At 64.5% G+C, this 56398-nt stretch carries 52 protein-coding genes, 1 tRNA gene and 2 pseudogenes (1 of these 55 only partly in view); 35 read left to right on the top strand and 20 right to left on the bottom strand.

The window, feature by feature from the left end; translation table 11 throughout:
• The 5 genes from rpmI to F3H96_RS25495 all read left to right on the top strand — a co-directional run.
• On the top strand, positions 1–69 hold the 3' end of the coding sequence (rpmI, locus tag F3H96_RS25515) for a 50S ribosomal protein L35 (protein ID WP_027166935.1). It extends 135 nt beyond the left edge of the window; only the last 69 of its 204 coding nucleotides appear in the window; its start codon lies beyond the left edge, outside the window; it ends in the stop codon at positions 67–69.
• Positions 70–106: 37 nt separating this feature from the next.
• Complete coding sequence (gene rplT / locus F3H96_RS25510) at positions 107–508, top strand: 50S ribosomal protein L20 (protein WP_027053776.1); 402 nt, start codon at positions 107–109, stop codon at positions 506–508.
• Between the two features lie 140 nt (positions 509–648).
• Complete coding sequence (gene pheS, locus F3H96_RS25505; protein WP_149804442.1) at positions 649–1746, top strand: phenylalanine--tRNA ligase subunit alpha; 1098 nt, start codon at positions 649–651, stop codon at positions 1744–1746.
• A gap of 99 nt (positions 1747–1845) precedes the next feature.
• A complete protein-coding gene (gene pheT, locus F3H96_RS25500; protein ID WP_149804441.1) occupies positions 1846–4254 on the top strand; it encodes a phenylalanine--tRNA ligase subunit beta in 2409 nt (802 codons plus the stop codon).
• A gap of 147 nt (positions 4255–4401) precedes the next feature.
• Complete coding sequence (locus F3H96_RS25495; RefSeq protein ID WP_149804440.1) at positions 4402–5004, top strand: nucleotidyltransferase family protein; 603 nt, start codon at positions 4402–4404, stop codon at positions 5002–5004.
• A gap of 272 nt (positions 5005–5276) precedes the next feature.
• Here the strand turns inward: F3H96_RS25495 and F3H96_RS25485 are convergent, their stop codons facing one another.
• A complete protein-coding gene (locus tag F3H96_RS25485) occupies positions 5277–6272 on the bottom strand; it encodes an aldo/keto reductase (RefSeq protein ID WP_149804439.1) in 996 nt (331 codons plus the stop codon).
• 96 nt (positions 6273–6368) lie between these two features.
• On the opposite strand from F3H96_RS25485, the gene F3H96_RS25480 reads away from it, so the two are divergent.
• From F3H96_RS25480 to nuoB, 17 genes are all read left to right on the top strand, one after another.
• Positions 6369–7259: a LysR family transcriptional regulator gene (locus F3H96_RS25480; protein WP_149804438.1), complete on the top strand. Its 891-nt coding sequence runs from the start codon at positions 6369–6371 to the stop codon at positions 7257–7259.
• A 186-nt stretch (positions 7260–7445) separates the two neighbouring features.
• The gene (locus F3H96_RS25475; RefSeq protein ID WP_149804437.1) at positions 7446–8018 is read left to right on the top strand and encodes a cytochrome b; all 573 of its coding nucleotides are present in this window, start codon (positions 7446–7448) and stop codon (positions 8016–8018) included.
• 65 nt (positions 8019–8083) lie between these two features.
• Entirely contained in the window at positions 8084–8659 is a 576-nt protein-coding gene (locus F3H96_RS25470; protein WP_149804436.1) for a YceI family protein, read from the top strand.
• A 267-nt stretch (positions 8660–8926) separates the two neighbouring features.
• Positions 8927–9913, top strand: a complete 987-nt coding sequence (locus F3H96_RS25465) for a Gfo/Idh/MocA family oxidoreductase (RefSeq protein WP_149804435.1) — start codon at positions 8927–8929, stop codon at positions 9911–9913.
• A 34-nt stretch (positions 9914–9947) separates the two neighbouring features.
• Positions 9948–11606 (top strand): FAD-binding dehydrogenase, encoded by a 1659-nt coding sequence (locus F3H96_RS25460; protein WP_149804434.1) that lies wholly within the window; start codon positions 9948–9950, stop codon positions 11604–11606.
• Positions 11607–11749: 143 nt separating this feature from the next.
• Positions 11750–12070 (top strand): hypothetical protein, encoded by a 321-nt coding sequence (locus F3H96_RS25455; RefSeq protein ID WP_244620145.1) that lies wholly within the window; start codon positions 11750–11752, stop codon positions 12068–12070.
• Between the two features lie 48 nt (positions 12071–12118).
• Entirely contained in the window at positions 12119–13015 is an 897-nt protein-coding gene (locus F3H96_RS25450) for a sigma-70 family RNA polymerase sigma factor (RefSeq protein WP_149804433.1), read from the top strand.
• A 457-nt stretch (positions 13016–13472) separates the two neighbouring features.
• Entirely contained in the window at positions 13473–17543 is a 4071-nt protein-coding gene (locus F3H96_RS25445) for a Pls/PosA family non-ribosomal peptide synthetase (RefSeq protein WP_149804432.1), read from the top strand.
• Positions 17540–18010, top strand: coding sequence for a GNAT family N-acetyltransferase (locus tag F3H96_RS25440; RefSeq protein WP_348530087.1), 471 nt, complete (start codon positions 17540–17542; stop codon positions 18008–18010). Before F3H96_RS25445 ends, F3H96_RS25440 begins: the two co-directional genes overlap by 4 nt.
• A 4-nt stretch (positions 18011–18014) precedes the next feature.
• The gene (locus tag F3H96_RS25435) at positions 18015–18665 is read left to right on the top strand and encodes a 4'-phosphopantetheinyl transferase superfamily protein (RefSeq protein ID WP_149804431.1); all 651 of its coding nucleotides are present in this window, start codon (positions 18015–18017) and stop codon (positions 18663–18665) included.
• A gap of 245 nt (positions 18666–18910) precedes the next feature.
• Entirely contained in the window at positions 18911–19222 is a 312-nt protein-coding gene (locus F3H96_RS25430; protein WP_149804430.1) for a helix-turn-helix transcriptional regulator, read from the top strand.
• On the top strand, positions 19219–21237 hold the full coding sequence (gene hyfB, locus F3H96_RS25425) for a hydrogenase 4 subunit B (RefSeq protein ID WP_149804429.1): 2019 nt from the start codon (positions 19219–19221) through the stop codon (positions 21235–21237). The genes F3H96_RS25430 and hyfB overlap by 4 nt, the downstream gene beginning before the upstream one ends.
• Complete coding sequence (locus F3H96_RS25420; protein ID WP_149804428.1) at positions 21228–22184, top strand: NADH-quinone oxidoreductase subunit H; 957 nt, start codon at positions 21228–21230, stop codon at positions 22182–22184. The genes hyfB and F3H96_RS25420 overlap by 10 nt, the downstream gene beginning before the upstream one ends.
• Entirely contained in the window at positions 22184–22846 is a 663-nt protein-coding gene (locus F3H96_RS25415; protein WP_149804427.1) for a hydrogenase-4 component E, read from the top strand. The genes F3H96_RS25420 and F3H96_RS25415 overlap by 1 nt, the downstream gene beginning before the upstream one ends.
• A complete protein-coding gene (locus F3H96_RS25410) occupies positions 22843–24294 on the top strand; it encodes a hydrogenase 4 subunit F (RefSeq protein WP_149804426.1) in 1452 nt (483 codons plus the stop codon). Before F3H96_RS25415 ends, F3H96_RS25410 begins: the two co-directional genes overlap by 4 nt.
• A gap of 4 nt (positions 24295–24298) precedes the next feature.
• A complete protein-coding gene (locus tag F3H96_RS25405; RefSeq protein ID WP_149804425.1) occupies positions 24299–25837 on the top strand; it encodes an NADH-quinone oxidoreductase subunit C in 1539 nt (512 codons plus the stop codon).
• 12 nt (positions 25838–25849) lie between these two features.
• The gene (gene nuoB, locus F3H96_RS25400) at positions 25850–26383 is read left to right on the top strand and encodes an NADH-quinone oxidoreductase subunit NuoB (RefSeq protein ID WP_149804424.1); all 534 of its coding nucleotides are present in this window, start codon (positions 25850–25852) and stop codon (positions 26381–26383) included.
• A 138-nt stretch (positions 26384–26521) separates the two neighbouring features.
• Here the strand turns inward: nuoB and F3H96_RS25395 are convergent, their stop codons facing one another.
• Together F3H96_RS25395 and F3H96_RS25390 are read right to left on the bottom strand one after the other, a co-directional pair.
• Positions 26522–26953, bottom strand: coding sequence for a hypothetical protein (locus tag F3H96_RS25395; protein WP_149804423.1), 432 nt, complete (start codon positions 26951–26953; stop codon positions 26522–26524).
• A gap of 865 nt (positions 26954–27818) precedes the next feature.
• The gene (locus F3H96_RS25390; protein ID WP_244620144.1) at positions 27819–28136 is read right to left on the bottom strand and encodes a LysR substrate-binding domain-containing protein; all 318 of its coding nucleotides are present in this window, start codon (positions 28134–28136) and stop codon (positions 27819–27821) included.
• A gap of 44 nt (positions 28137–28180) precedes the next feature.
• On the opposite strand from F3H96_RS25390, the pseudogene F3H96_RS31295 reads away from it, so the two are divergent.
• Positions 28181–28276 (top strand): annotated as a pseudogene (locus F3H96_RS31295) (LysR family transcriptional regulator); the annotation flags it as partial.
• 96 nt (positions 28277–28372) lie between these two features.
• On the opposite strand, the gene F3H96_RS25385 reads toward F3H96_RS31295, so the two are convergent.
• Entirely contained in the window at positions 28373–29353 is a 981-nt protein-coding gene (locus tag F3H96_RS25385; RefSeq protein ID WP_149804422.1) for a helix-turn-helix transcriptional regulator, read from the bottom strand.
• A gap of 291 nt (positions 29354–29644) precedes the next feature.
• On the opposite strand from F3H96_RS25385, the gene F3H96_RS25380 reads away from it, so the two are divergent.
• Positions 29645–30250: a DUF6647 family protein gene (locus tag F3H96_RS25380; RefSeq protein WP_149804421.1), complete on the top strand. Its 606-nt coding sequence runs from the start codon at positions 29645–29647 to the stop codon at positions 30248–30250.
• 146 nt (positions 30251–30396) lie between these two features.
• Here the strand turns inward: F3H96_RS25380 and F3H96_RS25375 are convergent.
• Both F3H96_RS25375 and F3H96_RS25370 read right to left on the bottom strand, forming a co-directional pair.
• Positions 30397–30473: transfer RNA gene (locus tag F3H96_RS25375), tRNA-Arg, on the bottom strand.
• Between the two features lie 186 nt (positions 30474–30659).
• Positions 30660–32153: a HAMP domain-containing sensor histidine kinase gene (locus tag F3H96_RS25370; RefSeq protein WP_149804420.1), complete on the bottom strand. Its 1494-nt coding sequence runs from the start codon at positions 32151–32153 to the stop codon at positions 30660–30662.
• A gap of 255 nt (positions 32154–32408) precedes the next feature.
• Between F3H96_RS25370 and rpmH the strand changes: the two genes are divergently transcribed.
• Genes rpmH through yidC form a run of 3 tightly spaced genes read left to right on the top strand, consistent with a single transcriptional unit; the run spans position 32409 to position 34750 of the window.
• Entirely contained in the window at positions 32409–32543 is a 135-nt protein-coding gene (rpmH, locus tag F3H96_RS25365; protein ID WP_008833937.1) for a 50S ribosomal protein L34, read from the top strand.
• Positions 32544–32559: 16 nt separating this feature from the next.
• Positions 32560–32913: a ribonuclease P protein component gene (gene rnpA / locus F3H96_RS25360; RefSeq protein WP_149804419.1), complete on the top strand. Its 354-nt coding sequence runs from the start codon at positions 32560–32562 to the stop codon at positions 32911–32913.
• A gap of 7 nt (positions 32914–32920) precedes the next feature.
• Positions 32921–34750: a membrane protein insertase YidC gene (gene yidC / locus F3H96_RS25355; RefSeq protein ID WP_149804418.1), complete on the top strand. Its 1830-nt coding sequence runs from the start codon at positions 32921–32923 to the stop codon at positions 34748–34750.
• Positions 34751–35408: 658 nt separating this feature from the next.
• On the opposite strand, the pseudogene F3H96_RS25350 reads toward yidC, so the two are convergent.
• Positions 35409–35582, bottom strand: a pseudogene (locus F3H96_RS25350) (EmrB/QacA family drug resistance transporter); the annotation flags it as partial.
• Positions 35583–35677: 95 nt separating this feature from the next.
• On the opposite strand from F3H96_RS25350, the gene F3H96_RS25345 reads away from it, so the two are divergent.
• Positions 35678–36316, top strand: coding sequence for a CatB-related O-acetyltransferase (locus F3H96_RS25345; protein ID WP_149804417.1), 639 nt, complete (start codon positions 35678–35680; stop codon positions 36314–36316).
• Between the two features lie 17 nt (positions 36317–36333).
• Complete coding sequence (gene yihA, locus F3H96_RS25340) at positions 36334–36984, top strand: ribosome biogenesis GTP-binding protein YihA/YsxC (protein WP_149804416.1); 651 nt, start codon at positions 36334–36336, stop codon at positions 36982–36984.
• A 31-nt stretch (positions 36985–37015) separates the two neighbouring features.
• Here yihA and F3H96_RS25335 read toward each other — a convergent pair whose 3' ends face one another.
• Both F3H96_RS25335 and F3H96_RS25330 read right to left on the bottom strand, forming a co-directional pair.
• Entirely contained in the window at positions 37016–39511 is a 2496-nt protein-coding gene (locus F3H96_RS25335; RefSeq protein WP_188131524.1) for a DNA translocase FtsK, read from the bottom strand.
• A 304-nt stretch (positions 39512–39815) separates the two neighbouring features.
• Positions 39816–40514: a TetR/AcrR family transcriptional regulator gene (locus F3H96_RS25330; protein ID WP_149804414.1), complete on the bottom strand. Its 699-nt coding sequence runs from the start codon at positions 40512–40514 to the stop codon at positions 39816–39818.
• Positions 40515–40647: 133 nt separating this feature from the next.
• Here F3H96_RS25330 and F3H96_RS25325 point away from each other — a divergent pair, with 133 nt between their 5' ends.
• Entirely contained in the window at positions 40648–41841 is a 1194-nt protein-coding gene (locus F3H96_RS25325) for an HlyD family secretion protein (RefSeq protein WP_149804413.1), read from the top strand.
• 121 nt (positions 41842–41962) lie between these two features.
• Entirely contained in the window at positions 41963–43579 is a 1617-nt protein-coding gene (locus F3H96_RS25320; RefSeq protein ID WP_149804412.1) for a DHA2 family efflux MFS transporter permease subunit, read from the top strand.
• A gap of 97 nt (positions 43580–43676) precedes the next feature.
• On the opposite strand, the gene msrB is transcribed toward F3H96_RS25320, so the two are convergent.
• The 4 genes from msrB to F3H96_RS25300 all read right to left on the bottom strand — a co-directional run bounded on the left by msrB (position 43677) and on the right by F3H96_RS25300 (position 46390).
• A complete protein-coding gene (msrB, locus tag F3H96_RS25315; protein WP_149804411.1) occupies positions 43677–44177 on the bottom strand; it encodes a peptide-methionine (R)-S-oxide reductase MsrB in 501 nt (166 codons plus the stop codon).
• A gap of 186 nt (positions 44178–44363) precedes the next feature.
• Positions 44364–44921, bottom strand: a complete 558-nt coding sequence (locus tag F3H96_RS25310; protein ID WP_149804410.1) for a fasciclin domain-containing protein — start codon at positions 44919–44921, stop codon at positions 44364–44366.
• A gap of 210 nt (positions 44922–45131) precedes the next feature.
• On the bottom strand, positions 45132–45854 hold the full coding sequence (locus F3H96_RS25305; protein ID WP_149804450.1) for an anti-sigma factor: 723 nt from the start codon (positions 45852–45854) through the stop codon (positions 45132–45134).
• Positions 45851–46390, bottom strand: coding sequence for a sigma-70 family RNA polymerase sigma factor (locus tag F3H96_RS25300; RefSeq protein ID WP_149804409.1), 540 nt, complete (start codon positions 46388–46390; stop codon positions 45851–45853). Before F3H96_RS25300 ends, F3H96_RS25305 begins: the two co-directional genes overlap by 4 nt.
• 150 nt (positions 46391–46540) lie before the next feature.
• Between F3H96_RS25300 and F3H96_RS25295 the strand changes: the two genes are divergently transcribed.
• Together F3H96_RS25295 and argB are read left to right on the top strand one after the other, a co-directional pair.
• Positions 46541–48037: an amidase gene (locus tag F3H96_RS25295; RefSeq protein ID WP_149804408.1), complete on the top strand. Its 1497-nt coding sequence runs from the start codon at positions 46541–46543 to the stop codon at positions 48035–48037.
• A gap of 108 nt (positions 48038–48145) precedes the next feature.
• On the top strand, positions 48146–49039 hold the full coding sequence (argB, locus tag F3H96_RS25290) for an acetylglutamate kinase (protein ID WP_149804407.1): 894 nt from the start codon (positions 48146–48148) through the stop codon (positions 49037–49039).
• Positions 49040–49067: 28 nt separating this feature from the next.
• Here the strand turns inward: argB and F3H96_RS25285 are convergent, their stop codons facing one another.
• From F3H96_RS25285 to F3H96_RS25275, 3 genes are all read right to left on the bottom strand, one after another.
• The gene (locus F3H96_RS25285; protein ID WP_149804406.1) at positions 49068–49466 is read right to left on the bottom strand and encodes a RidA family protein; all 399 of its coding nucleotides are present in this window, start codon (positions 49464–49466) and stop codon (positions 49068–49070) included.
• A gap of 219 nt (positions 49467–49685) precedes the next feature.
• Positions 49686–51224 carry a magnesium-protoporphyrin IX monomethyl ester anaerobic oxidative cyclase gene (gene bchE, locus F3H96_RS25280; RefSeq protein WP_149804405.1) on the bottom strand — a complete coding sequence of 513 codons (1539 nt, stop codon included), beginning with the start codon at positions 51222–51224 and terminating at the stop codon, positions 49686–49688.
• 202 nt (positions 51225–51426) lie between these two features.
• Positions 51427–51903, bottom strand: coding sequence for an Lrp/AsnC family transcriptional regulator (locus tag F3H96_RS25275; protein WP_149804404.1), 477 nt, complete (start codon positions 51901–51903; stop codon positions 51427–51429).
• Positions 51904–52033: 130 nt separating this feature from the next.
• Between F3H96_RS25275 and phhA the strand changes: the two genes are divergently transcribed.
• Positions 52034–52870 (top strand): phenylalanine 4-monooxygenase, encoded by an 837-nt coding sequence (gene phhA, locus F3H96_RS25270; RefSeq protein WP_149804403.1) that lies wholly within the window; start codon positions 52034–52036, stop codon positions 52868–52870.
• A gap of 81 nt (positions 52871–52951) precedes the next feature.
• Here the strand turns inward: phhA and F3H96_RS25265 are convergent, their stop codons facing one another.
• Positions 52952–53440, bottom strand: a complete 489-nt coding sequence (locus tag F3H96_RS25265) for a MarR family transcriptional regulator (RefSeq protein ID WP_149804402.1) — start codon at positions 53438–53440, stop codon at positions 52952–52954.
• A gap of 101 nt (positions 53441–53541) precedes the next feature.
• Here F3H96_RS25265 and F3H96_RS30685 point away from each other — a divergent pair, with 101 nt between their 5' ends.
• Positions 53542–53709, top strand: coding sequence for a hypothetical protein (locus F3H96_RS30685; RefSeq protein WP_188131523.1), 168 nt, complete (start codon positions 53542–53544; stop codon positions 53707–53709).
• 131 nt (positions 53710–53840) lie between these two features.
• Here the strand turns inward: F3H96_RS30685 and F3H96_RS25260 are convergent, their stop codons facing one another.
• The 3 genes from F3H96_RS25260 to F3H96_RS25255 all read right to left on the bottom strand — a co-directional run bounded on the left by F3H96_RS25260 (position 53841) and on the right by F3H96_RS25255 (position 56363).
• Positions 53841–55280, bottom strand: a complete 1440-nt coding sequence (locus F3H96_RS25260) for a GMC family oxidoreductase (RefSeq protein ID WP_149804401.1) — start codon at positions 55278–55280, stop codon at positions 53841–53843.
• Positions 55277–55435: a hypothetical protein gene (locus F3H96_RS30680; protein ID WP_188131522.1), complete on the bottom strand. Its 159-nt coding sequence runs from the start codon at positions 55433–55435 to the stop codon at positions 55277–55279. The genes F3H96_RS25260 and F3H96_RS30680 overlap by 4 nt, the downstream gene beginning before the upstream one ends.
• A 166-nt stretch (positions 55436–55601) precedes the next feature.
• Positions 55602–56363, bottom strand: a complete 762-nt coding sequence (locus tag F3H96_RS25255) for a GGDEF domain-containing protein (protein WP_149804400.1) — start codon at positions 56361–56363, stop codon at positions 55602–55604.
• Positions 56364–56398: the final 35 nt, after the last annotated feature.

Below are 56398 nucleotides of genomic sequence, written 5' to 3'. Positions count from 1 at the left end.
GGCACGATGGTTCTGGCTGAACCGGACGGCAAGAAGGTCATCAAGAATTTTCTGCCGAACGGCCTCTAAAGCATTCGGTCTGGACAGTGTTTAAGGAGATCATGACATGGCACGCGTAAAGAGAGGCGTCACCGCCCACGCCAAGCACAAGAAGGTCCTGAAAGCCGCCAAGGGTTTCTACGGCCGCCGCAAGAACACCATCCGCATCGCCAAGCAGGCGGTGGAGAAGTCGCTGCAGTACGCCTACCGCGACCGCAAGAACCGCAAGCGCTCGTTCCGCGCGCTGTGGATCCAGCGCATCAATGCGGCGACCCACGAGCACGGCCTGACCTATGGCCGCTTCATCGACGGCCTCAACAAGGCCGGCATCGAGATCGACCGCAAGATCCTTTCGGACATGGCCATCCACGAGCCGCAGGCATTCGCCGCGCTCGTGGCCAAGGCCAAGGTCGCGCTTGAATATCTGAAGAACACCACGCCGAATGCTTTTGAGAGCGCTGTCGCCTAAGCCAGCGCTTCCCAAGCATTTTTAGTACTGATTTGGGGAACCCGCGCTGGCACGGCTGGCGCGGGTTTTTCTTATGCCTGACGTAACCGAAATGGTGACGCACCGCGCGGTGCGTTCGCCCGAAGGAAGAGAGTTTCGCCGTGAACGCCACTGCTGGAAACCTGGAAACCCTTGAAACTTCGCTGCTTGCGGAGATCGCCGCGGCCGCCGACGAGCAGACGATCGAGGCGGTGCGCGTCTCGGCGCTGGGCAAGAAAGGCTCGGTCTCCGAAATGCTGAAGACGCTCGGCGCCATGAGCGCCGAGGAGCGGCAGGTGAAGGGCCCGGCGATCAACGGCCTGAAGAACCGCGTCACCGAAGCGCTGACCGCGCGCAAGGCGGAGCTGAAGGACGTGGCGATCGCCGCCCGGCTTGCCGCCGAGAAGGTCGACGTCACGCTGCCGGTGCGCCAGTCGCCGGCCGAGCGCGGCCGCATCCACCCGATCAGCCAGGTGATCGACGAGATCGCGGCGATCTTCGGCGATCTCGGCTTCTCGATAGCCGAGGGTCCGGATATCGAGACCGACTATTACAATTTCACCGCGCTCAACTTCCCCGAGGGCCATCCGGCGCGCGAGATGCACGACACCTTCTTCTTCCAGCCGGACGAGAAGGGCGAGCGCAAGCTTTTGCGCACGCATACCTCGCCGGTGCAGATCCGCACCATGGAGCGGCAGAAGCCGCCGATCCGCATCGTCATCCCCGGCAAGACCTACCGGCAGGATTCAGACGCCACCCACTCGCCGATGTTCCATCAGGTCGAGGGGCTGGTGGTCGACAAGTCGGCCAATGTCGCCAACATGAAGTGGGTGCTGGAGGAGTTCTGCAAGGCCTTCTTCGAGGTGCCGAGCGTCAAGATGCGCTTCCGCCCGTCCTTCTTCCCGTTCACCGAACCCAGCCTCGAGGTCGACATCCAGTGCGACCGCTCGCGTCCGGGCGAAGTGCGCTTCGGCGAAGGCGCGGATTGGATGGAGATCCTCGGCTGCGGCATGGTGCATCCCAACGTGCTGCGCGCCGGCGGTCTCGACCCCGACGAATACCAGGGCTTTGCCTGGGGCATGGGCATCGACCGCATCGCCATGCTGAAATACGGCATGCCGGACCTACGCGCCTTCTTCGACGCCGACGTGCGCTGGCTCGCGCATTACGGCTTCCGTCCGCTCGACCTGCCGACGCTGTTCGGGGGCTTGAGCCCGTGAGCGGAATTGCCGATTCCTATGCGGATGACCTGACATGAAACTGGTTTGCGAACGCTTCCGACTGGTCGACGTATTCGCTGAACGCGAAAGTGTGAGACGATGAAATTCACCCTCTCCTGGCTCAAGGACCATCTCGAGACCGACGCCTCGCTTGCCGAGATCGTCGAGCGGCTGACCGCGATCGGCCTCGAAGTCGAACATGTCGACGATAAGGCCGGCCTGAAGCCCTTCGTCATCGCCAAGGTGCTGACGGCGGTGCAGCATCCAGACGCCGACCGGCTGCGGGTGCTCACCGTCGATACCGGCGACGGCAAGCCGCCGGTGCAGGTTGTGTGCGGCGCGCCCAACGCCCGCGCCGGCCTGATCGGCGCCTTCGCGGCACCCGGCACCTATGTCCCCGGCATCGACGTGACGCTCTCGGTCGGCAAGATCCGCGGCGTCGAGAGCCACGGCATGATGTGCTCTGAGCGCGAGCTGGAGATCTCCGACGAGCACAACGGCATCATCGACCTGCCCGAGGACGCGCCGATCGGCACCAGCTTCGCGGCTTACGCACATCTCGACGACCCGGTCATCGAGATCAACCTGACGCCGAACCGCCCCGACGCGACCAGCGTCTACGGCATCGCGCGCGACCTCGCGGCAAGCGGGCTCGGCCGCCTCACCGGCGGCGCGATCATGCCGCATGCCGGCAATGGCATGTGTCCGATCAAGGTCAAGATCGAGGCGCCGGACCTCTGCCCCGGCTTTGCGCTGACGCTGGTGAAAGGCGCCAACAACGGTCCGTCGCCGAAATGGCTGCAGCAGCGGCTGATCGCCATAGGGCTGAGGCCCATCAGCGCGCTGGTCGACATCACCAACTTCGTCACCTTCGACCGCGGCCGGCCGCTGCATGTCTTCGACGCCAAGAAGGTCAACGGCAACCTCACGGTGCGCCGCGCGAGGGACGGCGAAAAGGTGCTGGCGCTCGACGGCCGCGAATACACGCTGACGCCCGAAATGTGCGTCATTGCCGACGAGGACAGCGTCGAATCGATCGCCGGCATCATGGGCGGCGAGCACTCAGGCTGCGACGAGAACACCACCGACGTGCTGATCGAATCGGCGCTCTGGGATCCGATCACCACGGCGCGCACCGGCCGCGCTCTCGGCATCATCAGCGACGCGCGCTACCGCTTCGAGCGCGGCGTCGACCCTGAGTTCATGGTGCCGGGCGTCGAGCTGGCAACCAAGCTGGTGCTCGATTTCTGCGGCGGCACGCCGTCGGAGATCGAGGTTGCCGGCTATGCCGGCCACAAGCCGAAGATCGTCTCCTTCCCGCTGTCGGAAGTGAAGCGGCTGACCGGCATCGAGGTGCCGAGAGTGGAAGCTCTCGGCATCCTGACCCGTCTTGGCTTCGAGCCGCAGGGGTCGGGCGACGTCGTCAAGGTCAAGGTGCCGTCCTGGCGGCCGGACGTCGACGGCAAGGCCGACCTGGTCGAGGAGGTGATGCGCATTCACGGCGTCGACAATATCGCGCCGCAGCCGCTGACTTCGCATGACGCCGTCAACGGCAGGATCCTGACCACACTGCAGGTGCGCACGCGCGCGGCCAAGCGCGCGCTTGCCGTGCGCGGCATGATGGAGGCCGTCACCTGGTCGTTCATCCCGGCCAGGCACGCCGAGCTGTTCGGCGGCGGCCAGACGGCGCTCAAGCTCGCCAACCCGATCGCCGCCGACATGTCGGACATGCGGCCCTCGCTGCTGCCGGGGCTGATCGCCGCCGCGCAGCGCAATGCCGACCGCGGCATCGGCGACGTAGCGCTGTTCGAAGTCTCCGGCACCTATGAAGGCGACGCGGCCGAGCAGCAGCGGCGCGTGGCCGCCGGCGTGCGGCGCGGCACGGCCAAGCTCGACGGCTCGGGCCGCAGCTGGGCCGGCAATTCAGGACCGGTCGGCGTGTTTGACGCTAAGGCGGACGCGATCGCGGCGCTCGAAGCCTGCGGGGCACCGGTAGACCGGCTGCAGATCGAACCGGGCGGCCCGGCCTGGTATCACCCCGGACGCTGCGGCACGATCAAGCTCGGCCCGAAGACGGTGCTCGGCACTTTTGGCGAATTCCATCCGAAGACGCTCGAAACGCTCGACGTCTCCGGTCCGATCTGCGGCTTCGAGGTTTTTGTCGACACCGTGCCGGAGCCGAAGGCCAAGCCGACGCGCACCAAGCCGAAGCTGGAGCTATCGCCCTACCAGGCGGTGAAGCGCGACTTCGCCTTCGTCGTCGACAAAGCGGTGGAGGCCGGCACGCTGGTGCGGGCGGCTTTAGCCGCCGACAAGAAGCTGGTCACCGGCGTTTCGGTGTTCGACGTGTTCGAAGGCGCCGCGCTGGGTACAGCCAAGAAATCGATCGCCATCGAAGTCTCGATTCAGCCGGTCCAGAAGACTTTGACCGACGAGGATTTCGAGGCGCTGGCCAAACGCATCGTCGAGAACGTCAACAAGCAGACCGGCGGCGTGCTGAGGGCTTAGAGCGGCTCAACGCCGCTCTAAGCATCTGTTTTTACGCAATTCCGGACGGAAAGCTACGGCGAAGTCGCCGAGCCTAACCGCTACGCACTTTTCCTGGAATTGCTTGTGAGGATTGCCGGCAGGCGGCGAATCGCCGTTCAAAGGGCGATGCACCATCTCCGCTATTCCGGGCTTGGCTTCGAAGTGCAGCGCACGGCCTTCCTCGCCATTGTCGTGGCCGACCCGCTGCTGGGCGAGACCCTGGCGCGGGTGCGCGCGCTTGCCTTGCCTGATTGGCTGGTGGTTTCCGGCGCGCTCTACAACAGCGTCTGGAATCACCTGACCGGCAAGCCGCCGGGCTACGGCATCAAGGATGTCGACCTGTTCTATTTCGACGACGCCGACCTCTCCTACGAGGCCGAGGATGCCGTCATTTGCCGGGCCGCGAGGCATTTCGAAGGGTTGCCGTTGCCGGTCGAGGTGCGCAACCAGGCGCGGGTGCATCTGTGGTATCCGGTCAAATTCGGGCAGGAATGCCCGCGCTATGCGAGCGCCAGCGAGTCCATCAGCTATTTCGCGTCGAAGACCCACGCGGTCGGTGTTCGCTACGACGCGGGTGGACATCTCGAATTGGTGGCGCCGTTCGGGCTCGATGACCTCTTCTCGTTCCGCATCACGCCGAACCGGGTGATGGACAACCGGCGGACGCATGAGGTGAAAGGCGAGCGGGCGCGGGAGTGCTGGCCGGAGATTAGCGTGGTGCCTTGGTGAAGGAGTTGGAGACGCCGGCGCGCGGCACCCCCCCCTGTCCTGCCGGACATCTCCCCCTCAAGGGGGGAGATTGGCTGTTCCGTCGACGGCATCTTCCTTTCAACGTTGGTGATTGGCGAAAAGCTGTGTGACATCTGATCTCCCCCCTTGAGGGGGAGATGCCCGGCAGGGCAGAGGGGGGTGCCTCGCGCCGATGTCTCACAGCACTTTGCATCGCCGCCACATGTAAAGGGGCGCCGAAGCGCCCCTTTACATGTCGGCACGTTTTGTGCTCACCCATTCACCAGCGCCATCGCTTCCTCCGTATAACGCTTGCCGACGACCTTGTCGGGCGACAGCGCCTCGCCGATCGCGGCAACCTCGGCAGCATTCAGCTTGATGTCAGCCGCCGCCGTGTTCTGCTCGAGGTGGCGGATCTTTCGCGCGCCGGGGATCGGCACGATGAAATCGCCCTGGTGCAGCACCCAGGCGAGCGCCAGTTGCGCCGGCGTCACGCCCTTCTCCCCGGCCAGCTTTTCCAGCACCGCGATGACGGCGTTGTTGGCTGCCATGGCCTCGGCTTGGAAGCGCGGCAGGCCGAGGCGCCAGTCGCCGGCGCCGAGCGCGTCGGGCTTGCTGATCGCGCCGGTGAGCAGGCCACGGCCGAGCGGGCTATAGGGCACGAAGCCGATGCCGAGCTCGCGGCAGACGGCAAACACCTCGTCCTCGGGATCGCGGCTCCACAGCGAGTATTCGCTCTGCACGGCGGCGATCGGGTGCACGGCATGCGCCCGGCGCAACGTCGCGCCGCTCACTTCCGACAGGCCGAGCGCACGCACCTTGCCCTCGCGCACCAGTTCGGCCATGGCGCCGACCGTGTCCTCGATCGGCACGTTCGGGTCGACGCGATGCTGGTAGTAGAGGTCGATGACGTCGGTGTTAAGCCGCTTCAGCGAGGCTTCGGCCACCGCCTTGACGTGCTCGGGGCGACTGTCGACGCCGATCATGCGGTCGATGCCCGAGCCATGTTCGGAAATCTTGAAGCCGAACTTGGTGGCGATCGTCACCTTGTCGCGCACTGGCTTCAGCGCCTTGCCAAGCAGGATCTCGTTCTCGAACGGGCCATAGACTTCGGCCGTGTCGAAGAAGGTCACGCCGATCTCGACGGCGCGGCGCAGCGTGGCGACCGCTTCGGCCTCCGGCTGGCCGCCATAGGCGAAGCTCATGCCCATGCAGCCCAAGCCGACGGGGAAGACTTCGAGTTCAGTTCCAAGTTTGCGGGTTTGCATGGCGCATCTCCTTGTTGCGATGGGAGGGAGATAACGCCTTGCGCTTCGTTCGATAATCGGTTCCCTTTTGCACGGCTTGATCTATAAAATAGTACAATGAACCGCGCCAACCTCTCGCAGCTCGCTGTGCTTGCCACCGTGGCCCAATGCGCCAGCTTCCGCGGCGCCGCCCGCGAGCTCGGCATCGCGCCGTCGGCGGTCAGCCATGCGGTGTCGAGCCTGGAAGCACGGCTCGGCGTGCGGCTTCTGGCCCGCAGCACGCGCAGCGTCGCGCCCACCGAGGAAGGCGCGCAGCTTTTGGAACGGCTGCGACCGGCATTGTCCGAAATCGACCTCGCGCTGGAGACGGCGGTCGAGGCGCGCGACCGGCCGGCCGGCATTCTGCGGCTCAGCGTGCCGCGCACCGCCGCGCATCTGGTGCTGACGCCGCGCCTCGGCGCCTTCACCGCTGCCTATCCGGACATCGTGCTGGAGATCGTCATCGAGGACCGTTTCACCGATGTGGTCGAGGGCGGCTTCGACGCCGGCGTGCGGCTCGGCGAAAGCCTGCAGCGAGACATGATCGCGGTGCGCATCGGCCCGAATATCCGCGGCGCGGTCGTCGGGGCGCCCTCCTATTTCGCGACCATGCCGAAACCGCGCCATCCGCGCGAGCTGGCCGACCATCGCTGCATCCGATTCCGTTTTTCGAGCGGCATCCTTTATCGCTGGGAGTTCGAGAAGGGCGGCGAAGAGATCGAGATCGCCGCGCAAGGGCCGCTGATCCTCGACGAGGACCATTTGATCGCCCAGGCGGCGATCGACGGGGCAGGGCTTGCCTTCGTCTTCGAGGATTATGTGAAGGCGCCACTCACCGACGGCAGGCTGGTGTGCGTATTGGAGGACTGGTGTCCGCCCTTCGACGGTTTCTTCGTCTATTATCCGAGCCGCAGACAAATGCGGCCGGCGCTCAGGGCTTTCGTGGATTTCTTCAAGATGAGCGCTTAGCCTAACCTCCCCCTTGCGGGGAGGGTAGGTCCGTGCAGCGGAGCGAAGCGGAGACTGCGAGACAGGGCTGGGGTAGCGCCCCTACGAAAGCCCCCACCCCGATCCGCTTTGCGGATCAACCTCCCCACAAGGGGGAGGGTAAGGCACACTGTGGAAGAAAGCCGTCGCCGCAGGCGTTTTCTCACCATGCAACCATCCATCGCCAACACCTCCACCCGTTACGGCTGGGCCATGATCATCCTCCACTGGCTGATCGGCATCATCTTCATCGGCCAGTTCGCGCTCGGCTTCGTCATGGTGCGGATCGAGAGCCAGCGAACGTCCTTCGAACTGATCCAGCTGCACAAATCCTTCGGCTTCCTGCTGCTCGGACTGATCATCCTGCGCATCGCCTGGCGGCTCGGCAACGCGGCGCCGGCACTGCCGGCTTCGGTCGGAACGCTGGAGCGCCGGACGGCGCCGCTGGCGCATTTCGCGCTCTATGCCTTCCAGGTCGCGCTGCCGCTCTCCGGCTGGGCGCTGGTTTCGGTCTCGACGCTGGAAATCCCTACGATGCCGTTCAACCAGTTCGTGATGCCCAATTTGCCGCTGGCCGAATCCGATGCCGCCGAAAGCTTCTGGTCGGCGGCGCATTGGTATCTCGCCTATGCCGGCATCGCGCTGGTGGCGCTGCATATAGGGGCGGCGCTGCGCCATCATTTCCTGCTGCGCGACAATGTGCTGACGCGCATGATCACGCCTTCGTCAGGCGGGGAATAGAACCGCTCCATCATTCGTTGGTGGGCAAGAACGCAGACAAAGCGTATCTGCGGAAGGAAGAAACCATGAAAGCGCGTATCCTCGGATTGGCGGCTTTTGCCGCTTGCCTCGTCATGCCTGTCTACGCGGCGGTGGCGCTGAGCGAAGCCGCCGGCAGCTACACGATCAGCCCGGCCGGCTCCTCGATCCGCTTCAGCATCGGCAAGGCCGGCGGCGGTGGCTTCGATGGCGCCTTCAGCCGCTTCAAGGGCACGATCCGCATCGACAATCGCGACGTGGGCCGCTCCAGGGTCGACCTCATCATCTATCCCGAAAGCGTCGGCACCGGCCAGGGCCGCATCGACGCCTTCCTGCGCTCCGACGCGGTGTTCGACGCCGCCAACAGTCCAGAGATCCAGTTCCGCTCGACCAGCGTGACCCGCACCGGCGACACGACGGCACTGGTGACCGGCCAGCTGACGGCGCGCGGCAAGACGTTTCCGGAAAAATTCACGGCGGAGCTCGGCGGATTGAAGGGCGGGACCATCAAGTTCCACGTCACCGGCAAGGTGCTGAGGTCCCGCTACGGCATGGATGTCGGCACGCCGCTCTATTCCAACGTCGTCGACTTCGACATGACGTTGACGGGCAGGAGGGGCTAGCTCTAGTCGCGCATCCTCGGGTTCGTCATCCTAGGGCGGAGCAAGCAGCGAAGCGACGCGCGCAGACCCTAGGATCATGCCGTGACGCTAAGGCGTTGCAACAATTACAGAATTCTACACCGCCCCCATGATACAGCCTAGGCCACGGCATGGATCCTGAGGTCTGCCCGAGGATGACGAAGGTGCTTTGTGACCCGCGTCCCGCATTGGCTTTTCCGCCGATTTCGGGCAAACCTCGTCGCCTGTAAACCGACATGGAGAAGCGTGATGTTCCGATGGGGTGTTCTGTCGACGGCAAAGATCGGCCGCGAGCAGCTTTTGCCGGCAATCGTGGATTCGGAGACCGGCGTTCTGTCGGCGATCGCCAGCCGCGACTTGTCGAAAGCCAAGGCCCTGGGCGAGCGTTTCGGCGCCCGTCATGCCTTCGGCTCCTATGAGGAGCTGCTTGCCTCGAAGGAGGTCGACGGCGTCTACATCCCGCTGCCGACCTCGCAGCATGTCGAATGGACGGCCAAAGCCATCGAGGCGGGCAAGCATGTGCTGGTCGAGAAGCCGCTGGCGCTCGACGCCAAGGACATCCCGCCGCTGATCAAGCTGCGCGACCAGAAGAAAGTGCTGGTCTGCGAGGCCTTCATGGTCGTCTACCATCCGCAATGGATCAAGGTGCGCGACCTCATCGCCAGCGGCGCCATCGGCCGGCTGCGCCATGTGCAGGGCGCCTTCTCCTATTACAATGTCGACCCCAAGAACATGCGCAACCAGCTCGATCTCGGCGGCGGCGCGCTGCCCGACATCGGTGTCTACCCGACGGTGTCGACGCGGTTTTCGACCGGCAAGGAGCCGACCCGCGTGCAGGCGACGATCGAGCGCGACAAGACCTTCGGCACCGACATCTATTCCTCGATCCGCGCCGATTTCGGCGACTTCGAACTGTCGTTCTACCTGTCGACGCAGATGGCGTCGCGGCAGGTGATGGTGTTCCACGGCGAGAAGGGTTTCATCGAGGTCCTTGCCCCGTTCAATGCCGGTCTTTACGACCACCACCGCGTCGAACTGCACAACCAGAACCACAGCGAGGCGCAGGTGTTCCGCTTCCCCGGCACCCAGCAATACCGGCTTGAGGTCGAGACCTTCGCCAGGGCGGCGCAGGGCGGCAAGGAGCGCGTCTTCACGCTCGAGGAATCGGTGCTCAACCAGAAGGTCATCGACGCCATCTTCCGCGCCGGCAACAGGGACGGGTGGGAGCCCGTCTGACCGTCGCCAACAGCCACTTCAGGGGAGGGCAATCATGGCTGACGACGCGGACGTGATCATTGTCGGCGCGGGGCTGGCGGGCCTCGTTGCCACGGCCGAGCTGACCGAGGCCGGCAAGAAGGTCGTTATCGTCGACCAGGAACCGGAGCAGTCGCTGGGCGGCCAGGCCTTCTGGTCGTTCGGCGGGTTGTTTCTGGTCGATTCGCCCGAACAACGGCGCATGCGCATCCGCGATTCGCACGGCCTGGCGCTCGAGGACTGGCTGGGCACCGCCGCCTTCGACCGCCCGGAGGATTTCTGGCCGCGCAAATGGGCGGAGGCCTATGTCGGCTTCGCCGCCGGCGAGAAGCGTGCCTGGCTGATCGAGCGCGGGATGAAATTCTTTCCCGTCGTCGGCTGGGCCGAACGCGGCGGCGGCAATGCTTGCGGCCACGGCAATTCGGTGCCGCGCTTCCACATCACCTGGGGCACCGGCCCCGGCGTGCTCGAACCTTTCGTGCTGCGCGTGCGCGAGGCGCAAAAGCGCGGGCTGGTTGAGTTCAAGTTCCGCCACCGGGTCAACGAGATCATCCGCACCGGCAATACCGTCACCGGCGTGCGCGGCGACGTGCTGGAACCGAGCAACGTCGGGCGCGGCCGCAAGAGCTCTCGTCACGTGACAGGAGACTTCGAGCTCCATGCGCAAGCGGTGATCGTGGCTTCCGGCGGCATCGGCGGCAATCACGAGCTGGTGCGCAGGAACTGGCCTGAGCGTCTGGGGGCGCCGCCGAAGCGCATGATCACCGGCGTGCCGGACCACGTCGACGGCCGCATGCTGGCGATCACGGAAGCGGCCGGCGGCAAGGTCATCAACCGCGACCGCATGTGGCATTATGTCGAAGGCATCAGGAACTGGGCGCCTATCTGGACCGAGCATGCGATCCGTATCCTGCCCGGGCCGTCGTCGCTCTGGCTGGACGCACGCGGCAAACGGCTGCCGGTGCCGCTCTATCCGGGTTTCGACACGCTGGCCACGCTCAGCCATATCATGGGCACCGGCTTCGACTATTCCTGGTTCATCCTGACCAAGAAGATCATCCAGAAGGAGTTCGCGCTGTCGGGCTCCGAGCAGAACCCGGATTTGACAGGCAAGAGCTGGCGGCAGGTGCTGGGCCGCGCGACGTCAGGCATTCCCGGCCCGGTGAAGGCCTTCATGGAGAAGGGCGAGGACTTTATCGTCGAGACCGACCTTTCGAAGCTGGTGGCGCGCATGAACGCGCTGGCCGGCGGCGAGCCGCTGCTCGAGGTGGCGCAGGTCGAGCGCGAGATCCGCGCCCGCGACATGCAGCTCGACAATCTGTTCTCCAAGGATGCGCAGATCACCGCGCTGCGCGGCGCGCGGGCCTATCTCGGCGACCGGCTGATCCGCACCGCCAGGCCGCACAAGATGCTCGACCCGGCGAACGGCCCGCTGATCGCCGTTAGGCTCAACATCCTGACCCGCAAGACGCTGGGCGGCCTGCAGACCGACCTCGACAGCCGCGTGCTCGACGCCGGGGGCCAACCGGTGCAGGGGCTCTACGCGGTCGGCGAGGTCGCCGGCTTCGGCGGCGGCGGCGTGCACGGCTATGCGGCGCTCGAAGGCACGTTTCTTGGCGGCTGCATCTTTTCGGGGCGCAGCGCGGGACGGGCGGCGGCGAAGGCCGTCGGCTGAGAAGAGTCGACGCCATAACTGAGATGCTGGCGGAACAGCGACGTCGCAGCTTTCGCTCCTAGCCGGAAGTTTTTTGCGCTTGCGAGAATCCTTTTGACCATACCGAACGTCTTTCCTGTGCAACCCCAAAACAGGAAACGATCATGACCTACAACCTCATCCGTTACGGCGTGAAGGACGCCAGCATCGCCGAGAACCGGGCGCTGGTGGCAAACGTGTTCGAGGCGCTGGATGAAACGCAGCCTCAATCCGTGCGCTATCTGGTGCTCGAACTGGACAATGGTGAATTCGTCCACCTTGTCGGCTACGACAAGGACAGCTCGGCGCTCACCGAACTCGACGCTTTCAAGACCTTCGGCGCCGATCATGCCGAACGGCGTTCGACGCCGCTTGCCAGGTCGCCGGCGAAGATCGTCGGTAATTATCGTATGCTGGCGAAGGCCGACGAAGCCGTGCCGGCCTGATCCGGGCGGGGTATGGCTGACGAGCCGGCGGTCAAGAGAACGAGGACGATGAGCCCAGCAAGATTCGGCCGCGCGGAACTTGAAGCCATGGTCGTCGGCCTGCGCCCGAAACTGCACCGCTACGCGGCGCGCATGGCCGGCTCGGCGATAGAGGGCGAGGACATCGTGCAGGAGGCGGTGGTGAAGGCGCTCGCCGCGCATGATGGCGGTGCTCTCGTCGAACGGCCCGAGCAGTGGCTGTTCCGTATCGCCCACAACGCGGCGCAGGACCATCTGCGCCGTCGCCAGCGCGAGCGTTCCCGCATCACCGAGGCCGACATGACAACGGTTGAGGACCTTTCCGCCAGCGCGGAGGCGAGACTGGCGGCGGCAACGAGCCTGCGCAGCTTCATGCGGTTGACGCCGGCGCAGCGCAGCGCGGTCATCCTGGTCGACGTGCTCGGCCTCAGCCTGCAGGAAACCTGCGAGGTGACGGGCGCCACGCTTGCCGCGGTCAAGGCGTCGCTGCATCGCGGCCGCGCGGAGTTGAAGGCATTGGCGATGGCGCCCGATGAAGCGACCATCCCGAAGCTCGATCCTGGAGACGAACGCCGGCTGCGCCGCTATATCGATCTCTTCAATGCCCGCGATTTCGACGGGGTCAGGGCGCTGATCGCCGAGGACGTCCAGGTCGACGTCGTCAACCGCACCCGCCTGCGCGGCAAGAAGGAAGCCTCGACCTATTTCGGCAATTACGACCGTATGAACGACTGGGCGCTGGCGCTCGGTTTCGTGGAGGGCCGGCCGGCGATCCTGATCCGCAACCCGCAGGCGGACAATGCCGTGCGCGGCTTCATGCTGGTCGACTGGCGCAGCGAAGAGGTGGTTCGCATACGCGATTTCCGCCACGTGTCTTATTGCGTCGCGGAGGCCGACATCCTGTTCGTCCCTGGCGAGCCGGCATGACGGGGTCCGGGCCGAGTTTGCTCGCGCCGCGAACGCGTCTATCTCTTTGTTCTTGCGCAGTTCCGAGGCCGCCAATACCGCATCCGGCATAGCGATTCGGCCGGGCAAGGCTGTATGTGGGCCGACGGCATCGGCGGCAGGATTGCACATGCGTCCTTCATCAGGCCTCGAAAGGCTGAACGCGCTTTCGGACGGCGGTTTCGCCGTGCTCATGATCGCGGCCTTGGGGCATGGCCTTATCAAATCATCGTGAAGTCGCGCGATCGTCACGGATCGGCCATCGGAGCAACAGCATAGGCCTGCTCGACGTCAGCCCGTTCCAGCCTGATACGCCCGGTACGATCCTTGACCGGCCGCGAAGAGGGCACCCTGGCAAGGCGTCGTTAGTTCAAGACGTCGTTAGTTTATGTCTTTTCACCAATCATGTCGTGCGGGCGGATAGCCCGCGAGGTCCCCAATGTCTCTCAATGAAGCCACCAAGCCCGCCAAGCGGAATTCTCGCCAGCCTAAGGCAGCGGCCGGAGCGCCGGCCCGCGATCCGGTCCTCATCGGCCCCGATTTCATCCAGAAGGGCGAGCCTCATGAGAGGCTCGACCAGTTCTTCGGCGACTTGGCGAGCCGCTTCGACGCCGCGCCGGCGGTCATTTCCGGCGGCCGGCCCTGGTCGTATCGCGAGCTGAACAACCGCGCCAACCAGTTCGCGCATCTTTTGATCGAGCGCGGCGTGAAGGCCGGCGACCGGATAGGCCTTTTGCTGGACCGCTCCGCCGAAACCTATATCGCCATACTTGCGGTGATGAAGGCCGGCGCGGCATTCGTTCCGCTGGCAACGGCATTTCCCGAAGATCGCATGGTGATGATCATCGAGGATGCCGGCGTCACGATGGTGATCAGCGTCTCCGGCTACGCGGCGCGCGTGGCGCGCCTGCCCGTTCCGCATATCTCAATCGATTCCGCGGAGTCCGAAATCGCGCTGCAGCCGGAAACGGCGCCCTTGCCGGGCGGCACCTGGGATCCAACCTGCTACATCCTTTACACTTCGGGCACGACGGGCAAGCCCAAGGGCGTGGTGATCACACACCAAAGCTTCTGCAACTTCATCCGCGTCGCCGCGGCGTCCTACGGCTACCAGCCGGGCGATCGCGTGTACCAAGGCATGACCATCGCCTTCGATTTCTCCTCGGAGGAGATCTGGGTGCCGTTTGCCGCCGGCGCCACCGTCGTGCCGGCGCCCGGCCAACAGCCGCTGGTGGGCGAGGAACTGGCCAGCTTCCTGCGTGAGCATAACATCACCTGCATGGCCTGCAGCCCGACGCTGTTGTCGTCTATCGAGAGCGACGCGCCAAGCCTGCGCGCGATCCTGGTCGGCGGCGAGGCCTGCTCGCAGAAGCTCGTCATGCGCTGGGCCAAGCCCGGTCGCCGGATCCTCAACACCTATGGGCCGACCGAAGCGACGGTCACCGCGACGATGGCCCTGCTGACCCCGGACGAGCCGGTAACCATCGGCAAGCCGCTGCCCACCTATTCGATCGCTATTCTCGACCCTGAAAAGCCGCGGGTGCTGAGCGGCGACCAGCTAGGCGAGATCTGCATCGGCGGCATGGGCGTGGCGGTCGGCTATCTCAATCGGCCGGAGCTCACCGAACAGCGATTCATCAACGATTTCATCGGCCTGCCCAACAACCCCAGCGGCCGCATCTATCGTACGGGCGACCTTGGCCGCATCAACGACAAGGGCGATATCGAATATCACGGCCGCATCGACACACAGGTGAAAATCCGCGGTTACCGCATCGAACTAGGCGAGATCGAGGCCGTGCTCCTGGATCAGCCGGGCATCGCGCAGGCCGCGGTCACGACGTGGGAGATCGAGCCCGAGCGCACGGAGCTGGTCGCCTATTATGCTCCCAAGAGCGGCGGCGACGGCGTGGACCGCACGGCACTGGTGCAGGAGCTCAAACGACGGCTGCCCGATTACATGGTGCCAGCCTATCTGGAGCAGCTGCCGGCGATCCCGATGACCGTTTCCAACAAGGTCGATTTGAGGAAACTGCCTAAGCCGACCAGCGCCCGCGTCGCCGCCGGCCATGCGATGATCGACCCGCGCAACGAGGACGAGAAGTTCCTCGTCGACACGCTGGCCGACGTGCTGAAGTTCGAGGACATCTCGATCGAGGATCACTTCTTCGACGATCTCGGCGCGAACTCCTTGTTGATGGCCCGGTTCTGCGCGCGCATCCGCTCGCGCAAGGCCTGGTCGACGACGTCCATGCGAGACATTTACCTGCACCCTACGGTAGCGAAGCTCGCCGAGCATCTGCGGGCGCCGCAGATGGCCGCAGTCGCCGCAAGCGAACCCATGCTGACGCACCGCGCCTCCAATTTTGCCATCTGGGCAACGGGATTCGGCCAATTGCTGTTCTACGCCGCCTACAGCTATCTCGCGCTGTGGGCGATCAATGACGGGCTCAACTGGGTCTATGACGCTCTGGACGACCCGGCGGCTCTCTATCTGCGCTGCGTGCTTCTGTCCGCCGGCGTGTTCTTCGGGTTGAGCGGCTTCGCCATCGTCGCCAAATGGCTGCTGGTCGGCCGCTGGAAGGCCGAAACCTTCCCGATCTGGGGCTGGCGCTACTATCGCTTCTGGGTCGTCAAGACGCTGGTCCGCAGCGCGCCGGTCGTGCTGTTCCGCGGCAGTCCGCTCTACAGCCTCTATTTGCGCCTGCTCGGCGCGCGGCTCGGCCACCGCACGGTCATCGAGTGCAGAGCCGTTCCGGTCTGCACCGACCTGATCAGCATCGGCGACAATTCCATCCTGCGCAAGGATTCAACGATCCTCGGTTTCCGCGCCCAGGCGGGCTACATCCATACCGGGCCTGTAAGCATCGGCAACAATGCCTTCGTCGGCGTTGGCTCGGCCCTGGACATCGGCACCCGCATGGGTGACGGCGCCCAGCTCGGCCATGCCTCCTCGCTGCATCGCGGACAGGCCATCCCGGCCGGCGAGCGTTGGCACGGATCGCCGGCGATCCCGACCGAGGCCGATTACTGCACCGTTCCCAATGTCCCGCTGTCGAGGGCTCGCCGCTTCATCTACGAGGCGATCCAGCTCTTCATCCTTTTCGCGATCGTCACGCCATTCCCGCTGCTGTTCCACGCCTATTGGGAAAATGTCGGCGACGACTATGAGGAAACCATCGGCGTCGTGGCGATCGGCACCACGGTCACGGTGGCGGGCTTCATCGTCGGCGGGGTGCTGCTGGCGGCCATCGTGCCGCGGCTGTTCAACCTGCTGCTGAAGCCAGGCCGGAACTATTCGCTCTACGGGTTCCACTACTGGCTGCAAACGATGCTGGAGCTGATCAGCAACGTGCGGCTGCTGAACGTGCTGTTCGGCGACAGCTCCGCCATCATCTACTACCTGCGCGCCATCGGGTGGCGGCTGAACAAGGTGGATCAGACCGGCTCGAATTTCGGCACCAACCAGCGGCACGAAAACCCGCAGTTGAGCGAGATCGGCTCGCATACGATGGTGTCCGACGGTCTGTTCATGGTCAACATGCAGAAGTCGGCCAACTCCTTCCGCCTCGAGCATACGCGCGTCGGCGAACGCAACTTCTTCGGCAACAACATCATCTATTCACCGGATTCGCGCGCCGGCGACAATTGCCTGCTCGGGACCAAGGTCCACGTTCCGGTCGACGGCCCGATGCGCGAGAATGTCGGGCTGTTGGGCTCGCCACCCTTCGAAATTCCGCGCATGGTCAATCGCGACAAGGAACTTCTCGGATTGATCTCCGACAAGGAGCGGAACCGCCGCCTGCCGCTGAAGAACCTGCACAATCTGGTCACCGCTATGATGTTCGTGGCGGCGCAGTGGCTGATCCTGTTCCTGACGCTCGCCATCTGGGACCGCGCGCTCAACTACTACAGCGAATGGGCGCAGACGGCGCTGTTCGTGGCGGTGACGCTGACCACGGCGATCGGCATCCCGTTTTACATCTTCCTCGAACGCGCCAGCCTCGGCTTCCGCCGGCTGAAGCCGAGAATGGCGACGATCTACGACCCCGTTTTCTGGCGGCATGAACGTCACTGGAAGCTGTCCGATTCACCGATCATGGGCCTGTTCACCGGCACGCCGTTCCGGCCGCTCATCCTGCGCATGCTGGGTGTGAAGGTCGGGTTGCGCCTCTATGACGGCGGCAGCATCATAACCGAGCGGTCGCTGGTGGAGATCGGCGACGACGTGACCCTCAACGAGGGCTGCGTCATCCAGGCTCACTCGCTTGAGGAAGGCGCGTTCAAGTCCGATTACATCCGCATCGGCAACGGCTGCACGCTGGCGCCGTCCGCCTTCGTTCACTACGCTGTGGTGATGGGCGAGGGATCCGTGGCGGACGTCGACTGCTTCGTCATGAAGGGCGAGGTCCTCGAGCCGAACACGGTCTGGCGCGGCAACCCGGCGAAGCTTTACGGCGTCGTGACACCGATCGATGCCCGGGCCATGGAAATCGGACACGCCTCGTGACCAGCCGCGCCGGCATGCGCGAATACCCGGTTGCCCTGGAGCCCGTCGGCAAGGGCAACCGGGCGGCGATACTGGCGCTCGAACTGTTGCCGCAGCAGCAAGGCTTCGTCGCCTCCAACGCCGAATCGCTTGCGGAGGCCCGGCAGGACGACGAGGCGATCGCCCGGGCCGTGGTCGCCGCCGGTCGTGTCGTCGGATTTCTGATGTACAGCGCGCCCGAGGACGACGACGAAGCGATCATCTATCGCTTGATGATCGACCGTCGCGAGCAGGGCAAAGGTCTTGGCAGCGCCGCAGTCGCCAAGCTGCTGGAAGAGATTGCGCGGCTCGGCCGTATCCGCCGTGTTTCGATCTGCTATGAGCCGGAAAACGAGGCGGCGCGCCGGCTATATGCCGGCTTCGGTTTCGTCGAGCGAGGACTGGACGAAGACGGCGAGATGATCGCCGACCTGGAACTGGGCGGATAAAGCATTGGACATCCGGCCCAAGGGCTCGTCCGCAAGCATCGAACGCGCCATTGAGCAGGCGTTGACCCGCCTCGCGCCGCCCGGCCTCGGCATCGGTTGCCGTCAAATCCAAGCCGGAGACGAACAGCACATCCTGCCCGGGGAACGCGCTTCCATCGCGACACGCGACCGCAGGACGCGCGCCGCTACCGGGGCGGGCCGCCGGGTCGCGCACGAGTTGCTGCGGCGCCTGGGGTGCAAGGATCTCGCGGTATTGCGCGGCGAACTGGGAGAGCCTGTGTGGCCGGCTGGCATTGTCGGTTCGATTGCGCATGACGACGAGATCGCCGTGGCGGTCGCCGCGCGATCGGAGGCGGTCCGAAGCGTCGGCGTCGATATCGAGCCTGCCTCGCCATTGCCTGACGAGCTTCGAGCCATGGTAGCGGCGCCGCAAGACCGCCTGGGCGATCTCGATGCAAAGCTGGGCGGCCGCATTCTGTTCGCGGTCAAGGAGGCGGCCTACAAAGCGTCGTTTCCGCTCGACGGCCGGGTGCTCGGTTTTGAGGACATCGCCATCGATTTCGAATCCGGCGAAGCCGTCACTTGCTCAGGCCGGCGACTGACGGTGCGCTTCACCACTTCCCCACGAATCCTGGCGCTGGCTTACACCGCCTAAGCGTGAGTGCGCTGCCGTTCCTGGCCTGATTGGTGATCCGTTGCTGCCGTCCGGGCGTGTATCTGCGGCCGCAGCACCCGGGCGCGGAATCCGGGCTGATGGCAATCACGAGGTCTTGCGCCCCGGGCCGCGGCGACATGCCATCAGTATCGATGTTTAAAACATCAATCATTGACTGTAGGACATTTTAATGTAGGCTACAGCACCGAGACCTCATATTTCAGAAGTGAACCAGAGAGTCGCCGGTGATAACCGCACCGCAATTGCGCGCCGCCAGATCGCTGCTCGGCATCGATCAACGGCGGCTCGCCGAATTGTCCGGCCTGTCGGTGCCGACGATCCAGCGCATGGAAGCCAGCGGCTCGATCATCCGGGGCAACGTCGATTCGCTGATGAAGCTGATCGCGGCGCTCGATGTGGCCGGCATCGAGCTGATCGGCGAAGGCGCGGTCAGCCAGGGCGGCGGCCGCGGCGTGCGGCTGAAGGCCGGGTTCGATCCGGCCAAGTCGTCCGAAGCCGGCGGCAACGAAGCTGAACCGGGCGGGAGCCTGGCGTGAATTCGACCGTGGCCCTTCTGCTGTGCGGTCCCGCCGCGCTTCTAGGAACAGCCATCCTGGCCGTGGCCGCCAGCCGGCTCGTCTATGCGACGCGTCTGATCTATGGCGCGGCGCTTGTCATCTCTGCCGCGCTGCTCGTCACCATAGCGGGCCATCTCGCCGGCAGCCCCGGCGAGGTGTCCGCCATCACCTTGCCGCTCGGCCTGCCCTGGACCGGCGCCCGGTTTCGTCTCGACGGCCTGTCGGCGTTCTTTCTCGTCGTCGTCAATCTGGGCGGCGCCGTCACCAGCCTCTACGCACTTGGCTACGGCCGGCACGAATCCGCGCCGCACCGTGTGCTGCCGTTCTATCCGGCATTCCTCGCCGGCATGAACCTGGTCGTGCTGGCCGACGACGCCTTCAGCTTCCTGTTGTCGTGGGAGTTCATGTCGCTCGCCTCCTGGGCGCTGGTCATGGCGCATCACAGCGACGCGGCCAACAGACGGGCCGGCACCATCTACCTGGTGATGGCCAGCTTCGGCACGCTGGCGCTGCTGCTTGCCTTCGGCCTGCTGGCTGGGCCGACCGGAAGCTATGCATTCGACACAATGCGGGTGGCGCATCCCGGGCGGTTCGCCGCCGGCGCGGTGCTCGGCCTCATGCTGCTCGGCGCCGGCTCCAAGGCCGGCCTCGTGCCGCTGCATGCCTGGCTGCCGCTTGCCCATCCGGCAGCACCCAGCCACGTCTCGGCGCTGATGAGCGGCATCATGACGAAGGTCGCCGTCTATGGTTTCATCCGCGTGGTCTTCGACCTGCTTGGCGAGCCGGCATGGTGGTCGGGCATAGCCGTGCTTCTCATCGGCGGCGTGACGGCGGTCCTCGGCATCCTGCACGCGCTGATGGAAAAAGACCTCAAGCGGCTGCTGGCCTATTCGACCATCGAGAACATCGGCGTCATCTTCGCCAGCCTCGGCCTGGCGCTGGCGTTCAAGGCGAACGCCATGCCGTCGGTGGCGGCGCTGGCCTTCACCGCGGCGCTCTTCCACGTGCTGAACCATTCCTTCTTCAAGAGCCTGCTGTTTTTCGGCGCAGGCGCCGTGCTGACGGCGACCGGCGAGCGCGATATGGAGAAGCTGGGCGGCCTCATCCATCGCCTGCCGGTGACCAGCTTCGTCTTCCTCCTCGGCTGCGTCTCGATCTCGGCGCTGCCGCCGTTCAACGGCTTCGCCTCCGAATGGCTTGCCTTCCAGGCGATATTGCAGAGCCCCGAGCTGCCGCACTGGGGGTTGAAGGTCATCGTGCCCGCGGTCGGCGGCATGCTGGCGCTGGCCGCGGCGCTGGCCGTGGCCTGCTTCGTCAAGGCGTTCGGCATCACCTTCCTGGGCCGGGTGCGATCGCCGGTGGTGGAACGGGCGCATGAGGTCGACCGCTGGTCGCTGGCGGCGATGGCCGTGCTTGCCGCCTTCTGTCTGCTCGCCGGCATTCTGCCCGGCTTCGTCATCGACGGCTTGTCGCCGGTGACGCTTTCGCTGATCGGCGACCGCATGCCGGTGCAGACGGCGCAGCCCTGGCTGTCGATCGTGCCGATCGCCGAGAGCCGCAGCTCCTACAACGGCCTGCTGGTGTTCGTCTTCATCACCATCTCGGCCTCGCTCGCGGCCTTCGTCATCCACCGCTTCGCCTCGCACGCGCTGCGCCGCGGTCCGGCATGGGGGTGCGGCTTCGCCGACGCGGTGCCCGCCGCGCAATATACGGCCGTCAGCTTCGCGCAGCCGATTCGCCGCGTCTTCGGCGGCTTCGCGTTCCGCGCCCGCGAGACGGTGGAAATGCCGGCGCCGGGCTCCCTCGAACCGGCGCGCCTCAAGGTGGATATGCACGATGTCGCCTGGGAGATTTTCTACCAGCCGATCACCGGCGCGATCGATTTCGCCACCGAGCGGCTGAATCACCTGCAGTTCCTGACCATCCGACGCTATCTGACGCTGGTCTTCCTCTACCTCGTCATCCTGCTTCTGGTGCTGGCGCTATGGCCGTGATTTTCGAGCTGGCCGTGCAGGGCGCGCAGATGCTTTCGGTGCTTCTGCTGGCGCCGCTTCTGATCGGCTTCGTGCGCAAGGTGAAGGCGAGGCTGGTCAGGCGGCAAGGACCTGCGCTGATCCAGCCCTATCGCGACCTGATCAGGCTGATGCGCAAGGAGGTGGTGCTGGCGGACAATGCGTCCTGGCTGTTCCGCGTGACGCCCTACCTGATCTTTGCCGCCACATGGGTCGCGGCGGCGCTCGTTCCGACGTTCGCCACCGGCCTCGAGTTCAGCTGGGCCGCCGATCTCATCGTCATCGTGGCGCTGCTCGGCAGCGCGCGCTTCTTCCAGGCGCTGGCCGGCATGGATGTCGGCACCAGTTTCGGCGGCATCGGCGCCAGCCGCGAGGTCATGATCGCCTCGCTGGCCGAACCCGCGATGCTGCTCATCGTGTTCAGCCTGGCGCTGGTGGCCGGCGCCACGCAGCTTTCGACGGTCGCCGCCTTCATGGGATCGCCGCAGGTCGGACTGCGGGTGTCGCTCGGCATGTCGCTGATCGCCCTGGTGATGGTGGCGATCGCCGAGAATGCCCGCGTACCGGTCGACAATCCGGCGACGCATCTGGAACTCACCATGGTGCATGAGGCGATGATCCTGGAGTATTCCGGCCGCCATCTGGCGATGATCGAACTCGCCAGCTTCCTCAAGCTGGTGCTGTACGTGTCGCTGATCTCCTGCGTCTTCCTGCCCTGGGGGCTGGCGGGCGCCGGGGCGGGGCCGAAAGCGCTGGCCATCGGCGCCGCCGCCTATCTGATCAAGCTTGCCGTGCTTGCCATCCTGCTTGCCGTGTTCGAGACGGCGGTCGCCAAGATGCGCGTCTTCCGCGTGCCGGACTTCCTTGGCGCGGCGCTCATGCTGGCGCTGCTCGGCACGCTGTTGCTGTTCGTCTCGCGGAGCCTGTGATGAACGGTCTCACCTTCGATATCGCCCATCTGCTCGCCGGCAGCCTGGTGCTGATCTCCTTCATGATGCTCTACCAGGACCGCCTGTTCGCGCTGATCAACGTCTTTGCGCTGCATGCGGTCGTGCTGGCGCTCTCGGTGGCCTGGCAGGCCTATATCCAGGACGCGCACCATCTCTACATCACCGCCGCCATCGCGCTGGTCTTCAAGGCGATCATCATCCCCGTCGGGCTGCATCGCATCATCCAGCGGCTCGGCATCCACCGCGACATCGAGACCGCCGTCGGCATCGGCCCGACCATGCTTGCCGGCATCGGGCTGGTGACGCTGTCCATGGTGCTGATGCTCAGGGTGACGCCCGAGGCCGACCCGCTGGCCCGCGAGGACCTCGCCTTCGCGCTGTCGATCATCTTGCTGGGACTCCTGGTGATGGTCACAAGGCGCAACGCCGTCAGCCAGGTCGTCGGCTTCATGTCGCTGGAGAACGGCCTGGTGCTGGCCGCCACCGGCGCCAAGGGCATGCCGCTGGTCGTCGAGATCAGTGTCGCCTTCTCGATCCTGATCGCCTTCATCGTCATCGGCGTGTTCCTGTTCCGCATCCGCGAGCGGTTCGATTCGGTCGATGTCGGCGCGCTCGACGATTACCGGGGAGAGCGTAGGTGAGCGCGGTTTCCTTCGACGCCGTGGCCGCGATCCTCTTTATTCCGGCGGGCGCCGCGGCCATTCTGGTGGCATTGCCGAACTATCGGATGACGGCGGTCGTCAACGTCATAGCGAGCCTGCTCACCTTGCTCGCGGCGCTGTCGTTGTTCGTCACGGCGCGGCCTGCGCCCGGCCAATATCTCCTCGTCGACGACCTCAACATCGTCTTCATCGTGCTCAACACATTCGTCGGCTTCACCACCAGCGTGTTCAGCGCCTCTTACATCGCCCACGAGCTGGAGACCGGCCGGCTGACCGCGCCGAACCTGCGGTTCTACCACGCGATGTACCAGATCATGATGTTCGGCATGAACCTGGCCTTCGTGTCGAACAATATCGGACTGATGTGGGTCGCGGTGGAGCTGGCAACGCTGACCACCGTGCTCATGGTCGGCATCTACCGCACCCATGAGGCGCTGGAGGCGGCCTGGAAGTATTTCATCCTCGGCAGTGTCGGCATCGCGCTGGCGCTGTTCGGCACCATCCTCGTCTACATGGCCGCGCAGCCGGTCGTCGGCGCGGGCAACAACGCCATGATCTGGTCGGTGCTGATCGACAAGGCGGCGCGTTTCGACCCGGCCCTGCTCAGCGTCGCGTTCATCTTCCTGTTGCTCGGCTACGGCACCAAGGTCGGTCTCGCCCCCTTGCATGCCTGGCTGCCGGATGCGCATGCCGAGGGCCCGACGCCGATCTCGGCGGTGCTGTCGGGCCTGCTGCTCAACGTCGCGCTCTACGCCGTGCTGCGCTTCAAGCTCTTGCTCGCAGCGAATCCGCAGGCGATTGGGCCGGGACCGCTGATGGTGACCATGGGACTGACCTCACTGCTCTTCGCGGCCTTCATGCTCTACCGCCGCCGCGACATCAAACGCCTGTTCGCCTATTCCTCGATCGAGCACATGGGCATCATCGTCTTCGCCTTCGGCATGGGCGGCCCGCTCGCCAATTTCGCCGGCCTGCAGCACATGGTGATGCACAGCCTGACCAAGTCGGCGATCTTCTTCGCCGTCGGCCATATCGCGCAGGTCAAGGGCACGCAGAAGATCTCCGAGATCAGGGGGCTGACCGAAAGCCATCCGGGACTTGGCTGGGCGCTCGTCATCGGCGTCGTGGCCATAGCCGGGCTGCCGCCGCTTGGCATCTTCATGAGCGAATTCCTGGTCGTCAGCTCGACTTTCGCCAGGCATCCGTGGCTGGCGATCCCGCTGGTGTTCGGGCTGCTCATCGCTTTCGGCGCGCTGTTGCTGCGGCTGACCGGCCTCGCCTTCGGCGAGCCGCGCGGCGGCATGGCGCCCGTCCAGGCGTCCTACGTGCCGATGTATTCGCACCTGGCACTGGTGTTCGCCGCCGGCATCTACCTGCCGGCACCGCTGGTGGCGTGGTTCCAGCATGTCGCCGGTATCCTGGGGTGAGGCAATGAGCAGGAAAAACACGCCCGCGCTCGCCGAGCTCATCGAGGCAGGCCGCCGGATCGAGCGCCACGCCCCCTGGTCCCGCGCCGTGGTCACCCCAAAGGCCTGGAGCCTTGCCGCCAGGCAGCTCGCCGATGGCCGGTGGGGCCTGCTCGGCCTGTGGGGGGAGCCGGACAAGGTGCACATGGCGCTTCTCGACGAGGCGCTGAACATCGGCGTGATCAGCCTGGATTGTCGCGGCGGCCGCTACCCCTCGGTCGGCCAGCACCATCCGCCGGCCTTGCGGCTGGAACGCGCCGCGGCGGACCTCTTCGGGCTGGCGCCGCAGGGCCTGCCCGACACCCGCCGCTGGCTGGACCACGGCCAATGGGGCATCAGTCATCCGCTGGCGGCGTCGCCCGGCGGATCGGCGGCCGCGTCCGCCTACCGTTTCCTCGCGGCGGAGGGCGAGAGCCTTCACCAGATCCCCGTCGGGCCGGTGCATGCCGGCATCATCGAGCCGGGACATTTCCGCTTCACGGCTGGCGGCGAAACGGTGGTGCGGCTGGAGGAGCGGCTGGGCTATGTGCACAAGGGCATCGAAGGGTTGATGCGGGGCGCATCGATCGATCGCGCCGCGAGGCTGGCGGGCCGGACCTCCGGCGACAGCACGGTCGCCTATTCGCTGGCCTTTGCCCGCGCGGTGGAGGCCGCGCTCGGCGTCGAAGCGCCGGCGCGCGCGGTATGGCTGCGCGCGCTGATGGCCGAACTCGAGCGCCTTGCCAATCACCTCGGCGACATCGGCGCCATCTGCAACGACGCCGCCTTCGCGCTGATGCACGCGCATTGCGGGGTGCTGCGCGAACGCGTGCTGCGCGCCGCCGATGCGGCCTTCGGCCATCGCCTGATGCGTGACCGCATCATGCCCGGGAGCGTGACAAACGATCTCACCGAGGCCGGGGCGAATACCGTCCGGTCGCTGGTCGCGGAGATCAGGCAGCGCTTTCCACATCTGGTCGAGCTCTACGACAACACGGCCTCACTGCAGGACCGCACGGTGGCGACCGGTTGGCTCAAGGTCGAGCTTGCCCGGCAATATGCCGCCGGCGGTTATGTCGGGCGGGCTTCGGGCCGCGATTTCGATGCAAGGCGCACGCCCGGCTACGCGCCCTACGACCAGCTCGCCTTCGATGTGCCGGTGCTTCAGGAGGGCGACGTCAACGCGCGCGTTTGGATCCGCGTCCGCGAAGTCGAGCAGAGCCTGTCGCTGATCGAGCAGATCCTTGCGCGCCTGCCTGCCGGCCCGATCAGTGCCGACGTCGCCACGGCGGGCAATGCCGCGGACGGGCCGCGCGAGGGGATGGCACTGGTCGAAGGTTTTCGCGGCGACATCCTGGCCTGGCTACGCATAAGCGATGATAAAACCATCGAGCGCTGCCACCTGCGCGATCCCTCATGGTTCCAGTGGCCGCTCCTGGAAGCAGCGATCGAAGGCAACATCGTCGCCGACTTCCCGCTCTGCAACAAATCGTTCAACTGCTCCTATTCCGGCCATGATCTCTAAGGGCCCGCCGTCATGCGCAAACTGCTCTTCGAAAGCCTGATCCGCCCGCCCTTGACCGAGCGCCAACCGCAAGTCAGCGATGCGGCTGTCGACGAGCTGGCGCGCGCCCTCGACGGCGTCGCCCGCAGAAGGCTCGGCCGCAGCCTGTCGATCCGCGCGGTCGACGCCGGCTCCTGCAATGGCTGCGAGCTCGAAATGCACGCGCTCAACAATGCCTTCTACGATATCGAGCGCTTCGGCTTCCGCTTCGTCGCCTCGCCGCGCCATGCCGACGTCCTTTTGGTCACCGGGCCGGTCACCAAGAACATGCGCGAGGCGCTGAAGCGGACATTTGACGCGACGCCCAACCCGAAATGGGTGGTCGCGCTCGGCGGCTGCGCCAAGGACGGCGGCTGCTTTGCCGGCAGCTACGCGGTCGTCGGCGGCGTGTCGGACGTGGTGCCCGTCGACCTGCATATTCCAGGGTGCCCGCCGCCGCCGATCGAAATCCTCAACGGATTGATCGCCCTGCTCGAGGGCGCGAACGCGGGGGCATCGAACGGGTGACGGGAAACGCCTTCCTGCTTTCCTGACGTCGGTATCACCTGCATGCCCGTTACCCGGCACCGATTGCGCCGGGGTGCTTAGGCTGGTTCGTTGGAACACTGTCGTTACGATAACCCGTAATAATGCTTTGCGTGCCTGCTAGGGGGCCTTAGCAGCGTCCTCGATCAGCTTGACGATCAAGTTGCGAAACCTCTCGCCAGACCTATCCCCTATATTTCCGACGTCCTCTGCTACCATCCCGAGCGAAGAAACTGAGGCCTCCCCACTCAGCTGAATCCTCACCGTGAATGTCCTTCTGGCCGTCTTTTCCAATCCTTTCCTGTAGATCTGGAACCGGAGAGTGGGTGTTAACGCTTTGACTTCGCGGCGCGGCGTGGCATCTATGTCGATGTTCATCTCGCCCGCCACCTCTGTCTTGGCCGCTTCCAACGATGCGATCACGACATCGTTTAACCAGGCCGTGGCTTGAGCACCGAAGTCGGCCATTGGGGCATCCGCCTTCTTAGTGCGCTCCTCTTGCCGACGATGAGCTTCCTTGCCGCGTTCAAGGGCGTCTTTGAATCTAGACATCCTAATCGCCTCCGATTGTGTCAGCACATGAGGCTGGCCATCGAATCGGCCACAGTTTTCCCAATCAATAGAACGCGTGCAATCGGCGTCCGTTGCGTGAGAGCAGATTAGGTGGGCCGCCCGGTCAGATTCGAGGCCACATAAGCAAAGCGCTTGAAAGGGGCGCGTCGCCGCGAATAACCACCTTCGCATTTTGAGCCGAACTCAATGGAGGTTGGCCGTTTTGGGTCATGGAAGACCGCCAACCTAGATTCCGCTGTCGTCCTGAGCCGTCTGGAACCTGGACCGTCTGGAATGATGTTGCCGATGAGCCCGCGGAAAAAGTGCGACGGTCACGAAACCTCACACGCCTGACAAGACCGCTTGACCGACTCGGCAACCCTGAGATCGTGTCCGATCCTCCATGTCCGTGATAACGTCCATGGCCCTTCAGCACCCCTGAGAATGTAAGCGCTGGCAGCACGCGCAGTCCTTGCCCGATTCAGAGGTTGCGCAAGTTGCAAGGGACTTTCGCCGACGCCGCGAAACCAGCAGAATGACAGTGCGCCTGATTATCGTTCTGATACTCGTCTCAGCATTTGCACTAGCCTTTGCCGAGATGGCAAAACGATTTGGCGGCACTACCAATCCGTCACCTCCTTGCGATGAATTGTCGGCTCCCGGCTGTCGCCCGGTGCAGCAGCAGTGAGACGGCGGCCGGCTCAACGTCAGACTGCTTGGCGGAGCAACCGACGGGCCATCAAGCTGCTGAGCCGGGGGTCGAATTGCGGGTGGGTTACGGCGACCTAAAAAATCGTTTGGCCGTCTTCGCTGTCACGGTTTCGGCCTCTCAAGAGAGAACCCCGGCGCTGCAGCTTCGACAGTCTCACATGACGCTTCTTATCCACGCCAGGAAGGACTCTATCACCGCCGATCGCGGACTGTGGCGCATCCAAACGACATAAAAGCTGTAGCCCGGCAAGGACAATGGATGCGCTTTGACGAGCGAGCCGTTTTCCAATTCACGGCCGACCACGACGTCGCTCAAGATCGCAATGCCTTGCCCGGCGACGACCGCATCGATCGCGTGCAGTTCCTCGCGGAAGCTCAAATCCCAGGCTTTGTCCGGGATCAGGTCCGGATCGATGGAACGGGCCGTTGCCAGCCACCGGCGCCACATGGGGGCATCGGGGTCCCGGTTCATCCAGTCGAAATGGATCAGCGGATAGCGCAGGAGGTCAGCGGCGCGCTCGATCGATCTACGCCGTCACCGAAACTCGCCTTATTCCAGCCAAGACCCCGCGCTTCATCGAATTCCTGTCGTCCAGGCTGACGGAAGCTTGAAAATGCTGAAGGTCGAGCCGGCAGAGTGAGGAGCATTAGCGCTCCGCCCCTTCGAGGAAGTTGGTTCAAGCTTGGCGGGTCATTTGCCGCGCCATCTCAGCGATCGAGGTCTGCGTTCGGTATTGCGTCATGTCTGCCATCCCCTCGCATGTCTGTCGGGGTCTTGAGATAACGCCGTTTGAACGTCCGGTTGAAATGCGAGATATCGCCGAAGCCTGCCTCAAGCGCAATTTCAGTGATCGACCAGGTTGCGTAGCGCGGACTTGTCAGCATGTGGCGAGCAGCAGCCAGCCGTTGTTCAAGCACGAACAGCGAGAAAGTGGTACCCGCCTCCTCGAACAGCATCTGGATATAGCGCGGTGAAACGCACTGTCGGGCGGCTACCTGATCGATGTGGAGCGACGCGTCCTGGGCGAGGCTGGCCTTGATCGCCTCAAGCCTGGCGGCCCGGACACCACGTCGGAGCGCGATCTCCCGCCCCTCCTTGGTCGTCCCGATGGAAAGCGCGACAAGGTCGTACACGTGAGTGGCGCAAAGCCGGGCGAGTTGGGGGGCGGCAAAGCGATCGGGCAGATTCGTCACGTAGCTCCGCAGTAGTGACAGCGCTTCGGTCGCTCGCGGCACGAGCCGCGCGGCGGAGGCCTCGACATCGGCCATCCCCGCAAGCGCGCCAAAGGGCACGCGCACGGAAAGGTAGGTGGCATCCACGAACTGGAGGAGGACCGGCTGGCGGTAGACAAGCAGGACGCCATCCCCGACCTGTGGCACGCTTTCCCGCCGACCCTGAGCCAGGGCCATGTGGCCACTGGTCTTCATCATCAGGCAGACCGTGTCCTCGCCATCCGCAAGCATTGACGCCGGGCGCGTCACCTGCGCCGTCAGCGGAGACACCATCGTTGCCCTGCGCAAACCCGGTGCAACGTGCATCATCATTTCGACCGGACGCCCGGGATCAGTGTCGATGTTGAGGCGGACAGCGCGGTCGAACAGTTCGCGCAATGCGGGCAGACGCTTTGCCGGGGCAAGCTCGCGCGTGGAGAAATGCAAGGAAGAAAAATTCTGATCCCCACCTTCCATCCTGGCTACCCCGGGCCGTCGTCGGCGACGGCAAGATATTAGTGCGCATGAAAATACCGTTCAACTGCCACGCTTCCAATGCCCGCAGATCGCCAGTTCGTCAGCGGCATATGAGGATTTCGTTCGAGTCCAAGACAAAGTCGGAGCGGTCGCCACAATGGCCAGTGCCAGATGAGACAACTGTCTGGCTGGGTTCTAGCCGCCCATGCCGTTTTCCCAGGTGACCGTCAGCCAACGAAGCGGTGCGAGCCAAGTTGAAAATTGGTCTTTGCGGAACGATCGGAGGAACGCATGCGCCTGACAGCTAGCATTATCGTGCTCACCGCTGCATTCGCGACTACCATCCATTGCACCCTTGCGCAGCAGGTTGCGGGATCTGGATCAGCCGTTCCGGGAGTGCTGTTGCCGGGAACCAACCATGTCGTTGCGCCCGCGTCGTTCGCAGGGCCCGGTCGGGAACGGTCCCTCACAGATTTGCAGAACGCGATCGGCGACTGGCTCGCGTTGGAATTTGGCCTTTCCAAGATACCAACACAGGCCACCGTTGCATTTGCGCCTGCAAGCCGAATGGCCAGCCTGCGGTTCCGGGATGTGGCTTCAGACCAATGGTCGAACGACAAATCCGAGATTCTAGCGGTCTATGATGACGATGCGAGGACAATCTTTCTGCCTGAGGGATGGACAGGAGGAACCGCCGCCGAACTCTCGGTGCTGGTGCACGAAATGGTGCACCACCTCCAGAATGTGGGCGGCCTGAAGTTCGCATGCCCCGAGGAGCGTGAGAAGATGGCTTATGAAGCGCAGGAGCACTGGCTGCAGCTTTTCGGCGGAAGCCTGGAAGCAGACTTCAAACTGGACCCGTTCACGATGCTGGTCCGCACAAATTGCCACTATTGAGCACTGCACGCCCACAGCGGAATCGCGGTGCCGAGGTGGGATCGCCAACGGATTCAAGCTTGGTTCAGACGGCGAAAACGGTCCAGGATGCCTCGTCCGTCGCGCTGGGGCGGTTCGATTTCATCCGGTCCTTTCAAGGGGTTAAATGGCGCGCCCGAAGAGATTCGAACTCCTGACCCCCAGATTCGTAGTCTGGTGCTCTATCCAGCTGAGCTACGGGCGCGCAACAGGCCTTGCGTGACACAGGCCCCGCGATCCGGTCGAGACGGCCGGCCGCGATGTGGAGTGTTCCCTAACGACTGAATTTGCGAAAAGCAAGCCGATCCGGCAAAAGTTTTGTCGCAGGTGGTTTTACCGACGTCGCGGTGCTTCCGACCTGGGTCGGAGCTTAGCCCGAAACGGGAGCACCTTAAGCCGGCCTGCGCAAACTTCCGCGCGCCTGGTCGAGCCGCACCGGCTGGTCGGGAATGGTGACGGCGAAGACGGTGCGGCCGCCGATCGATTCGACGAGCTCGACCGTGCCGCCATGGGCGCGGATCAATTCGTGCGCGATCGCCAGGCCGAGGCCGGTGCCGCCGCTGCGCGCCGAGCCGCGGAAGGCGGCGAACAGGTTCTCGCGCGCCTTGGGCGGCAGACCGGGGCCGGTGTCGGTGACGGTGATGCGGCTGACGCTGCCCAAGCGCTCGGCCGACACGACGAGACGGCGCACCACCGCGCTTTCGGTGTCGGCGGCCATGGCCTGCACGGAGTTGCGGCAGAGATTGGTGAGAACGCGGAACAGCTGGTCGGAATCGGCGTCGACCTCGAAGGCGAGCTCGACGGTGTTGATGAACTCGATGCCGTCCTCGATGTCGAGCAGGCCGTGCACGTCGTCGACCAGCTGGCGCAACCGCACGCGCCGGCGCGACGGCGCCGGCTCCTGCGTGCGGCCATAGGCGAGCACGCCTTCCGAATAGGCGACGGCGCGGTCGAGCGCGCGCAGGAGCTTCGGCGCGAAGGACTGCACGGTCGGATCCTTCACCTGGCGCAGGCGATCCGACATCAGCTGGGCGGACGCCAGGATGTTGCGCATGTCGTGATTGATCTTGGAGACGGCCAGGCCAAGGTCGGCGAGATGCTTTTGTTCCGATAGCATCTTCTGCAGCCGGTCCTGCATCTGCGACAGCTCGCGCTCGGCCACCCCGATCTCGTCGGCGCGGTCGGCGGGACGGATGACGCGGCCGGGGTCGTCGGGCGCCTCGGAGAAGGACAGGATCGAGCGCGTCATGGTGCGGATCGGCCCGATCATGATCAGGTCGATCGCCGCATAGACCAGCATGGCGGTGAACAGCGAGATGAGCAGCGAGACGACGGCGACGTTGCGCGAATATCTGAGCATGGCGTCGCGCAGACGGTAATCCGGCATGATCAGCTCGAATTCCTTGTCGCTGTCGCCGACCGGGCCGAAGACGCGCAGCATGCGCTTGCCGCCGAAGAATAGGGTGTCGAGCGCGCCGGTCATGCCGTTGATCAGGCCGACATTGGTGATGTCGATATGCTCGTCGACCTGGGGCGGCATGTCCGAAACGACGAGCAGCCGCGAAACCCCACCGTCGCGCACGGCGATCGCCTTGGCGCCGATCGCCATCAGAACGTCGTTCTGGGCGTTGTGCGACAGCGAGTTGGGCTCGCCCTGCAACAGCACGATCGACACGGCGGCGGCGGTGCTCAACCGCTCCTTCAGCCAATTGACACGGTAGCTGGCGATCCAGGGTAGGAAGATCAGGATTTCAGCCAAGAGCACGAAGGCGATGGTGAGCAAGAGAAGCTTTGTCGACAGGCCGCGCGACAGCGGCACCCGGCGCGAGGAATTCGCCGCCACAGGGGTTGCGTTCTCGTTCGTGGACAGAGTTTCACTCGTCATTGACGCGCATTCACAAAGGCTTGATCGGCCAAGATTATGCGATTTGCGGCTTTTTTGCCAATTTCATCGTCGCCCTGCCAAAAAATTGCCTCGCGGCGGGGCGGATTGACTTCCAAAAACCTTCTTTCTATAAGCCCGCTCACGCTCGGGCCATTCGTCCCGGCGCGGTTTCGATCGCGCCTAAGCCGGCCCGGCAAAGCTCCTGTTACAGAGTGACAGAATCAAGAAGGGCCGCACGCCGCGGTATTAAAACAAATGAAGCGTACCTACCAACCGTCCAAGCTCGTCCGCAAGCGCCGGCATGGTTTCCGTGCCCGCATGGCCACCAAGGGTGGCCGCGGCGTCGTTGCCGCACGCCGCAATCGCGGCCGCAAGCGGCTCAGCGCCTGAACGAAAGACGAGATCGTTGCCCGCAACCGGCAAGCCAAAGGGGAAAGCTCCCGGGCGGCTTCTGAAACGCGCGGACTTCCTGGCTGTGCGCGGCGGCGAGAAACGCCGCGGACGGCTTTTTCTCGTTGAAGTTCTCGACCGTGGCGACGACCTTGCGCCGCGCGTCGGCTACACCGTGACCAAGAAGGTCGGCAACGCCGTGGTACGCAACCGCGTCCGGCGGCGGCTGAGGGAAGCCGTGCGCGTTCATGCTGCCGATGACATGACGCCCGGTAGTGACTATGTCATCGTCGGGCGTGAAGACGTGCTCGCCATTCCGTTCGGCCAGTTGAAGGCCGAGCTTTCCCGCCGGCTGCGCGGAACACGATAGGCTTTCGATGGAAAACAACCGCAATTTCTTCATCACCATCGCGCTGTCGGTGCTGATCCTGACGCTCTGGCAGGTGTTCTACATGAACCCGCGCATGGAGCAGCAGCGCGAGCAGGCCCGCATCGAGCAGCAACGCGTCGAGGCGCAGAAGAAGGAAGCGCAGGGAACCAATCCAGGCGCGGCCGGAACGCCGGCCCCGGCGCCCGGCGCCATCCCGACCGCGCCCGGCGGCGATACCGTGACGGCGGCCAGCCGCGATCAGGCCGTTGCCGCGACCAAGCGCGTCAAGATCGACACGCCGAGCCTCGAGGGCTCGATCAACCTGACCGGCGCGCGCCTCGACGACCTGAAGCTCAAGCACTACACCGAGACGGTCGACAAGAACTCGCCCGAGATCGAACTGCTCAACCCCTCCTCGCTGCCCAACGGCTATTTCGCCGAAATCGGCTTCGTCGGCAACGACGCGACAGGCAAGGTACCGGGCGCGGATACGGTGTGGAGCGTCGACGGCAATCCGACGCTGACGCCATCGACGCCGGTGACGCTGACCTTCACCAACGACAAGGGCCTGACGTTCAAGCGCACCATCTCGATCGACAACAACTACATGTTCACCGTTTCCGACACGGTGCAGAATTCCGGAACGGCCGCCGTCTCGCTCTACAATTACGGGCGCGTCACCCGCTTCGACAAGCCGGCCGTCGCCAGCACCTATGTGCTGCATGAGGGCCTGATCGGCGTGACCGGCAGCGAAGGGCTGCAGGAGTACAAATACGCCAAGATCGAGAAGGACAAGGAATACACGCCCGGCAAGTCGACCAATGGCTGGCTGGGCATCACCGACAAGTACTGGGCCGTGACGCTTATCCCGACGGAGAAGCAGCCCTTCCAGCCGAAGTTCTCCTATTTCGAGTTCAAGGACGGACCGCACAGCCACAGCTACCAGTCCGATTTCCTGTCCGACGCGATCAGCGTTGCGCCCGGCCAATCGACAACGATCGAGTCGGAGATATTCGCCGGCGCGAAGGAAGTCTCGACGATCAATGCCTACGAAGCCGACCGTCATATCCGCCAGTTCAGCCTGATGATCGACTGGGGATGGTTCTATTTCATCACCAAGCCGATGTTCTGGCTCATCGACACGCTCTACAAGTTCTTCGGCAATTTCGGCCTGGCGATCCTCGCCACCACCGTCATCGTCAAGGCCATCTTCTTCCCGCTCGCCAACAAGTCCTACGCCTCGATGGCGAACATGAAGAAGGTGCAGCCGAAGATGGTCGAGATCCGCGAGAAATACGCGGACGACAAGATGAAGCAGCAGCAGGCGATGATGGAGCTCTACAAGACCGAGAAGATCAATCCGCTGGCCGGCTGCTGGCCGGTGGCGCTGCAGATCCCGGTCTTCTTCTCCCTCTACAAGGTGCTCTACATCACCATCGAGATGCGGCATGCGCCGTTCTTCGGCTGGATCCACGACCTCGCGGCGCCCGATCCGACGTCGATCTTCAACCTGTTCGGCCTGCTGCCGTTCGCGGCGCCCGCCTTCCTGCCGCATATGGGCGCCTGGGCGGTGGTCATGGGCATCACCATGTTCCTGCAGATGCGGATGAACCCGGCGCCGCCGGATCCGACGCAGGCGGCGATCTTCACCTGGATGCCGGTGATCTTCACCTTCATGATGGGCAGCTTCCCGGCCGGCCTCGTCATCTACTGGGCCTGGAACAACACGCTGTCGATCCTGCAGCAGGGCGTGATCATGAAGCGCCAGGGCGCCAAGATCGAATTGTGGGACAATCTGGCGGCGCTGTTCCGCAAGAAACCATCGCCGGCGGAATAGAAGGCTCCTGAACTTCTAAAACGAAAAAGCCCCGGCATTGTTTGGCCGGGGTTTTGTTGATCAGGCCCAATGTGCGGTCGCCAACCTTCGAGATTGGCCATGTCCCTCTTCCCGGTCGTCATTCTAGGGCGGAGCAAGGAGCGAAGCGACGCGCGCAGACCCTAGAATCCATGCCGTGACGCTAAGGCGTTGCAACGGTTACAGAATTCTGCGCCGTTGCACTCTGCGGCAGAGGTCACGGCATGGATACTCGGGTCAAGCCCGAGTATGACGACGTCATGAGGGTCTCGGCTAATCGCGTTGGCCCGCGCCGGGGGCGGCCGCTCAACCCACCGCCAATTTCAGCCACAGCGCCAACCTCCGCGATTGACCGAGGCGTGTCAGTCCGGTCGTCATTCTAGGGCGGAGCAAGGAGCGCAGCGACGCGCGCAGACCCTAGAATCCATGCCGTGATGCTAAGACGTCGCAAGGGTTACAGAATTCTGCGCCGTTGCACCCTACGGCAAGGGTCACGGCGTGGATACTCGGGTCAAGCCCGAGTATGACGACGTCGCGGCGGTGTCGGCCAATCTCCAACGTCGGCGACAGAAGCGCCCGCGGCAGCGTGTCGACGATTGAGCCGGGATCGATGGCCGGATGGCCGAGCCGGGCGACGCCTTCACTCCATGACTGCGCTGTGATCGACCTTGGCCGGTGTGCCGGGCTTGCGCAGCAAGAGCACCGGCGGGATGGCGGCCAAAGACAGGATCATCATCAGCTTGAAGTCGTCGACACAGCTGATGATCGTCGCCTGCAGCTTGACCAGGCCGCCGAGCGTGGCGCGGCCGGCGGCAACCACTGAGCGGTTGGTGCTGTGGAAGGATCACGTTAGTTTGATCGCGCGGGCATCGCCGGCCGAACATGCCTGCAAACCATGGAGGGACGGCGATGAGCGGACCCAATCCCAACATCAAGCATCCCATCGCGATGCATCCGCGCGTCGGCTTCCTGAAGGGGCTGGTAAACGCGCCCAACATCGAGATCGGCGACTTCACCTACTACGACGACCCCGACGGTCCCGACAAATTCGCCGAGAAATGCGTGCTGCATCACTATCCCTTCATCGGCGACAGGCTGATCATCGGCAAATTCTGCGCCATCGCGGAGGGCGCACGCTTCATCATGAACGGCGCCAACCATGCCATGTCAGGCTTCTCGACCTATCCGTTCAACATCTTCGGCCATGGCTGGGAGGAAGGGTTCGACCCCGAGACCTGGTCGAAGGAGATCCGCGGCGACACGACGATCGGAAATGATGTGTGGATCGGCATGGACGCGGCGATCATGCCGGGCGTCAACATCGGCCACGGCGCCATCGTGGCAGCGAAATCGGTTGTAACGCACGACGTGCCGCCTTATGCGATCGTGGCCGGCAATCCGGCGAGGATAGTGAAGATGCGCTTCGACGAATTCACGGTGCGGCGGCTGCTCAAGGCGGCCTGGTGGGACTGGCCGGTCGACAAGATCAGCCGCAACCTCAATGCCATTCGCGGCGCCGATATTTCCAGGCTGGAGGCAGCGGCTTGAACGCGCCCGACAAACCCATGAGCGAAACTGCAATCATTCCGGAGCTGTTCACCCGCGCGTGGATCTTCATCCGTGGCGTGCCGTCGATGAAGTTCCTGCCGCCGGAAGGCCCGCCGGAGATCGCCTTCGCCGGGCGCTCCAATGTCGGCAAGTCGTCGCTGATCAACGCGCTGGTCGGGCACAAGGGCCTGGCGCGTACGTCCAACACGCCTGGACGCACGCAGGAGCTCAATTATTTCGTGCCGGACGGGTTTTCCGGCGAAGGCGCCGACCTGCCGCCGATGGCGCTGGTCGACATGCCGGGCTACGGCTATGCCAGCGCGCCGAAGGACAAGGTCGATGAATGGACCAAGCTGATCTACGAATACCTGCAGGGGCGCGTGACGCTGAAGCGCGTCTATGTGTTGATCGACGCCCGCCACGGCATCAAGGCCAAGGACGAGGAAGTGCTGACCCTGCTCGACAAGGCGGCGGTCTCCTACCAGGTGGTCCTGACCAAGACCGACAAGATCAAGGCGGCCGGCGTGCCGAGACTGATCGAGGAGACACTGGCCAAGATCAAGAAGCGCCCGGCGGCGTTCCCCGTGGTCCTGGCGACATCATCGGAGAAAGCCGCGGGTCTCGACGAATTGCGAGCCGCCATCGCCCTGGTGGCGAACGGCGGCTGACGTCGCCCGCCGGGGACCGATCCATCTGAAATCAATCCATCCCGTCGCGTTCAGGCTCGCGGTCGCGACGGCCGGTGAGGATCTCGCGCTTGCCGACATGGTTGGGGACGCCGACCAGGCCTTCCTTCTCCATGCGCTCGACCAGCGAGGCGGCGCGGTTATAGCCGACGCCAAGGCGGCGCTGGATATAGGAGGTCGAGCATTTCTTGTCGCGCTTGACCACCTTGACGGCTTCCTCATAGAGGGCGTCGCCGTCCTCTTCGGCCATCGCGCCCTTGTCGAAGACCGGCCCGGCATCGGCCGCTTCCTGTTCCTCTTCCTCGTCAGCGGTGACGGTGTCGAGATATTCGGGGCGGCCTTGCGCTTTCAGATGCGCCACGACGTGCTCGACCTCGACGTCGGAAACGAAGGGGCCATGCACGCGCGAAATGCGCCCGCCGCCGGCCATGTGCAACATGTCGCCCTGGCCGAGCAGTTGCTCGGCGCCCTGTTCGCCCAGGATCGTGCGGCTGTCGATCTTGGATGTCACCTGGAACGAGATGCGGGTCGGGAAATTGGCCTTGATGGTGCCGGTGATGACGTCGACGGACGGGCGTTGCGTGGCCATGATCAAATGGATGCCGGCGGCGCGCGCCATCTGCGCCAGGCGCTGGATAGCGCCTTCGATCTCCTTGCCGGCAACCATCATCAGGTCGGCCATCTCGTCGACGATGATGACGATATAGGGCATCGGCGCGAGGTCGATTTCGCGCTCCTCGAACAGCGGCTCGCCGGTGCCTTTCTCGAAGCCGGCCTGCACCTGCATGGTCACGACCTCGCCCTTGTCGCGGGCGCCTGCCGCGCGCTGGTTGTAGCCGTCGATGTTGCGCACGCCGAGACGCGCCATCTTGCGGTAGCGGTCCTCCATCTCGCGCACCGCCCATTTCAGCGCTGTGACGGCCTTCTTCGGATCGGTGACGACCGGCGTCAGAAGATGCGGGATGCCGTCATAGACCGACAGCTCCAGCATCTTGGGATCGACCATGATGAGGCGGCATTCCTCCGGCTTCATCCGGTAGAGCAACGACAATATCATGGTGTTGATGGCGACCGACTTGCCGGAACCGGTGGTGCCCGCCACCAGCAGGTGAGGCATCTTGGCGAGCTCCGCGATCACCGGCTCGCCGCCGATCGTCTTGCCCAGCCCGAGCGCCAGCTTGCAGGACGTGTTGCGGAAGCCGGCCGACCCGATCAGCTCGCGGAAATAAACGGTCTCGCGCGTTTCGTTGGGCAGCTCGATGCCGATGACATTGCGGCCCGGCACCACGGCGACGCGCGCCGAGATTGCCGACATGGAACGGGCGATATCGTCGGCCAGGCCGATGACGCGGCTGGATTTCACGCCCGGCGCCGGCTCGAACTCGTAGAGGGTGACGACCGGACCCGGCCGGACATGGATGATCTCGCCCTTGACGCCGAAATCCTCCAGCACGCTTTCGAGCAGGTCGGCGTTCTGCTCCATCCGCTCCTGCGACATGTAGAAACCCTGGCCTTCGGGCGGCGTCTGCAAAAGCTCCTCGGAGGGAAGCTGGTAGCCTGTCGAAGCGGGTAGGGGCACGACCTTGCCGGCGACGGGCAAGGAGGGCGCCGCTTTGACGGCCCGGCTACGGGCTGCATTGGAGGCTGGCGTGGTTTCCATGGATCGACCGGCCGGGGAAGCCGGCGCCGCCAAGGTCGCTGACGCGGCGTTTGTGCTTGCCACGCCAGCGCGCCATTCAATGACGCGATAAAATGACATTGCCTCGCCTTGCGAGACCGGGCGCGGCTCGGTCGGCGCCGCCATCGGAACATGCGCCGGCGGCATCACGGCTGGCTGCGGGATAGCTGACGGCTGCGCGGCTTCGTTCAGGCGCGCCCGCGCCAGACGCTCGGCGAGGAAAGGCATGCCGAATTCGAAAAAGGCATGATCGGAAAGATAGGACCAGCGCAATCCGGTCGGACGCGGCTTGGGCGCCGGAGCGCCGACGGCCGGCGACGGGACGGTGGGAGCAGCGGGAGCAACAGCGGAAGCTGCGCGGACCGGTTTGGTTTGCGCCGGCGGCGCGGCGGGGGCGGCGGAGACGGCGGGAATTGCCCGGACCGGCCGCACTGGATTGGCTGCCGCCGGGACCGTCGGCACGGCCCGGGCTGGCTCGCGGGCGGGTGCCGTGGCCTCATTTCTCCCCGGAACAGTCGGCGCGGCATCTTCCGTATGCGCAGCCGTGCGCCTGGCGAGATCGGTGTCCGGCGTGCGGGTGAAACGCACATTGGGCGCCAGGAAGAAATAATCCTGCCAGGCCGGGCGGCCGAATTCGCCGCCATCGGGCGAATCGACCGATGCGGCGCGAGCGGCATTCGATTCGCTCTCCGACGCAGCGCGCAGCGAGACGACGCGCCCCGCTTGCGCCTGCGGTTGCGGGACCGCGCCACGGCGCCCGGCGTCCTCCGCGCGACCGTGGTCGTCGTCGTAGGCGGAAACGCCGGAAGGATTGGCACGGGGAAAACGCATGGATGTCATTCTCGAGACTCGCCGATTGAACGTCTCCCGAGACATAGGAACCGATGGTTAACAGGTCCTTCCGACAGCGCCTGCCGGATGGTGCCGATCGGCGTTTTGAGTGGGGCCGCCGGCAAACGGCTTCGCGACGTCGACCGCGCCGACGGAGCTCTTGAGCAATCCCAGAAACGCGCGAGCGGTTGAGTTCGGTGACTTCGCCGTAGAGCCACGCGTCCGGAAATTGCGTCAGGGTAAGGAGAAGGAGACGCGTCGCGGCCTTTCAGGCTCGCCCCATACGCTCCGCGTGCTCAGGCGATCAGGCCGATTTCAAAGCGTTGTCCTCGGCGAAGAACTTCTCCGTCCCGTAGGCCTTGAGAAACACATCGACGCCGGATGTCACGATGTGCTCGATCTCGGCCAGGCTCGGCGCCTTGGTGCGATAGGAAAAGATACACTGGCGGAACAGGCCGGCCAGACAAAGTTCCGTGAACTGATAGGCGGCGAGATCGACGTCGTCGATCTGAAGCAGGCCACGCTCGACGGCTTCATTGAGGAATGCCATGACCTTGTCATGACCGCGCTTCGGACCGCGCTCGTAGAAGCGCGCGCCAAGTTCGGGAATCCGGTCGGAGGCGCCGACCACGGTGCGCTGCGCCTGGATGACCTTGACGGAGGTGATCTTGGCCGAGAGCACGGTGCCGAACTTCACCAGCGTCTTGCGCAGGTCCTCGAAGTGGTCGAGCACCTCATACATGTTCTTGAAGATGGTGCCGCGCTCTTCCTCGATCAGCGCCTCGAAGAGCTCTTCCTTGTTTTGGAAATAGACGTAGATCGTGCCCTTGGAGACGCCGGCCTCGCGGGTGATGTCGTTCATCGAGGCTGCTTCGAACCCCTTGTCAATAAAGACGCGGCGGGCGCCCTCGATGATCTGGGCCCGTTTGACAGGATCCTGCCCGGCCGCCGGACGGCCTTTGCGTAAGTCGAGCAGATCGCTATCGGCTGTCGTGTCGACCATGGACGTCATTCCCTAGAAAATATTTCGAACCACTCGGTTCGATTTCCTCTTGATATGGGCCTCTTTCCGCGCTATGTCAATCTTCAATTCGAACCGAACGGTTCAGTCTGACTGACAATCCAGAGAGATCATCATGTCCTCGAATGCGCCCGCCACCGCCGAAGTCCGTACGTTTCCAAACGCCAAGGTCCAGCCCTCGACCGAAGCCCCGGAAGTTCCTGTCCAGCCCGCCACCCCGGTCGCGCCGCCCGCGGCCGAAGCACCGGCCAGGAAGAAGCGCTCGGTGCGCTCGCTGCTGTTGCCGATCATTGGCCTGGCCCTCCTCGGCGCCGGCTCCTGGTATGGCTACAACTACTGGGCCGACGGCCGCTTCATGATCTCCACTGACGATGCTTATGTCCAGGCCGACATGTCGTTCGTGTCGCCGAAAATATCCGGTTACATCGACAAGGTCCTGGTGAGCGAGAACCAGCAGGTCAAAGCCGGCGATCCGCTGTTCGTCATCGACAACGGCGACTACAAGATCGCCGTCGCCCAGGCCGAGGCGCAGATCGCCACGTTGAACAAGACGCTCGACCGCATCGACGCGCAGACCAAGGCTGCCCAGGCTTCGCTGCAGCAGGCGCAAGCGCAGAAGGTTGCCGATCAGGCCGCCGCCGACAATGCCGGCCGCGCCCAGGTGCGTGCCGCACAGCTGGTCAAGACCCATGTCGGCACGCAGGCGCAGCTCGACGACGCGCAGACGGCGCTCGACCAGGCCAAGGCCGCTCTCGTCGGCGCGGACGCGCAGATTGCAGCCGCGCAGGCCAATATCGGCGTGCTGGAAGCCCAGCGGACGGAATCGGCATCGACGCTCGCCTCGCTGCAGCTGACCCGCGACAAGGCCCAGCGCGACCTGTCCTTCACCGTGCTCAAGGCGCCCTATGACGGCGTCGTCGGCAACCGCTCGGTCGAACAGGGCGACCTCGTCAGCCCCGGCCAGAAGCTCGCCGTCGTCGTGCCGATGGACAAGCTCTACATCGTCGGCAACTTCAAGGAGACGCAGCTCGGCCGGATGGTGCCCGGCGAGAAGGTCCGCATCACGGTCGACGCCATCGACGACCAGAGCTTCGAAGGCACGGTGTCTTCGCTGGCGCCGGCTTCCGGCGCGGTGTTCTCGCTGCTGCCGCCGGAAAACGCCACCGGCAACTTCACCAAGGTGGTGCAGCGCGTGCCCGTGCGCATCGACGTGCCGGCCGACGTGCTGAAGACCGGCAAGCTGCGCGCCGGCCTGAGCGTCGTGGTCGCGGTCGACAGCCGCACCGCGCCCGCTGCGACGATCAACTAGGAAATTGGGGGGCGGCTCGGTGGCCACGTGAGCGCCGGGCCGCCCAGCCTGCCTTATCCGTTTCGACGCAATTCGGGACCGCCACGCGCTTGTCCTGAAAATTGCTTAGGGAGGCCATGACATGGCAACCGCAACCATCACCGCAGGATCAGCGCCGGGACGTCCGGCAGCTGCTGCCGCGCCGGCCCTGCCCGCCGACCATATGCCGGTGCGTCGCGTCATCGCCTTCCTGGCGATGGTGTTCGGCATGTTCATGGCGATCCTGGATATCCAGATCGTCTCGGCCTCGCTGGCCGAGATCCAGGCGGGCCTCAGCGCCAGCTCGGACGAGATCCCGTGGGTGCAGACGGCCTATCTGATCGCCGAAGTGGTGATGATCCCGCTGTCGGGCTTCCTCAGCCGCATGCTGTCGACGCGCGTGCTGTTCACGATTTCGGCGGCCGGCTTCACCGCGGCCAGCGCGCTTGCGGCGACGGCCACCAACATCGACCAGATGATCATCTACCGCGCCATCCAGGGTTTCATCGGCGGCGGCATGATCCCCAGCGTCTTCGCGGCGGCCTTCACGATCTTTCCGCCGTCGCGGCGGGCCGTCGTCTCGCCGATGATCGGCCTGGTGGCGACGCTGGCGCCGACCATCGGCCCGACCGTCGGCGGCTATATAAGCCACGCCATGTCGTGGCACTGGCTGTTCCTGATCAACGTCGTGCCGGGCATACTCGTGGCGACGGCGGCCTGGTCGCTGATCGATTTCGACAAGCCGAACCTGAAACTGTTCTCAAAGTTCGACTGGTGGGGCCTGATCGGTATGGCCGCCTTCCTCGGCTGCATGGAATATGTGCTGGAGGAAGGCCCGAACCATGACTGGCTGCAGGAACAGGCGGTGTTCATCTGCGCCGTGATCATGACCATCGGCGGCGTCATCTTCTTCTGGCGCGTCTTCACCGCCGAGGAGCCGATCGTCGACCTCAGGGCGTTCAGCAATGTCAACTTCGCGTTCGGCTCGCTGTTTTCCTTCGTCGTCGGCATCGGCCTTTACGGGCTCACCTATCTCTACCCCGTATTCCTGGGGCGCATCCGCGGCTACGATTCGATGATGATCGGCGAGGCGCTGTTCGTCAGCGGCCTGGCGATGTTCTTCACGGCGCCCGTTGCCGGCATCCTGTCGAACAAGATCGATTTGCGCCTGATGATGATGATCGGCTTCTTCGGCTTCGCCACCGGTACCTGGTGGATGACGCATCTGACCGCCGACTGGGATTTCTATGAACTCTTGATCCCGCAGATCCTGCGCGGCTGCTCGATGATGCTGTGCATGGTGCCGATCAACAACATCGCGCTCGGCACCTTGCCGCCGGAACGGCTGAAGAATGCATCCGGCCTGTTCAACCTGACCCGCAACCTCGGCGGCGCCGTCGGCCTGGCGATCATCAACACGGTGCTGATCGACCGCAACGCCTTCCACTATGCGCGGCTCTCCGAGCATGTGCAGTGGGGCAGCGAGGCGGCGCAGATCAAGGTGCAGAACATGACGCAGAATTTCGAGCAGACCGCGGGGCTCGACGCCGCCAGCGCCGCGATCTCGAAACTGTCCGGCATGGTCCACCAGCAGGCGGCGCTGCTGTCCTTCATGGACGTGTTCATGATGCTGACGGTGCTGTTCGCCTCGCTTGGGTTCTTCGTGCTGTTCATCAACAAGCCGGCCCAGCAGGGCGGCGGTGGCGGCGGAGGTCATTGAGGAGCCGGAACCCCCGCCTGGCTTCCTCAACGCGTGACCCCGGGAATCGGCGACGATTCCCGGGGTCATTCTTTTCAAAAAAAGACTGGGTGCTGTCTCAGGCGGCGGCCGGCTTGAAGCTCAGCGCCACGCCGTTGATGCAATGGCGTAGGCCGGTCGGCGGCGGCCCGTCGTCGAAGACATGGCCGAGATGGCCGCCGCAACGGCGGCAGTGGACTTCGGTGCGCACCATACCGAGCGACCGGTCCACGGTCTTGCCAATGGAGTTGGGAATCTCTTGCCAGAAACTCGGCCAGCCGGTGCCGGAATCGAACTTCGTCTCCGACGGATAGACCGGCAGGTCGCAGCCGGCGCAGGCGAAGATGCCCTTGCGGTGCTCGTTGAGCAGCGGGCTGGTGCCCGGATATTCGGTGCCTTCCCTGCGCAGCACGTCGAAGGCGGCGTCGGAAAGGATGGCGTGCCATTCGGCATCGGTCTTGACGACCTCGAAGGTCTCGGCCGCGAGCGCCGGCTTCGCGTCAATGCGCAACGACGCCGCCGTTCCGACGAGCAAGGCGCTGGCGGCGGCGCCGGTCCAGAGAAAGTCGCGTCGGTTCATGATCTTTTCCTCCTGCGCATTTGTGCCAGCTGGCGGCGCCAGCAGAAAATCAAAAGCCGGTGACGCCTTTTCAAGATGCGGCTCCGCATCGCCTTTTCGGGACAACGCGGAGCACACGCTTGCCGGTTGCGGATCTTGGATCATGCGGCCGGCTCAGCCATGTCTTCGCCGGCCAGGCCCGCTTTGTTACATCTTCGGCAAGAGAACCTTGTCGATGACGTGGATGACGCCGTTCGACTGGCGGACGTCGGCGATGGTGACGTGCGCGACATTGCCGTTCTCGTCGGTGACGGTGACCTTGCCCTTCTCCGCCTTCAGCGTCAGTTCGCAGCCGCCTACCGTCTTGACCTGGTGGGCGCCGCCATCGGCCTTGGCCATCTTGGCGACGTCGGCGGCCAGCGCCTTGGCGGCGATGACATGGCAGGTGAGGATCTTGGTCAGCTTGTCCTTGTTCTCAGGCTTGAGCAGCGTGTCGACCGTGCCGGCCGGCAGCGCGGCGAAGGCTTCGTTGGTCGGCGCGAAGACGGTGAACGGACCGGCGCCCTGCAAAGTATCGACCAGGCCGGCGGCCTTGACCGCAGCGACAAGCGTGGTGTGGTCCTTCGAATTGACGGCATTCTCGATGATGTTCTTCTTGGCATACATCGGCGCGCCGCCGACCATCGGATTGGCAGCATAGGCAACGGCGCCAAGCGCGGAAAGGCCGATCGAGGCGGCAAGCAAAAGGGTGGCGAATTTACGCATGGGTGTCAATCTCCTTGGGTTGTTTTTCCCGTCTTTGGGAACGCCAGGAGATACGTGGCGAGGAAAAGTTAGTTTCACGGGCGTCGCGAGTTTTTTGTGTTCTCGCTTTATTTTTTCCTCCGCCGTATATAGCGACGCCAGACCTCTCCCGCTAGCCAAGGGTAGCAGATAGACTTCGATCAATCTTCGAGAAAAACTCGCTGGATGCAATCAGATACCCTTCAGGTCACCCGCGGCGACGACCGGACCGGTCGGCTGGCCGGTCGGCGACCCGCCGGCCGGCTCGAGGCTGACGGCGAGCACGGCGCCCTGCGCGAGCTTCCCCTGGAGGGCCGGCGTAACCGCCATGCGGGCGGTCTGGCCGGCGGGGATGACACCCATCGAGACCGGCGCGTTCTTGCCTTCGATCATCCACAGCTCGAAGTCCTTGCCGGCGCCATGATCGCCGGAAACCAGCGACAGGCCGACCTCGTGGCGGGCCGCATCATAGACGGCGAGGTATTTGACGTTGCTGTTGTCGGCGCCGAGCGAGGCGACCAGCCTGGTCTCGGGCTGCGGCGCCGGTGGATTGACGTAGGGCAGGGCGACGTACACGGCCAACGCGGCAATCGCGGCCGCGGCAAGACCGCGCCAGAAGGCAAGGCTCACCCACAGGCCGCCGCCGCGCGCCGTGGACGTCGATGCGGACGATGCGAACAGGCGGCGGTCGATCGCCGCCTTGACCGAAGCCGGCGGCTCGACCGCGGCATAGGCGACAGCCATCGGCGCAAAGTTGACCTCCCAGGCATCGACCAGTCGGGCGAATGCCGTGTCCGCATCGATGCGGCGGGATGCGATCTGGCGTTCGTCGGCGGCCAGGACGCCGAGAACGTATTCGGCGGCGAGCAGGTCGTCGCCTCCACGTTCCGGTCCATTGTCTTCCGCCAGCGTCATCTTTCCAGACATTCCCTCAGCTTGAGCAGGCTTCGGCGCAGCCAAGTCCGCATGGTGTTCAGCGGAACCTTGAAGCGCTCCGCCAGCTCGGCATAACTTTCGCCGCTCAGATAGGCGCCCCGGACGGCCGCCGCCCGGTCTTTTTCCAATTCGTCGAGGCAATGGTAGATGCGTTCGGTCTCGCCGCCCGCCACAGCCATGGCCTCGGGTCCCGGCGTCGGATCAGCGACGTCGAGGGCTGTGTCGATGTTGGCGGAAGGACCGCGCCGCGCCCGGATGCGATCGATCGCATGGTTGCGCGCAATGGCCACCAGCCATGAAATCGGACTCAGATCGGATACCGCGAAGCGATCCGCCTTCGTCCAGATTTTGACGAAGACCTCCTGCAGCGCTTCTTCCGCATCTCCCCTGTCTTTCAATACACGGAGGCAGACGCCGAAAAGTTTCGCGCTGGTCTGCTTGTAGAGCAGATCGAACGCAGCCCGGTCCTTCATCGAAGTCCGGACGATCAGCTTGCTGATGTCCTGCGGCGCCATGCAGGCAAATTAGAAGATTGCGATTTATTTGCAACGAGCGGCGCCAACGTCGTCCACCAAGAGGTTGCGAGCCGATCCGGCGCAATCGGCAACTGCGTCGTTGCCAAGCAAACCGGGCACCGCTAGCCTCGCCCAAAATCGGGGATGCGGATGTCGGTTGAGCGCTTGCTTTGGGAACAGGATGCGACCGGCCTTGCCGAATTCGTGCATCGGGGCGAGGTTTCGCCGCAGGAACTGGTCGACGCGGCGATCGCGCGGGCCGAGGCGACGCGGCCGGACATCAACGCCATAGCCACGCCGCTCTATGAGACGGCGCGGCAGCGGGCGAAAACGATAGACCGCACGCTGGCGCTGGCCGGCGTGCCGTTCGCGCTCAAGGATCTAGGCATCGGCATCAAAGGCGTGCCGATCCATGGCGGCAGCCGCATTCCGCCTTTCACGGCCGATTTCAACTCGGTGATGGTCGAGCGCTATCTGGCCGCGGGCCTGATCCCGATCGTCACCAGCACCTCGCCCGAGCACGGGCTGCGGCTGATGACGGAGTCCGCTCGCTTCGGCATCACCCGCAACCCCTGGAACACCGGCCACACCACCGGCGGATCGTCTGGTGGCTCCGCAGCGCTGGTGGCGGCGGGCGTGATGCCGGCCGCGCACGCTTCCGACGGCGGCGGCTCGATCCGGGTGCCTTCCGCGTGCAGCGGGCTGGTGGGCCTGAAGACCTCGCGCGGCCGCGTGCCGCTGACGCCGCTCGTCAGCGAAAGCTGGTACGGCATGGTCGTCGACCACGCCGTCAGCCGCTCGGTGCGCGATACCGCACTGCTGCTCGACCTCACCCATGGCGCCGATCGGCTGTCGCCCTATGCGGCGCGGGCGCCGAAAGGTTTCTTCGCGGTCGCCGCGGCGCGCGATCCCGGCAAGCTCAGCCTCGCCGTCTACCGCAAATCGCCGCTCGGCCTGCCGATCTCGGCGGAGACGAATGCGGCGCTCGACGGCGCGGTGGCGCTGGCGCGCGAAGGTGGACACACGGTGGAGGAGGTCGACCTGCCCTTCATCGGCCGCGACTTCGTTGCCGATTTCTGCAAGACGGTCGCTTCCGCCGTTGCCGGCACGATGCGGGCCGAGGCGAAGCGCGTCGGCCGCTCGGTGACCGGCGACGTCGAGCGCGCGACGCGCGTGCTCAGCCGGCTGGGTGAAATGTTGTCCGCCGGCGAGGTCTATGACGGCGTGCAGCGGCTCAACGCCACGGCGCGGCGACTGATCGAAGAGACCGCCCGCTACGACGCCGTGCTGATGCCGATCATCGCGCATCCGCCTCTGGCCTGCGGCTCGATGGACCCGAAGGGCGCCGACGAGTTCCTCGAGAACCTGCTCGACAAATTGCATCTCACCCGCCTGCTCAAGGTCAAGGCGCTGTTCGGCCAGCTGATGGACAAGAGCCTGTGGTTCACCCCCTGGCCGGCGATCCAGAATGTCAGCGGCCAGCCCTCGATCGCGCTGCCGATGCATGTCACGGCGGACGGCCTGCCGCTCGGCATCCAGGCGGCCGGCCGGCCCGGCGACGAGGAGACGCTTTTGTCCTTCGCCGCGCAGATGGAGAAGCTTTCGGGATGGCTAAAGCGGCGCGCGCCGCTCAAGGCGCCTGGCTAGGATGCTTCCGTCGCAGATTTCATCATTGTGACAGCAAAGCCGTTTGCGGCCTGCGGCAATTCCCGCTAAGACGCCGCCGTCCTTTCCTAGAAGCCGGGAACCCCTCCGATGACGGACATCGCCGCCACCGCCGAAATGCAGGCCGCGCTGCTCTCGCGCGCGCTGCCTTACATGCAGCGCTACGAGAACAAGACGGTCGTGGTGAAATATGGTGGCCATGCCATGGGCGACCATGAGCTCGGCAAAGCCTTCGCCCGCGACATCGCGCTGCTGAAACAGTCCGGCGTCAACCCGATCGTCGTGCATGGCGGTGGGCCGCAAATCGGCGCGATGCTGACCAAGATGGGCATCGAATCCAAGTTCGAGGGCGGGCTGCGCGTCACCGACCAGAAGACGGTCGAGATCGTCGAGATGGTGCTGGCCGGCTCGATCAACAAGGAGATCGTGGCGCTGATCAACGCCGAGGGCGAGTGGGCGATCGGGCTCTGCGGCAAGGACGGCAACATGGTGTTCGCCGAAAAGGCGCGCAAGACCATGGTCGACCCGGATTCCAACATCGAGCGCGTGCTCGACCTCGGCTTCGTCGGCGAGCCGGTCGAGGTCGACCGCACGCTGCTCGATCTTCTGGCGCGTTCCGAGATGATCCCGGTTCTGGCGCCTGTCGCGCCGGGCCGCGACGGCCATACCTACAACATCAACGCCGATACTTTTGCAGGCGCGATCGCCGGCGCGTGCCGCGCCTCGCGCCTCTTGTTCCTCACCGACGTGCCCGGCGTGCTCGACAAGAGCAAGAAGCTGATCGACGAATTGACGGTGGCCGAAGCCAGGGCGCTGATCAAGGACGGCACCGTGTCGGGCGGCATGATCCCGAAGGTCGAAACCTGCATCGAGGCGATCGAGCGCGGCGTCGAGGGCGTCGTCATCCTCAACGGCAAGACGCCGCATTCGGTGCTGCTCGAATTGTTCACCGAGCACGGCGCCGGCACGCTGATCGTTCCCTGAGGGCCATGACCGCTCGCGGCTCAGCCGATCAAGCAGGCCGTGGAAGGCGCGCGATGACCTTTATCTCGAAGTCGAAGCCTGCCAGCCAGTTGACGCCCACCGCGGTCCAATTCGGGTAGGGTGCCTCACCGAACGCTTTCAGCCGAACGGCGGTTATCGCTTCCCACTGCGCTGCCGGATCGGTGTGGAACGTGGTCACGTCGACAATGTCATCGAACGTGCAGCCGGCGGCCTTCAGCACCGCCGCCAGATTGTCGAAGGCAAGCTGGACCTGCTTTTCGAAGCGAGGCTCGGGCGATCCGTCCTCGCGACTGCCCACTTGTCCCGAGATGAACAGCAAGTCACCCGAGCGGATCGCCGCCGAATAGCGATTGATTTCATAGAGAGCCTGCCGGCCGGCAGGGAAAATCGCGTCGCGTTTGGTCATTTTCACTCCATTTCAGACAAGGCAAGCCGGCTCCCCGGCATCCACGAATTGGATTCACCGACCAGGTCGAGAGCCGACAAGGAGCGTCAGGGTTTTCGGTCGCCACACTCCAGTGTTCGGGGCACTGACATACGCTCCGTATGTTTGATGTGGTGCATACGTCGCGTATGTCAATACGCATACGGTGCGTATATTGTTAGGCCGAGAGCTGTCGGCGCCCTACGAAATCGCTCCGGTGGCGTCGGCCGGCTTGCGTGGCGGGCGCCGGGCGATCATCGATTCCTCCTCGGCGTCCTGCGGCGCGCCCCAGAATTCGGCGAGCGTCGGCCCGTCCGTCTCGCGACGGTCGCGGGCGAGAAAGCCCCAGACCTCGCGGAACCAGACGCGGCGGCCCATCTTGGTGTACCAGCGCATCGAATGGCGCTGCTCGGGATCGGGATGGAACAGGATGCGCGCCAGCGCCTTCGGCCGCGACTGCACAGCGACTTCGATCAGCTTGACGGTGAAGAACAGCATCCAGGGCTTCAGCCGCGTCATCGCCAGCACCTGATGCTTGTAGTCCCAGAGGCGGACGTCCCTCTGGATCACCTTGCGGTCGCAGGCGATGCGGAAGAACGGCGTCCAGCGGTGCGGCGTGACATAGAGCGCCTGGATCTGGTCCGGATCATAGGCGATGAGCTGGCGAAAGCCGCGCCATAGATCGCGCAGAGTTTCGTCCTCGAAACCGGCGACCCAGGTCGCCATCGACAGGATGCCGTGCCGGCGCAGCAGCCGGATCGCCTCGCGGTCGGACTTGGTGCTGCCGCCCTTGCGGATCAGCGACAGCGTCTCCTCGTCGGTGTTCTCCATGCCGAGCAGCCAGCGGATGATGCCGGCCTTGCGGTAGAGATCAAGGATATCGGCATCGCGCACGATGTCGTCGGCGCGGGTCGAACCGACGATCAGCACCGGGACGTTCTCGGCGATCATGGCATCGAGAAAAGCGCGCCAGGACTTCTTCGATGAGGTCGGGTTCTCGTCGGCCAGGTTGATCAGCTCGACGCCGTGCTCGCGATGCAGCCAGGCGATCTCCCGGGCGAATTTGACAGGGTCGCGGTGGCGCCAGCGGGTCCAGAAGCCGCGCTGGCCGCAATAGTTGCACAGATGCGGGCAGCCGCGCGAGAACTGCATGACGACCGCCCGCTTGCCGCCCCAATAGCTATAACGGCGATGGTCGATCAGCTCCCAGCCGACGCGCCAAGCATCGAGATCGGCAATGGTCATCGCCGGCTGCGTGGCGACGGGGCGGCCGAGGTCGTCGCGATAGGCGATGCCGGCGACGCTCGCCACCGGCTGGCGCATTTCGATGGCCTCGACCAGCGCGGTCGCGGTCGCCTCGCCCTCGCCGCGCACGATGAAGTCGAAGACGTCGTTTGCGGCCAGGATGTCGCGCCAGTGATAGGTCGGGAAGACGCCGCCATAGATGATGATGACGTGCGGGGCGCGCGCCTTGATCAGTTCGGCGATGCGCAAAGCGGTCGGATGCGCCGAGGTCGAGCCGGAATGGCCGATCAGAACGAAGTCCGGGTCGCCGCCGAGGGCATCGTCGATTAGCACCGTAAGCGGCATCGGCCCGAACTCGGCGTCGACCAGCCGCACCAGGTGGCCGGAATCGATGAGCGGACCGCCGATCGCCAAAAGGCCGAGCGGCGGCAGGTGATCGTCGGGCACGCGGCTGCCGATGGCGGTGTGCGGCGGATTGATCAGCACGATGTTCAAGGCGGACCTCCATTGCTGTGGTCCGCTTGTGCTAGTCGCCGATGTCGAAGCCGCCTTGGCGCGGTTCAGCAGTTTCCAAGCAGCTTTGTCGGAGAAGTCCGCAGTCTTTTGTGCGGAGGCAATCCGCTACGGCGAAGCCGCCTAGCCCAACTACGCGGAAGTCGCCGAGCCCAACTGCTTCGGACTTTTCCTTGGAATTGCGTCAGCGCCTGAGATGCGCCAGCGGCACGTGACCCGGGCCCTTGATGTTTTGCAGCACGAGTTGCGTGTGGACGTCGCGGACGCCGGGCAGCCGCATCAGCCGGTGCATGACGAAGGCGTTCAGGTCGTCGACCGACGGCACCATGACATGCAGCAGGAAATCGTGGTCGCCGGTCATCGTCCAGCAGGACGAGACCTCGTCCATGCGCTGCACGGCGGCAATGAAGCTTTCGGGCGACCCGTCGCTGTGGCTCACCAGCCGCACCTGGATGAACACCTCGACCGTCAGGCCGATGGCGCGGCGGCTGAGCACCGCGGCAAAGCCCTTGATGACGCCGGTCTCGCGCAAGGCGTCGAAACGGCGCGCGCAGGGCGTGGTCGACAGGCCGATCTCCTGCGCCAGCTCCGAAACGGGCTTGCGGCCATCACGCTGCAGGATGTCGAGCATCCTTATCTCGAAATCGTCGAACTGAGGCATGTCTTCTCGATTCCCTGTTGAACAGAGTTCTTTTACCTCAAAATCGGCCACCCAACCATAAACAAGGCTGATTTGCCTCGTCGGCCACTGCTATACTTCATTTCAAGATCCGCGGATCACGGAGGAGGATATGATGACGATCAGCGTTGCCGATTACGCGGCCGAATGCGCGGCGCAGGGCCTTCGCGGCGACTATTCGGTGTGCCGCAGCGATTTCACCGTGGCGCAGGGTTATGACTATTCAGCCGAGGAACAGGCGGTGTGGCGCACGCTGTGCGACCGCCAGACGAAGCTGACGCAAAAGCTGGCGCACCGTTCCTACCTGGATGGCGTCGCGGCGCTCGGGCTGCTCGACCGGATTCCCGATTTCAAACAAGTGAGCCAGAAGCTCGCCAAGCTGACCGGTTGGCAGATCGTCGCGGTGCCGGGCCTGATCCCGGCCGGCCCGTTCTTCGATCATCTCGCCAACCGTCGCTTTCCGGTCACCAACTGGCTGCGGAAACGCGAGGAGCTCGACTACATCGTCGAGCCGGACATGTTCCACGACTTCTTCGGCCATGTGCCGATCCTGACCCAGCCGGTGTTCGCCGATTTCATGCAGATGTATGGCGAGAAGGCCGAAGACATGATTGCGCTTGGCGGCGACGAGATGATCACCAGGCTCTACTGGTACAGCGCCGAATACGGTCTCATCCAGGAGCCCGGCCAGCCGCTGAAAGCCTTCGGCGCCGGGCTGATGTCGTCCTTCACCGAGCTGCAATTCGCGGTGGAGAGCAAGGACGCCCACCATGTGCCGTTCGACCTCGAGACGGTGATGCGCACCGGCTATGAGATCGACAAGTTCCAGCGCGCCTATTTCGTGCTGCCGTCCTTCGACGTGCTGCGCGACGCCTTCGGCGGCGCCGACCTTGCCGGAATCGTGGCGCGGTTCAAGGCTCAGCCGGCGCTCGACCCGGCGACGGTCTGAGGTCGGTTTTCGCCCAACCGACGTTCAGGGCGGTTCAGCTGCCACCAGGCGGCTGGGCCGCTCCGCGTTTTTTGCGGATCATCACGCCTTGTCGGGCCCGGCCTTGATCCTGGCCAACTGTTCGCGCTGCAGATCGAGCGCGGCGTTGATGAAGCGCAGCACGGTCGCAAGCTCGGTATCGCTGAAGCTCGCCACCACCTTCTCGCCCTCCCGCGCTATCGTGCCGTAGTAGCGCTCCGACAACTCCCTGGTCAGCGCGGTCGCCTCGATCACCACCTTGCGCCTGTCCTCCAGGCTGCGGGTGCGGGTGACGTATCCGCGCGCCTCCAACCGGTCGATCAGGGCCGTCACCGCGGCCGGGGTCAGCCCCGTCGCCGCCGCCACCGCGCCCGCCGATTGCGGTCCGGCATAGAGCAGCCCCAGGCAATGGCGTTCGGCCGCGATCAGCCCGAGCCGCGCGCCCACCGCCTCATCATAGGCCTGCGTCGCGTCCTGCCAGCGCATGACGGCGAGGCCGACGGCCTTTGCCATTGCATCACGCTTCGTGCTTGACGAATTTACTTCGATCATCTAATTATCAATCTGTCTAACATTAAGACGAGAGTAGCAATATGCGACCGCGACTCCCGCAAAGGCAAGAGGCAAACGCGGCCGCCAACACGGAGAATGCAATGTTCGAGACCTCCACCCGCGCGCCGATGACCCCGGCTGAAGAGTACAAATACGCCAAGCTGGCGATGGAATGGTATGGCTGGGGCTCGCCCATCGGGCTCGGCATCCTGCTGGTCTCGTTGGCGGCTGCGGCCGTGCTGGTGCGCGTCGCCGTTTACGGGCTGTAAGCTCGAACGAACTTCGCCAAAACGCGCGGCAAGGCGGCGCCGGTTGCATCCAGGCGCCGGCGTCGCCTCACTTTTATCTTTTGTTCCTCGCAATTCCGGACGAACCCGCCAACCACCTTCCCGCAATTGCGTCAGACCCCGATCACCTTGCCGAGATGCTCGCCCAGCCGGCAGGCAAGCGCGGTGATGGTGGTGGTCGGGTTGCACTGGCCGGAGGTGCAGAACACCGAGGAGCCGCCGACATAAAGATTGTCCATGCCATGCACCTTGCAATTGGCATCGACGACGCTCTTCAAGACATCGCTGCCCATGCGGGTGCCGCCCATATGGTGGTGGCCGGCCGTCTCCTCATTGGTCGGGTAATCGTCGCCATTGCTGATCCAGTCGTCGATGCGGACGCGGCCGAGATTCTTTCGCGCCATCGTGGCGCCGAAAAGCCTCAGGCCTTCCAGAAGCGTGCGACGCTCGAGCGGCGACTTCTTCCAGTGCAATTCGATGCGCGGCACGCCGGCGCGGTCGACATCGGCCTTCGACAGCTCGATCTGGTTGGAAGCAAGCGGCGCCTGCTCCCAGGCGACGTAAAGCTGGGCCGCGCAATGCAGCCTCTGGTCGAGCTGGGAGGACATCCACTCCGCCATGTCGGGCGCGGTGCAGGCGAGATCGGCGATCAGCCGCTTGACATTGGGATAGGGCGACTCGATCAGGCGGATGCCGAAATTCATGATCTGCAGGCGCTGCATGGCCGCCAGCGTCGGCGAGAAGAAGGCCTCCTTCGAGGCGTCGACCTCGAACTCGTTGTAGTTGGCCAGGATCGCATTGCCGCCCTGGAAGGTCGGATGCTCCATCCAATAGCGACCAAGCGCGGTCGCGTTCGGCACCACACCGCCGTTCGAACGCTGGTTCGACCACAACAGCAGCCGCGAGTTTTCCAGGCCGCCGGTGCAGGTGACAAAATAGTCGGCGGTGAAGGTGCCGGCGTCCTGCCCGTTCGACCAGAGTTTCGCGCCGGTGACGCGCTTGCCGTCGCCGGCAAGCTCGGTGGCGTAGGTGTTGAGCACGACGGCGATGTTCTTGCTCTTGTCGAGTTCGTCGGCGAATTTTTCGCCGAAGCGCACGGCGGGGCTCTTGATCAATTGCACCCAGCGGATGTCGTCCGAAACCGGCACGTCGGGGCGGAAATCGGGCAGCTCGAGGATATCGTGGACTTCGCCAAGATATGGCTCGATGTCGGCGCGGCTGATCGGCCAGCCGGTATCGGGCGCCCATGCCTTGGGCTCGAAATCTTGGCTGTCGAGCACGCGGCACCAGCCGGCCCAGTGGTTGGACGAACCGCCCATGAAGCGCAGCCTGGTGATGTCGAGGTCGAAATAGAAATCGCCGACCGTCTTGCCGCGGTAGAAATCCTGCGACTCGTCGCTGAATTCGCGCGAGCCCGCCTCCAGGACGACGACCGGAATGCCGGCGGCGCCGAGCTTCCTGGCGATCGTCGTGCCGGCCGGGCCGGAGCCGAGAATGCAGGCCTTGGGCTTGAAGCCGGCCTGCCTGTAGGCCTCGTAGCTATCGAAGATCACGCGAGGTCGCTCCGCCGCAGGATCCAGCCATTGATCTCGACGACTTCATCGGGGTCGGCCACCGCCGGCTGGCTTCGAAACAGCGACAGCGCGGGCAGCGCGATCAGCGCCTGCACGATCGCGCGGCGCGACATCTTTCTGATGAAATTGCTCATGACATCTCTCTCGAAAGAGGGCGTCGATCCGTGCCTGATCGGCACACATGCCGCCGAGGAGGCCAATTCCGTGCCAAACCTAAATGAAAACCGCGTTACACCAGGAAGTTTCAGCGAGATTGAGCATGGGCATGGTTAGGGCTTTCCTGACACCTGCGGCGAAGCTTCATGCGGCTTCGGAAAGTTCTCGGTCGAGGATCGAAAGATTGCGGCCGCGGTTCTTCGCCTCGTAAAGCCTGCGATCCGCAGCACGCATCAAATCGGAGACGGTCGCGCTCTCGCCGCAGGTTATGCCTCCGATCGAGACGGTGAGCGGCACGGTGCGCTCATCAACTGGCCGGAAGCGGATCAGCTCGACCTCGCGTCGGATGCGTTCGGCGACATGCTTGGCCTCCGGCTCGCTGGCGCCAACCAGGAAGGCCCCGAACTCCTCGCCGCCGATGCGGCCAAGCACGTCGCCGCTGCGAACGCCGCGCTCGATGGCGCTGGCGATCAAAAGCAGCGCTTCGTCTCCCGTCAAATGACCGTAGCTGTCATTGATCTTCTTGAAATGATCGGCGTCGATGATGAGCAGCGCGCCGCGATCGCTCTTGCGCCGCGAACCGTCTAGCATGGCAAAGAAGGTTTCGCGGTTGAGCATGCCGGTCATGTCGTCGCGGCTTGCCTTGTCCGACAGACGCCTGTGCGCGGCGGCGAGCTGCGCGTGGGCGCGGGCAAGCTCGCGATGGGCATTCTGCAACCGGTCGCTCCGCCAGAAGGTGCTGGCGCTGGCAGCCCAGGCGAGCACCAGCGGGCAAACAGTCGATGCCAGCCACACGGTGCGGCTCATGGCAAAGCCCATCGCCGGAACCACAATCAGCGTCAACAACAGCGAGGCAGCGACCGAGGCGAACGCCACGGCAGCGGCCTTCAGAAATATGCGACTCATCACTTGCTCCCATCGGATAGCCTCTGTGCCAGCAA

Origin of the sequence: Mesorhizobium sp. NFR06 (assembly GCF_900115245.1) — a bacterium.
Classification (GTDB): Bacteria; Pseudomonadota; Alphaproteobacteria; order Rhizobiales; family Rhizobiaceae; genus Mesorhizobium.
The sequence above is the reverse complement of the archived record's forward strand: the minus strand, read 5'-3'. Positions and strand labels throughout refer to the sequence as shown.

Excerpts from the sequence above, each read along its gene's own strand:
- phhA (WP_149804403.1), top strand. The coding sequence starts at position 52,034 with ATGATGACGATCAGCGTTGCCGATTACGCGGCCGAATGCGCGGCGCAG.
- F3H96_RS25480 (WP_149804438.1), top strand. The coding sequence starts at position 6,369 with ATGAACCGCGCCAACCTCTCGCAGCTCGCTGTGCTTGCCACCGTGGCC.
- yidC (WP_149804418.1), top strand. The coding sequence starts at position 32,921 with ATGGAAAACAACCGCAATTTCTTCATCACCATCGCGCTGTCGGTGCTG.
- F3H96_RS25470 (WP_149804436.1), top strand. The coding sequence starts at position 8,084 with ATGAAAGCGCGTATCCTCGGATTGGCGGCTTTTGCCGCTTGCCTCGTC.
- F3H96_RS25330 (WP_149804414.1), bottom strand. The coding sequence starts at position 40,514 with ATGGTCGACACGACAGCCGATAGCGATCTGCTCGACTTACGCAAAGGC.
- F3H96_RS25495 (WP_149804440.1), top strand. The coding sequence starts at position 4,402 with ATGCACCATCTCCGCTATTCCGGGCTTGGCTTCGAAGTGCAGCGCACG.
- rpmH (WP_008833937.1), top strand. The coding sequence starts at position 32,409 with ATGAAGCGTACCTACCAACCGTCCAAGCTCGTCCGCAAGCGCCGGCAT.
- F3H96_RS25405 (WP_149804425.1), top strand. The coding sequence starts at position 24,299 with ATGAGCAGGAAAAACACGCCCGCGCTCGCCGAGCTCATCGAGGCAGGC.
- F3H96_RS25450 (WP_149804433.1), top strand. The coding sequence starts at position 12,119 with ATGAGCCCAGCAAGATTCGGCCGCGCGGAACTTGAAGCCATGGTCGTC.
- F3H96_RS25415 (WP_149804427.1), top strand. The coding sequence starts at position 22,184 with ATGAACGGTCTCACCTTCGATATCGCCCATCTGCTCGCCGGCAGCCTG.
- F3H96_RS25320 (WP_149804412.1), top strand. The coding sequence starts at position 41,963 with ATGGCAACCGCAACCATCACCGCAGGATCAGCGCCGGGACGTCCGGCA.
- F3H96_RS25485 (WP_149804439.1), bottom strand. The coding sequence starts at position 6,272 with ATGCAAACCCGCAAACTTGGAACTGAACTCGAAGTCTTCCCCGTCGGC.
- msrB (WP_149804411.1), bottom strand. The coding sequence starts at position 44,177 with ATGAACCGACGCGACTTTCTCTGGACCGGCGCCGCCGCCAGCGCCTTG.
- F3H96_RS25390 (WP_244620144.1), bottom strand. The coding sequence starts at position 28,136 with ATGAACCGGGACCCCGATGCCCCCATGTGGCGCCGGTGGCTGGCAACG.
- F3H96_RS25255 (WP_149804400.1), bottom strand. The coding sequence starts at position 56,363 with ATGAGTCGCATATTTCTGAAGGCCGCTGCCGTGGCGTTCGCCTCGGTC.
- F3H96_RS25265 (WP_149804402.1), bottom strand. The coding sequence starts at position 53,440 with ATGATCGAAGTAAATTCGTCAAGCACGAAGCGTGATGCAATGGCAAAG.
- F3H96_RS25395 (WP_149804423.1), bottom strand. The coding sequence starts at position 26,953 with ATGTCTAGATTCAAAGACGCCCTTGAACGCGGCAAGGAAGCTCATCGT.
- F3H96_RS30685 (WP_188131523.1), top strand. The coding sequence starts at position 53,542 with ATGTTCGAGACCTCCACCCGCGCGCCGATGACCCCGGCTGAAGAGTAC.
- F3H96_RS25465 (WP_149804435.1), top strand. The coding sequence starts at position 8,927 with ATGTTCCGATGGGGTGTTCTGTCGACGGCAAAGATCGGCCGCGAGCAG.
- F3H96_RS25460 (WP_149804434.1), top strand. The coding sequence starts at position 9,948 with ATGGCTGACGACGCGGACGTGATCATTGTCGGCGCGGGGCTGGCGGGC.
- argB (WP_149804407.1), top strand. The coding sequence starts at position 48,146 with ATGACGGACATCGCCGCCACCGCCGAAATGCAGGCCGCGCTGCTCTCG.
- F3H96_RS25370 (WP_149804420.1), bottom strand. The coding sequence starts at position 32,153 with ATGACGAGTGAAACTCTGTCCACGAACGAGAACGCAACCCCTGTGGCG.
- F3H96_RS25345 (WP_149804417.1), top strand. The coding sequence starts at position 35,678 with ATGAGCGGACCCAATCCCAACATCAAGCATCCCATCGCGATGCATCCG.
- F3H96_RS25385 (WP_149804422.1), bottom strand. The coding sequence starts at position 29,353 with ATGGAAGGTGGGGATCAGAATTTTTCTTCCTTGCATTTCTCCACGCGC.
- F3H96_RS25475 (WP_149804437.1), top strand. The coding sequence starts at position 7,446 with ATGCAACCATCCATCGCCAACACCTCCACCCGTTACGGCTGGGCCATG.
- F3H96_RS25335 (WP_188131524.1), bottom strand. The coding sequence starts at position 39,511 with ATGCGTTTTCCCCGTGCCAATCCTTCCGGCGTTTCCGCCTACGACGAC.
- F3H96_RS25445 (WP_149804432.1), top strand. The coding sequence starts at position 13,473 with ATGTCTCTCAATGAAGCCACCAAGCCCGCCAAGCGGAATTCTCGCCAG.
- F3H96_RS25380 (WP_149804421.1), top strand. The coding sequence starts at position 29,645 with ATGCGCCTGACAGCTAGCATTATCGTGCTCACCGCTGCATTCGCGACT.
- nuoB (WP_149804424.1), top strand. The coding sequence starts at position 25,850 with ATGCGCAAACTGCTCTTCGAAAGCCTGATCCGCCCGCCCTTGACCGAG.
- F3H96_RS25305 (WP_149804450.1), bottom strand. The coding sequence starts at position 45,854 with ATGACGCTGGCGGAAGACAATGGACCGGAACGTGGAGGCGACGACCTG.
- F3H96_RS25285 (WP_149804406.1), bottom strand. The coding sequence starts at position 49,466 with ATGACCAAACGCGACGCGATTTTCCCTGCCGGCCGGCAGGCTCTCTAT.
- F3H96_RS25310 (WP_149804410.1), bottom strand. The coding sequence starts at position 44,921 with ATGCGTAAATTCGCCACCCTTTTGCTTGCCGCCTCGATCGGCCTTTCC.
- F3H96_RS25325 (WP_149804413.1), top strand. The coding sequence starts at position 40,648 with ATGTCCTCGAATGCGCCCGCCACCGCCGAAGTCCGTACGTTTCCAAAC.
- yihA (WP_149804416.1), top strand. The coding sequence starts at position 36,334 with ATGAGCGAAACTGCAATCATTCCGGAGCTGTTCACCCGCGCGTGGATC.
- F3H96_RS25420 (WP_149804428.1), top strand. The coding sequence starts at position 21,228 with ATGGCCGTGATTTTCGAGCTGGCCGTGCAGGGCGCGCAGATGCTTTCG.
- F3H96_RS25300 (WP_149804409.1), bottom strand. The coding sequence starts at position 46,390 with ATGGCGCCGCAGGACATCAGCAAGCTGATCGTCCGGACTTCGATGAAG.
- F3H96_RS25295 (WP_149804408.1), top strand. The coding sequence starts at position 46,541 with ATGTCGGTTGAGCGCTTGCTTTGGGAACAGGATGCGACCGGCCTTGCC.
- F3H96_RS25275 (WP_149804404.1), bottom strand. The coding sequence starts at position 51,903 with ATGCCTCAGTTCGACGATTTCGAGATAAGGATGCTCGACATCCTGCAG.
- rplT (WP_027053776.1), top strand. The coding sequence starts at position 107 with ATGGCACGCGTAAAGAGAGGCGTCACCGCCCACGCCAAGCACAAGAAG.
- F3H96_RS25455 (WP_244620145.1), top strand. The coding sequence starts at position 11,750 with ATGACCTACAACCTCATCCGTTACGGCGTGAAGGACGCCAGCATCGCC.
- F3H96_RS30680 (WP_188131522.1), bottom strand. The coding sequence starts at position 55,435 with ATGAGCAATTTCATCAGAAAGATGTCGCGCCGCGCGATCGTGCAGGCG.
- pheT (WP_149804441.1), top strand. The coding sequence starts at position 1,846 with ATGAAATTCACCCTCTCCTGGCTCAAGGACCATCTCGAGACCGACGCC.